Source organism: Pumilibacter intestinalis (assembly GCF_943193005.1).
Lineage (GTDB): Bacteria > Bacillota > Clostridia > Christensenellales > Pumilibacteraceae > Pumilibacter > Pumilibacter intestinalis.
Window position 1 is genome coordinate 1 of record NZ_CALPCH010000018.1, and the last position, 48823, is coordinate 48823.

Sequence of the window (48823 nt, forward strand, 5' to 3'; positions counted from 1 at the left end):
AAGGGCGGCGGGGACACTTTCGGCTGTGTCCCCTGCACCCCCGCAACGATAAGGGCGTTGCCCTTAACCCACACGCTTACGCGTAGGGGTTTTATTTCGGGTGGCCGCTACTTTGCATGTCATTGCGAGGGCACGCAGTGCCCGCGGCAATCTCAAACATTTGAAAGGGTATGTAAATGCAAAAGAGAGTATTGTTTTTTTCGGCGGCGATAGGCGCGACGCTTGCAGTCGCGCTTTCGTATTTGTACGCAAAAAATAATTACGGGTGGTTGCTCGCGCTTACTTGCGTTGCCGTTGCGCTCACGCTCGCGTGCGTGGCGGCTTTGCTGTATCTTTCGCGAAAAAACGCTTCGCCGCAACAAAGCGTTTACAGCCGAAAGCGCGAGTTTATGTCGCGTTCGGAGTTGGAGTTTTTACATACTCTGCGCACAATGCTCGGCAATCGATACGCGGTGTGCGTTCAAGTTCCGCTCGTGTCGGTAATAGAAAAACGCGCCGCGGCTTTCCGCAACGAGCTTTTCCGAGTTATTGATTTTATGATAGCCGACTCCGTGAGTTACGAGCCGCTTTTGCTCATTGAACTTAACGACGCGTCGCACAACCGTGCCGACCGCGCCGAGCGCGACCGCAAAGTGGCGGAAATTTGCGCCGCGGCAAACATGCCGCTCGTTACGTTTACGCTCGCCGAGTCGAAAAATCCCATTGAGGTTAAAAAACGCATTTTTAAGTATTTGTAGGGTTCTCATGCAGGGGATTGCCGCGCTCGTTACACTCGCTCGCAATGACGTTTGTTCTATCGCAGGGGATTGCCGCGGGCACTGCGTGCCCTCGCAATGACAGGGCAACCGCAAACAGTCATTGCGAGGAGGGCGTAGCCCGACGCGGCAATCTCATGCATGGAGCAAAAGCATATACGGTTTTATACTTACTATACCGAAAACAGAAGGTCGGCGTAAGAGGGCATGGGCCAGTCGGTTTCGGGTACGAGCGTTTCGAGTTCGTCGCATGCGGCGCGTAATTCTTGCATTGCCGTAAACACCGTGTCGCGGTAGGCCGACGCCTGCGCTTCCACGCCCGCTACGCTCTTTACTTTCACCGTGGCTTCGCTCAGGCGTTGATTTGCCTGATACGCCGCCGAGGTGAGCGCGTCGATTTTTGCGAGCAAGGTTTTTTCGGTTTGCGACTCGAAACCTATTGCGGTTTTGCTCTCTATGGTACGCGCGAGCGTTTTCATGTATTTGATACATGCGGGAATAATCTGCCTGCCCGCCATGTCTATCATGGTGAGAGCCTCTATATTTATAACCTTGCAGTAGTTTTCGAGCAAGATATCTTTTCGCGCTTCTATTTCCTGAGCCGTGTATATCTTGTGGCGGGCGAACAGCGCGAGGTTTTCTTCGCGGGTGTAATAGGGGAGAGCTTCGGGCGTGGTCTTGAGATTGAGCAAGCCGCGCTTTTTCGCTTCCGCAACCCATTCATCGGAGTAGTTGTTGCCGTTAAACACTATGCGCTTGTGCGCGGCGTAAGTTTCGGCGATAAGTTTTTTAACCGCGGTTTCCTTGTCTTTGGCGTTTTCGAGCACGTCGGCAAACTCGGCGAGCACGTCGGCTACAGCGGTGTTTATCATTACGTTGGGGCATGCGATGTTGAAAGCCGAGCCGAGCGAACGGAATTCGAACTTGTTGCCCGTAAACGCAAACGGCGACGTACGGTTGCGGTCGGTGGTGTCCGCCATAAATTCGGGAATGGTTTCCACAACCTGCATTTTGTTGCCCTTCTTGCCCTTATACTGCGCCCCGCTCTGCATGGAGTCGAGTATGCTCGTAAGCTCCGAGCCGATGAACATGGATATTATTGCGGGCGGAGCTTCGTTTGCGCCCAGGCGGTGGTCGTTGCCCGCGCTCGCCACGCTTAGCCGCAACAGGTCTTGCCTTAGGTCTACCGCCTTTATAACCGCGGTTAAAAAGAGCAAAAAGCGCAGGTTGGTTTCGGGCGACTTGCCGGGATTGAGAAGATTTTCGCCCGTGTCGGTGCATAAAGACCAGTTGTCGTGCTTGCCGCTTCCGTTAACTCCCGCAAACGGCTTTTCGTGCAACAGGCACACGAGCCCGTGGCGGTCGGCAAGTTTTTTCATAACCTCCATGGTGAGCTGATTGTGGTCGGTTGCCACGTTCACCGTGGTGAATATGGGCGCAAGCTCGTGCTGAGCGGGCGCAACCTCGTTGTGGCGGGTTTTGGCGTGTATGCCGAGTTTCCACAGCTCGCGGTCGAGGTCGTCCATGTAGGCTATTACGCGGGGGCGAATGTTTCCGAAATAGTGGTCTTCGAGTTCCTGACCTTTGGGCGGCCGCGCTCCGAAAAGCGTTCTGCCCGTAAAAATCAGGTCCTTTCTCTTTTTCCACAGTTCGCGGTCTATCAAAAAGTATTCCTGTTCGGGTCCTACCGTGGCTATAACGCGCTGAGCGTTTGCGTCGCCGAGTGCGCGGAGAAGACGCACGGCGCAGTCGTTTAGCGCTTTCATGGAGCGGAGAAGCGGTGTTTTTTTATCGAGTACCTGTCCGCCGTAAGAGATAAAGGCGGTGGGTATGCAAAGCGCGCCGTCTTTTATAAACGCGTAACTCGAGGGGTCCCAAGCCGTGTACCCGCGAGCCTCGAATGTGGAGCGCAGTCCGCCCGAGGGAAAACTCGACGCGTCGGGTTCGCCGTGTATAAGCTCTTTGCCCGAAAAGTTCATGATTACCGCGCCCGCTCCCGACGGAGTGATAAAGCTGTCGTGCTTTTCGGCGGTAATGCCCGTCATGGGTTGAAACCAATGCGTGTAATGAGTCGCGCCGTGCTCTATAGCCCAGTCTTTCATTACGGAGGCTATCGTGTTTGCAAGCGACGGGTCGAGCGGCGTGCCGCTTTCAACCGTTTTCTTGAGCGCGGCGTATGTATCTTTGGGGAGCCGTTCGCGCATGGCTTTATCGTTAAACACGAGAGAGCCGAACATTTCGGGTACGTTTGTCATAAGTTTGTTATCTCCTTTGCGGCAAGCCGCTTAAAAAAGTATACGTATGAAACGAACGGGCAATAAAAAACGCCGCAACGATTTCGTTATGAGTCCGAAATCCTTACAGCGTCGTTGCCGGAAGCAATTTACAGGAATATTATAGCACTTTGAAAGCGAAAGTCAATCGATTTTATATGCAAAAACGCACATTTTTTCGCGCTTATAAAAACGCCTACTTTCGATACTTACATTATATAATAAAATGTCAATATTGTCAATGCCCTTTTCAAAATTTTAGCAGATAAATTTCAAAACCCCTTGAAATTTGCTTTTATATGTGGTATAATATTACAAAAAGGGCGATGAGGCGAAAGACTTAACATGGACGCTTGGACGGACGCATTTTACGAAGGGACTCTATACGAAGCGTATAAATATTTCGGGTGCAAATTAGGTAAAGACGAAGCCGAATTTACGGTGTGGGCGCCGCGAGCCAAAAAGGTGAGCGTGGCAGGCGATTTCTGCGATTGGCGCGAAATACCGCTCGAGCACAACCGCGGAATTTGGAGCGGCAAAATAAAGGGCGTAAAAGAGTACGATTGTTATAAATATATCGTGGAAACTTACGACGGGCGGAAACTTTACAAGTCCGACCCCTACGCCGCGCATTGCGAAAACGGCGGTAACTTTTCGAGCAAAGCATACGACCTTTCCAAAATAAAGTGGACGGACTCGGAGTACATGCTTGCCCGCGAGAGCACCGACACGTACCATTCGCCCGTGAGCATATACGAGGCGCACATAGGTTCGTGGCGCAAGTACGCCGACGGCAACTGTTTCGACTATCGCAAGTTTGCCGACGAGGCGAGCGAATACGTAAAAAAAGCGGGATTTACGCACATAGAACTCATGGGTATCGCCGAATATCCTTTCGACGGCAGCTGGGGATATCAGGTAACGGGCTACTACGCGCCCACGGCGCGTTACGGCACGCCCGAAGATTTCGCGTATCTCGTGAACAAATTCCATAACGCGGGCATAGGAGTAATACTCGACTGGGTGCCCGGTCATTTTCCCAAAGACGCGCACGGGCTTTACGAGTTCGACGGCGCGCCGCTGTACGAGCCCGACGACCCGCTCAGGCGCGAGCACAAGGAGTGGGGCACTTGCTGTTTCGACTACGGCAGAACGGAAGTGCAAAGTTTTCTCGTATCGAACGCAATATATTGGCTCAAAGAATTTCACATAGACGGCTTAAGGGTGGACGCGGTTGCGAGCATGCTTTATCTCGACTACGCCCGCAAGGAGTGGCGACCCAACAAGTACGGCGGCAAAGAAAACCTCGACGCGATAGAGTTTTTCCGCAAGCTCAACACCGAGGTGTTCTCTCGGTTCGAAAACGTAATGATGATAGCCGAGGAGAGCACGGCGTTTCCGCTCGTGACGCACCCCGCCTCGGAGGGCGGCTTGGGCTTTAACTACAAGTGGAACATGGGGTGGATGAACGACACTCTTTCGTACGCCAAGACCGACCCGCTGTTCAGAAAGGGACTGCACAACAACCTCACGTTTTCCATGACTTACGCGTTTTCGGAAAACTACATACTGCCCATATCGCACGACGAGATTGTGCACGGGAAAGGCTCGTTGCTCAACAAGATGCCGGGCGACTACGAGCAAAAGTTTGCGGGATACAGAAACTATCTTATGAACATGTACGCTCACCCCGGCAAAAAACTGCTCATGATGGGGAGCGAGCTGGGCATGTTCAAAGAGTGGGCGTTTGCCGATGAGCTCGACTGGGTGCTTTTGGATTACCCGTCGCACCGCGGCGCGCTCGAGTTTGTGAGTAAGCTCAACGCGATTTACAAGTCGCACCCCGCAATGTACGAAATAGACGACGACTGGCGGGGGTTCGAGTGGCTTGTGCCCGACGACCGCAACAACAACGTAATAATATACGAGAGGCGCGACGGCGCGGGCAACCGCTTGCTGTGCGCGTTCAATTTCTCGCCGGTGGGAATAGATGATTACGTGTTCGGGTGCGATAAGGGCACGTTTACCGAAATACTGCACAGCGACGTAAACGGATTTACTCAAGAGGGGATAAAGCACAAAACCGAAGAAAGGGAGAGTCACGGCAAGAAAAACAGCATAAAGATGAATATTCCGCCCATGTGCGGCATATATATGGTTGGTAAAGTAGCGGCTCCGAAAAACAAGGTGCAAATTTCGGAAAAGACCGTGAAGAAAAAAAACGCCGCCCGAAAGCCTGCGGCACAAAAGAAAAGGCAATAAAACAAGGAAATAACACTGTATAAAGGGGATATTATGAAAAAGAAAAAATGTGTGGCAATGTTGCTTGCGGGAGGACAGGGCACGCGCCTATACGCGCTTACGAGCCGTGCGCCCAAACCCGCGGTGTCTTTCGGGGCAAAGTACCGAATTATAGATTTCCCGCTTTCCAACTGCATCAATTCGGGAATAGACACGGTGGGCGTGCTCACCCAATATCAGCCGCTCATACTCAACGAGTACATAGGCATAGGCGAGCCGTGGGACTTAGACCGCACCTACGGCGGCGCACACGTGCTTCCGCCCTATCAGGCAAAGCACGGCGGAGAGTGGTATAAGGGCACGGCGAACGCGATTTACCAAAACATACACTTTCTCAACGAGTACGACTCGGAGCACGTGCTCATTCTTTCGGGCGACCACATTTACAAAATGGACTATTCGGAAATGCTTCGCGAGCATATAGAAAACGACGCGGACTGCACCATAAGCGTTATAGACGTTAGCGAAAAGGAAGCGAGCCGGTTCGGCATAATGGATTACGCCGAGGACAAGCGAGTGCTTTCTTTCGAAGAGAAGCCCAAAGAGCCCAAGAGCAATCACGCGAGCATGGGAATATACATATTCAAAAAGAGCGTGCTCGTAGACGAACTTGTGGCCGACGAAGCCGACCCCAAATCGAGCAACGATTTCGGAAAGAACATAATTCCTTCCATGCTTGCCGAGGGCAAGAGAATGTTTGCGTATCAGTTCAAAGGCTATTGGAAAGACGTGGGCACGGTTTCCAGCCTGTGGGAAGCGAACATGGACTTGTTGGGCGAAAAGCCCGCGCTTTCGCTAAACGACTCGAGCGGCAAAATATATTCGAGGAACGAGCCTTTGCCGCCCACGTTTTTCGGGAAAAACGCCAAAGTGGATAACTGCATTCTCACCACGGGCTGTGAGATATACGGCGAGGTGACAAACTCTGTTATAGGCGAGGGCGTTTGTATAGGCGAGGGCACCGTAGTGGAAAACAGCGTTATCATGAACAATTCGGTGATAGGCAAAAACGTGCGTATTTCTTACGGCATGATAGACGAAAACGTGGAAATAGGCGACGGTGCAACGGTGGGCGACGAAAAGAGCGGCAAGAGCAAGATAGCTCTCGTGGGGCGCGGCAACAAGATAGCCGCGGGCGCGAAAGTCGCGGCGGGCGAAATAGTGGATTGAGGATAAAGAGGAGAAAACGGTGATAAAATGAAAACTTTGGGAGTAATATTCAGCAACATACACGACCGAGAAATAACCGAACTTACGGGCAAGCGCACGCTTGCGTCGATACCGTTCGGCGGCAGATACAGGCTTATAGACTTTGTTCTGAGCAACATGGTAAACAGCGGCATAACCAAAGTGGGCGTGATAACCAAAATGAACTATCAGTCGCTCATGGACCACGTGGGGAGCGGCAAGTATTGGGACTTAAACCGCAAAACGGGCGGGCTTATGGTTCTTCCGCCCTACGGCGCGGGCGAAAAAACGCTGTATAAATCGCGATTCGAGGCGATATGCGGCATAGACCATTTCTTAAAGCGGAGCGACGAAGATTACGTTGTGATGAGCGACTGCGACACCGTGTGCAATTTCAACTTTGCCGACGTTGTGGCAAAGCACGAGCAAAACCACGCCGACATAACGGTTATAGTAAGCAAAATGAAACTTAAGGGAACGCAAACGCAGGTGCGTTCGGCGGTGGAGTTCGACTCCGAAAAGCGAGTTACCAAAGTTACCACGTCGCAAAAGTTGAGCGGCGAAAAAGTGGTGTTTACGAACATGATGGTAATATCCCGCACCTTCTTGTTGCGGCTTATAGAAAACGCCGCCGAATGGGGATACGCGAGCTTTTCGCGCGACGTGCTTGTTAAAGGGTGCCGCGAGCACCGCATATTCGCTTACGAGTACGACGGCTACTTTGCCAAAATCGACTCGCTTGCCGACTATTACGCGCGTTCGCTCGAACTTTTGGATAAGGCAAAGCGCGACGAATTATTCTACAAAGACGGCGCGAACATTTACACCAAAGTGCGCGACAGTGCGCCCGCAAGATTTTCGCAAGGCGCGAAAGTTACCGATTCGCTTGTTGCCGACGGTTGCGAGATTGAAGGAGAGGTGCGCAATTCCATACTGTTCCGCGGCGTAAAAGTTGCTCGCGGCGCGGTGATATCCGACTCCATTGTGTTTCAGGACACCGAGGTGGGCGAAGACACGCGGCTTCACTGCGTGATAGCCGACAAGTCGGTAAAAGTGCTCGGCGGCAGATTGCTCTCGGGCCACGAAACGCACCCCTATTATATAGCCAAAGAAACCGTAATATAGCAGGAATTAATAAAAAAGGAGAAAACTTATGGCAACCAAAAAGACTGCCGCCGCAACGGCGGAGAAAAAACCCGCTAACGCCGTAAAAGCTACGCCTACTCAAAAAGCCGCACCCGCGCAAAAGCCTATTATTGAGAAAAAGACTCCCGCGAGCAATAAAAAAATACTGTTCGTGTGCAGCGAAGCGTTCCCGTTTGCGGGCACGGGCGGACTCGGAGAAGTTATGGGCAGTTTGCCGCAGGCGATAAACGCCAAAAAGAGCGGATTCGAGGCGCGGATAATATTGCCGCTTTACGAGAGTTTCCCCGCGGAGTATCGCGCTAAACTCGAGTTTATCTGCCACATAAACGTACCGCTTGCTTGGAGAAATCAATACTGCGGACTGTTCAAGCTCGATTACAAGGGCACCCTGTATTACTTTATAGACAACGAGTATTATTTCAAACGCCCCAACCTATACGGATATTACGACGACGGTGAGAGATTTGCTTTCCTTTCCCGCGCGGTTACGGAGCTTATTCCGCACCTCGGCTTTAAGCCCGATATAATACACTGCCACGATTGGCAAACCGCTCTCGTGCCCATTTACTACAAGCTGTTTTATATGTATCGCGAGGGCTACGGCGGCATCAAGATGATGTTTACGATACACAACATAGAGTATCAGGGCAAATACAGCCGCAGTATTATAGAGGACGTGTTCGGCATACCCGACTCCGAGTATATGAGCATAGAGCACCGCGGTTGCATAAACCTCATGAAAGGAGCTATCGATTATTCGGACGCGGTGGGCACGGTTAGCCCTACCTACGCCCGCGAGATAATGGACCCGTACTACGCGCACGGACTCGAGAACGTGTTGTTAAAGAACAGCTTTAAGTTGCGCGGCATATTAAACGGTATAGACGTGGATACCTACAACCCGCGCACTCAGCCCGCGCTGTTTGCCAACTACGACGAAGACCATATGGCGGGAAAGGCAAAGGGCAAAGCCGAGCTTCAAAAAATGCTCAATCTGCCCGTATCGCCCGACACTCCCGTGATAGCCATAGTATCGAGGCTTGTGGGGCACAAGGGGCTTGACCTCGTACGCGCGGCAATGAACGATATTTTGCGCAAAAACGTGCAAGTCGTGCTACTGGGAAAAGGCGACCCCGACTACGAAAACTATTTCACGCACGTGCAGAAAATGTACGACCAAAAGTTCAGCGCGGTAATAGCGTTCAACAAAGACCTTTCGCACAAGATATACGCGGGCGCGGACATATTCCTTATGCCGAGCAAGAGCGAACCTTGCGGACTGAGCCAAATGATGGCGTGCCGCTACGGAACAATACCCGTGGTGCGCGAAACGGGCGGACTTGCCGACAGCATAGTGGACTGCTACAACGGCGATATGGGCAACGGTTTCCGTTTTTCGCGCTACGCCACCGACGATATGATGGGCGCGATAGACCGCGCGGTTGGGCTTTACACCGACTACAAAGACAAATGGGCGGGGCTTGTGCGCCGCGCGATGACTACCGACTTTACTTGGACGAGTTCGGCGGGAGAATACATTAAGAACTATAAAGAATTGCTGTAACGGAGGACTCATGACGCAAGAACCTGAAGAAATGCTCGAACTGATTTCAGACAAACTGAACAAATACTTTGCGGCGACCAAAAAGACCGCAACCGAAGAACAAGTATATAAAGCTCTCGCGCTCGTACTGCGAGATAAACTGCTCAAGAAAAAGCAGGCGAACAATCAGCGCATAGTGCAAAGCAAATACAAGCGCGTTTACTACCTGTGCATGGAATTTTTGCTCGGCAGGAGCTTAAAGAACAACCTTTACAATCTCGGGCTTGAAGACAGCGCGAGAGAGGCTCTCGGCAAAATGGGCTTTAAGCTCGACAGGCTTTACGAGCTCGAGTCCGACGCGGGATTGGGCAACGGCGGACTCGGACGGCTCGCCGCCTGCTTTATGGACAGTCTTGCCTCGCTCAACTATCCGGCTATGGGCTTTTCCATAAGATACGAATACGGGCTTTTCCGCCAAAAGATAGTGGAATGCCAACAGGTTGAACTGCCCGACATGTGGCTTAACAGCGGCGAGGTGTGGCAAATGCCGCGCTCCGACAAAAACTTTCAGATTAAATTCGGCGGCAGAGTTATAGAACATTGGGAAAACGGAAGATGCCGCATAGAACACGTGGACGCCGACGTGATAGAAGCTCTCCCGTACGATATGATGATATCGGGCGGCGACAGCGACGGCGTGAGCGTGCTCAGGCTTTGGAGCGCGTCGGGACGGAGCGATTTCGATATGAAATCGTTTACGCAGGGCGACTACGTTTCGGCAATGCGAGCCGACAACAAAGCAGAGCTCATAAACAAAGTGCTGTATCCGAGCGACGACCACGAGCAGGGCAAACAGCTCAGGCTCAGTCAGCAGTATTTCATGGTGTCGGCGAGTTTGCAGAACATACTTAAAGACCACCTCAAAAACAACGCTTCGCTTGATAATCTTCCCGACCTTGCGGCGATACACATAAACGACACGCACCCCGCGCTCGCCGTGCCCGAACTCATGCGCTTACTCGTGGACGAACACGGCTACGATTGGGATACCGCTTGGGATATGACCACGCGCACCATAGCGTACACAAATCATACCGTAATGGCGGAAGCTCTCGAAAAGTGGCATGAAAGTCTTTTCAAGCTTTTGTTGCCGCGCATATACATGATAATAAAAGAAATCGACCGCAGATATTGCAATTGGGCAATGGAAAAAAGCAACGATTTCGACAAAGTGAACAGGGTTTCGGTGCTCGGCGGCGGCATGGTGCGCATGGCTAATCTTGCCGTGATAGGTTCGCACGCCGTAAACGGAGTGAGTGCGCTTCACAGCGAGATAATAAAGGAAAGCGTTTTCCGCGACTTTTACACGCTGTCGCCCGAAAAGTTCACGAACGTGACCAACGGCATAGCGCACCGCAGATGGCTTTCGCAGTCTAACCCCGGTCTTAAGTCGCTTATAACCGACCTTGTGGGCGACCCCGACCGCGACGCCGGCAAGCTCGAGGGACTGCTCAAATACAAAGACGACAAGCGCGTGCTTGCCGAAATAGGCAAGATTAAGCATGCGTGTAAGGTGGATTTTGCCAAGTATATCAAAGAGCAGTCGGGTTTTGTGCTCAATCCCGAGAGCCGAATAGACACGCAGATAAAGCGGTTGCACGAGTACAAACGTCAGCTTATGAACGTGCTCAAGATTATCTCGCAGTATCTCGATTTGTGCGATAATCCCGATAAAGACGTTACGCCGCAAACTTTCGTGTTCGGCGCGAAGGCGGCGGGCGGCTACTATCACGCAAAGCGCATAATAAGCCTAATAAACTGCCTTAGCGAAGAAATACAGAAAAACCCCAAAATAAAAGAAAAGCTCGACGTGCTGTTTGTGGAAAACTACAACGTAACGCGAGCCGAACGGCTTATTCCGGCGAGCGAGGTGAGCGAACAAATTTCGCTCGCGGGCAAAGAAGCGAGCGGCACGAGCAACATGAAATTCATGTTAAACGGCGCGATAACTTTGGGCACGCTCGACGGCGCGAACGTGGAAATTCGCGAGAACGTGGGCGACGACAACATATTTATCTTCGGGCTTAAAGCCGACGAGGCGGCGGCTATGTGGGGCAATTATTTCCCGAGCAATTTGTACACGGGCAATCACGAAATTCGCCGCATAGTAGACAGGTTGCGCGAAGGCTTCAACGGAGAGAGTTTTGCCGATATAGCAAACTATCTCATATTGGGAAGCAACAACATTGCCGACCCGTATATGTGCCTGTACGACCTCGGCGACTACATGCGGGCGGCTCGCGACGTGGACGAAGCGTATAAAGACAAAGAGCGTTGGAACAGAATGGCTCTCGTGAACATTGCCAAAGCGGGAGTGTTCGCGTCCGACCGAAGCATAGAAGATTACGCGCAAGGCATATGGAATTTGCGCAAGGTAAAGAAAGCGAAAACAACCAAACAGTAAGAATAAAGGAGGAAAGAAAAGTGAACGAGCAGGTTAAATTTTTTCCCAACAGCGAAGAATTCAAAACTCCTCTCGGGGCGGTAAAGGCGGGCGAGCCCGTTAAGCTTACGCTCAAATTCAATCGCCCGAGCAATCCGAGCGAAGTGTTTTTGGTGCTCACCAAAGACGGCGAGAGCGACGTGTACTATCCCATGAGTTTCGTATCCGTAGACCACGAATACACCATGGAATATAACGTGAGCGTAACCGTTACCACTCGCGGATTGTATTTCTATCACTTTATAATAAACACCGAAGACAAACAGTACCGCATAGGTTGCGGCGACGACTTAAACGCGCTTTTGGGCAAAGGGCACGATTGGCAACTGAGCGTATACGAAGAGATATACAAAGCCCCCGAGTTCTTAAAGGGCGGACTTATATATCAGATAATGCCCGATAGATTTTACGACGGCGGCGCGCGGCTCAAAACCAAAGACTACGCGCGTTATCGCGAAGATTGGTACGGTTTGCCCGAGTATCGCCCCGACTCCGAGGGCAAGATACGCAACGAGGACTTTTTCGGCGGCAACCTGCGCGGCATAATCAAAAAGCTGGGCTACCTAAAGGGCTTGGGAGTAACGTGCATATACCTAAATCCCATATTCGAGGCGCACAGCAATCACAAGTACGATACCGCTAACTACCGCAAAGTGGATTCCGATTTCGGCACTGCCGACGACCTCAAAGAGCTTATAAAGAAAGCGGACAAAAAGGGCATAAAGATAATGCTCGACGGCGTGTTTTCGCACACGGGCGACGACAGCATATACTTTAACAAGTACGGCAGATACGACAGCTTGGGCGCGTACAAGTCGGTGCACAGTCCGTACTACAAGTGGTATAGTTTCAAGGACTATCCCGACTCGTACGACTGCTGGTGGAACATAGATATACTGCCGCAGGTGCGCGAGTGCGAGCCTTCTTATCTCGAATACATGTGCGGCGAAGACGGCATAATTCGCTATTGGACGGAGATGGGCATAGGCGGTTGGCGGCTGGACGTTGCCGACGAGCTTCCCGACTGTTTCATAGACAGGGCGGTGCACGCCGCGAAAGCTGTTAATCCCGACTGCCTCGTGCTCGGCGAGGTGTGGGAGGACGCGAGCAACAAAATATCTTACTCGCAACGAAGAAGATATCTTTTCGGCGGACAGCTCGACAGCGTTACCAACTATCCGTTCAAAGAAGATATATTGAATTTCGTGCGCAGTGCCGACGCCAAAAAGCTCGCCGACACCGTAAACGTAATAATAAACAATTACCCGCAGTTCGTGGTTAACAACCTTATGAACCTGCTCGACACGCACGACACGGCGCGTATAATAAGCGTGCTCGGCGACAGCGGCGACACGTCCACCCGCGACAAACGGGCGAACGCCGAAATCTCCGACGGCGAACACGCGCTCAAGCTCGTTAAGCTCGCGGCAACGCTGCAATACACTTTGCCGGGCGTTCCGTGCCTGTATTACGGCGACGAGGCGGGACTCGAGGGGTTCGAAGACCCCTTCAACCGCAGATGTTATCCGTGGAAGCGGGAGAACAAAAACTACCTGCGCATGTATAAAAAGCTGGGCGCAATGCGCACGCGAGAAAAGGGAGTTTTCGCCGACGGCAAGTATGTGCCCGTGGCGGCGGCGGACGGCGTGTTTGCGTTCTCGCGCAAGAACGAGCACGGCGAAATAACCGTTATAGTAAACCGCGGCGACAAACCGTATGCAACGGGAATAAAGGAAGGCTACACCGAACTCGTTTCGCTTAAGTCTTTCGGCGGAATTGTAGCCCCGTTCGACGCGGTTATAATAAAAAAGACTGCGGACACGGTATTTCCCGAAAAGAAGAAAAAGTAATAAAACGAAAAGATAAGAAAAAACCTTCGCGAGAAAAGCGCAATTCCCATAGGGATTAAAAAACAAAAATTTTATAAGAGTTGCACTTTCAAGCGATGAAAAAGAACAGGATTTCAAATCGAAGTCCTGTTTCTTTTTACATATTTATTGCAACTGACTGACTAACTTTGTTACTTCTTCTTGCTATTATATACTTGTCAAGCGACAAAAAATAAAAATTCAAGGAGAAACAAAAAAATGAAAAAACTGACAAAAATTTTGATGAGTGCATTGTGCATAGCTGCAATCGGTAGCTCTATGGCTGCACTCGGCGGTTGCGGTAGTAAAAAGGAAAGCATTACCGTTTCGGGTTCGTCTTCCGTTACACCCATAATGGAAAAACTTGCGGCGGAATACGAAAAGACGCACGATATCCGTATAAAAATCAATGAGTCCGATTCGAGCACGGGCATTAAAGACGTACAAAACGGATTAAACGATTTCGGTATGGCTTCAAGAGATTTGACCGAAAAAGATACGGGCGTAAAAGGTTATACGCTCTGCATGGACGGAATCGCGCTTATCGTCAATAAGAGTTGCGATATAACGGACGTAAGCAAAGCGGACGTAAAAGCTCTTTACGAAAACGGCACGTCAATCCCCAACTCTTCCATTACCGCGGCAATCGGAAGGGAAGCTGGAAGCGGCACGCGCAAGGCGTTCGACGACCTTATGAAAATAGAAAAATATTTGTCGGGAACGAGCGATAAAGTCGTATCAGAAATCACTTCGACGGGCGGCGTAAAGACAACCATTGCAACCGCGACGAACAGTATAGGTTATATTTCCTACGGAAGTCTGGACGATACGGTTAAAGCGGTAAGTTTAGACGGTGTTGCTTGCACGGTGGAAAACATTATGAATAACACTTATGCTCTGCAACGTCCTTTCGTAATCGTACTCAAAGAAAACGGAACGCTGTCGGCGGCGGCACAAGGCTTTTACGACTATATTATGAGTGCGGAAGCTCAAACGGTTATAACGGGCGCGGGTTATATTTCGGTAAAGTGATATGACTACGCTAACAAAGATAAAAACGGCAAAGTTTTTTTCAAAGGAAAATATCGCAAAGGCAATATTTATAGCCCTTGCGGCATTTTCCATTCTTGCCGTATTTACGATTATCGGTTATTTGCTTTATGCAAGCATACCCGCTTTTCGTGATATAGGTTTTTTCAAGTTTATTTTCGGCTCTGAATGGTCGGCAAAATCGGAAACTTTCGGAATATGGCGAATGATTGTCGGCACGTTCTTTCTAACCGTATGCGCCGTTCTGCTCGGCGGCACGCTTGCTGTATTTACGGCGATGTGGCTTGTATTTTATTGCCCTAAACGACTGAAAAAGATATATACGCAGATAGTAAATTTGCTTGCGGGTATTCCGTCTATCGTGTACGGTCTGTTCGGGTATAAATTTTTAATGCCGCTACTCGTCGATATATTCCACCCGAATAATGCGGGTTTCGGACTTTTGGCGTGTACGCTTATTCTCTCGGTTATGATATTACCGACAATAACTTCCATAACCAAAAACAGTTTGGAAGCAGTACCCATGCACTACTACGAAGGCGCGCTTGCGCTCGGCTGTTCAAAAAATCAAGCGGTATGGAAAGTTTTGCTGCCCGCCGCAAAGAGCGGAATTATATCGGCAATCATACTCGGCATAGGTCGGGCAATCGGCGAAACAATGGCTGTTCAGATGATAGTGGGTAACGGTTCGGGTTATCCGTTCGGTGCGTTCGTGCCGTTTACCACGCTCACAAGCAATATCGTACAGAATTGGGGTTATGCAACGCCGTCCGAACAGTCTGCGCTTATTGCCGACGGGTTCGTATTGCTTATCTTTATACTCATACTTAATCTTTGCCTTATGGCTGTAAAAAAGGACAGCAAGGGCGGCAATAAATTCTTCTCTCGTAGATTGAGAGAAAGCGAACAGAAAGATACGTTAAAAAGCTATCGTCGCACGGGTAGCGCTTGCGATGCGCTATGGATAGTTTCTTGGGTTATTTCTTTGCTGGTTGCGTTCGTTCTCGCATTTATCGTAATATTCGTTTTCGTAAAAGGCTTTCCGCATTTGAGTATTGATTTTATGTTCGGGGAAAGCGGTAACGCACACACGACGCTTGCGCCCGCTTTTGTATCAACTACAATGCTTATAGGTCTTGCGCTGTTGCTTGCTTTGCCGCTCGGTGTAGGCGCGGCAATCTTTTTGAACGAGTATGCAAAGAAAGGAAGCATTTTCGTTAAAGTGATACGCCTGTTCGTCGATACGCTTGCCGGTATTCCGTCGATAATATTCGGGCTGTTCGGAATGGTATTCTTTGTAATCGGTATGAATATGGGCTATTCTCTATGGGCGGGCGGTATTACTTTGGCTCTTATCATTTTGCCGACGATTATACGCAGCACCGAACAAAGTTTATCGGAAGTGCCCGACAGTATGCGTGAAGCAAGTTACGCTCTCGGCGCGGGAAAACTGCGGACGATTTTCGTCGTTGTTCTGCCGCAGGCAATTACGGGAATTATAACGTCGATTATTCTTTCAATCGGGCGAATCGTAAACGAAAGCGCGGCTCTCATATTTACGGTGGGCTCGGCATCTACTTTTATTCCGCAAGGTTACGGTGATAGCGCGGCAAGTTTCGCCGTTCTCGTATGGAAGTTTATGAGTAACGGCTTGCAAGTAAACGAAGCCTACGCTACGGCAAGCATATTGCTTATATTCGTTATCACACTTAACTTACTCGTTTCACTTGTGGAATGGTTATTTAATCGGAGAAAAAAGATATGAAAAAACACATTATAGAGCAATTTGATTTGAGCGGCGATATTGCCGTTTCGGTCAAGGAAATGAATTTATACTACGGCTCGTTTCACGCGCTTAAAAGCATTTATATGGATTTTCCGAAAAATAAACTCACTGCTTTAATCGGTCCGAGCGGTTGCGGCAAATCCACGCTCATAAAATCGCTTAATAGAATGAACGATTTAATCGAAGGCTGTAAAATCACGGGCGAAATCAAAATCGGCGATACGGATATTTATTCCCGCAAGACCGATTTATCCCGTCTTCGCAAAAACGTGGGTATGGTGTTTCAGCGCCCCAACCCGCTTGCTATGAGCGTTTACGATAATATTGCATACGGTCCGCGCACGTTCGGAATACGCTCTAAAAGCGAATTGGACGGGATAGTCGAAAGCTCGCTCAAAGGCGCGGCTATGTGGGACGAAGTAAAAGATAGGTTGAATAAATCCGCGCTCGGACTTTCGGGTGGTCAACAGCAAAGGCTTTGTATTGCCCGTGCGCTGTCCGTTGAGCCGCAAATTCTTTTAATGGACGAACCGACGAGTGCGCTCGATCCCATTTCTACCGGAAAAATAGAAGAACTCTGTCTTGAACTCAAAAAGAATATGACTATTATTATGGTAACGCACAATATGCAGCAGGCGTTCAGAATAGCCGACTATACGGCGTACTTCCTTTTGGGCGAAATGATTGAAATGGACGAAACCAAAAAGTTGTTTGCTCATCCGCAGAACAAAAAAACAGACGATTATATCAACGGCAGATTTGGTTGATATTACAATTTTATTACAAGCGGCATATTCTCAACACTTTATTTATCAAACAAAAAATGATATAATTAAAGCAAGGTGATATTATGAAAGGTACGGTTTTTATTTTAGAAGACGATACAAGCATTTGCGGACTTATAAAAGTTGCGCTCGAAATGAACGGATTGGAATTTAAGGCGTTTTCAACCTTGAAATCTTTTACCGCCGCACTTTTGGGCGAACAGCCGGACGTTGCATTGCTTGATATAATGTTACCCGACGGAAGCGGTTTAGACGCTCTGCGTTTTATCAAAGAGAAATTTCCTGCCGTAAGCTGTATTATGCTCTCCGCACTATCAAAGGAAGAAGATAAGGTAAACGGTTTGAATATGGGCGCGGACGATTATATAGCAAAGCCCTTTTCCGTATTGGAACTTACGGCAAGAGTAAACGCAAGATTGCGCGGAAAACAGCGACAAAGCGTTTTGTCGGTTGGTAATGTTACGCTGAACTCTGAAACTTTCGTCTGCGAAATCGACGGCAAAGAAGTATCGCTCAATCATAAGGAATTTGAACTATTACAATATTTTATGGCAAATCACGGAAAAGTTTTATCCCGTGAAAAACTTTTAACCGCAGTTTGGGGGTACGACGTAGGCGAAACGCGAACGCTCGACAATCACGTTGCCCGTCTTCGCAAGCTCGGCGTAAAGATTGAAACGATATTCGGTGTGGGGTACAAATTATGAAATGGCGCATTTGGATTTTATCGCTTGGAATTACGTTTGCCTGTCTTTTTGTCTTTTCTTTTGCGGCAACGCAAGTTTATTATAAATCGTACGTAGATAACAGCAAAGAATATTTGCGCGTTTATATGAACGGCTTTGACGATAGCTTAACTTTGGAAGATTTGAACGCACAAAGTGCCGCCGCCTTTTCGGAAAAATTGAACGGCGCAAGGGTTACGTTTATGGACGCGCAAGGCAACGTACTTGCCGACAGCATTGCCGAAGACGATTTGGAAAACCATTCAGACAGAGCGGAAATAAAAGACGCTATTTTCGACGGAGAAGGCTTTGCCGTGCGCGGCAGTTCTACGCTCGGTAAAAATATGGTGTACTTTTGCAAAAACTTCGACGGACAATTTTTAGTGCGGATTGCTATATTCACCGATACCGATTGGAGTATTTTTGCAAAATCGTTACCTATATTACTGTATTTCTTCATCTTGGCAATCGTATTGTGCGCCGTCATAGCCTTTGTATCAACGCACTATATCTTAACGCCCGTAAAAAAACTTGCAAGCGACGCCGCAAACAATCCGCAAGTTACAAGCAAATATTCCGAACTCAAACCCGTAGCCGATATTCTCAACGAGCGCAATCGCAACATTCAAAGGCAAATGAGCGAGATACAAGCGGAAAAAGAGCTTGTGGAAAAAGCGCGTGTTTCAAAGGACGAATTTATATCCAACGTAACGCACGAAATGAATACGCCGCTCACGTCTATTCACGGATATGCCGAATTATTACAGGCGGGCGGTATGAACGAAAGCCAATCGAAAACGGCGTATAAAACCATTCTCACGCAGAGCGAACGCCTTACAAATTTGATTGCTAGTATCATCAATTACAGCGAAATCGACAATGACGATTTACCCCCTTACGAAGTGGACTTTTCCGCGCTTGCAAAAGAAACGATTGCCGCATTGAAACCCGAAGCGGACAAAAGGAATATTACGATAACGGAAAAAATAGACGATAACGTAATCGTAATGAGCAGACACGAACGATTAAGCGAAATCTTCGGAAATCTCGTGCGAAACGCCATTAAATACAATAAGGACGGCGGCAGTATAACGGTTACGCTTAACTATCAAGGCTTGACTGTTGAAGATACGGGAATAGGCATTGCGGAAGAAAATATGAGCAAAGTATTTTCACGTTTTTTCACGGTTGACAAATCGCACAACGGTAAAAACGGCGGCTTTGGTTTGGGGCTTGCCGTTGCCAAAAAGATATGCCAAAAATCCGGTTGGAAAATAAGCGTCGAAAGCACGCTCGGCGAAGGCAGTAAGTTTACCGTTGAATTTTAGAAAGTCGCTTTTTGAAAATCTATTGACTTTATACTGTCATAGTGATAAATACATAGCATACCACAGTGGTGTAATGAGTGGTATTGTACCCTTTTGAAGACGATGACGAAACCTACAACTGACACAAGCAACTAATATGAAAGCGTTCAGCTTGCGGCGAGAATTTTATTCACGGTTTTCAGCAGTAGGGGAACGTCGAGCGGTTTGTTGAGGTGCGCGTTCATGCCCGTTTCCATGGAAATCCGTTTGTCGCTTTCGAGCGCGTTTGCCGACAGCGCGATAATGGGCACCGAAGCGCGGGCGGGGTCGGGCAGTCCGCGTATTTCGGCGGTTGCCTCGTGTCCGTCCATTATGGGCATTTGTATGTCCATTAAAATGAACGAGTATTCGTTGGGTTGAGCCTTTTTCACCGCGTCCACCGCGAATTTTCCGTTTACTGCGGTGTCCACCTTAAATCCGAGGTCCTCGAGTATTTCGGTTTCTATTTCGAGATTTATTTCGTTGTCTTCCACCAAGAGTATCTTTTTGCCCTCTATGGCGGCTACCGACTCGGGGTCTTCGCTTTCAATCGCCGTATCTCTTTCCTGTTCCTGAACGCGCATTGCGATTGTAACGGTAAACACGCTTCCTTTGCTCGGTTCGCTCTTTACCGTTATGTTTCCGCCCAGCATTTCGGTGAGATGCTTTGCTATGGTAAGCCCCAGTCCGGAGCCGTATTCGCCGCAGTGCGTGGTGTTGTTCTCCCGTTCGAACGGTTCGAAAATTCTTTCGAGCGCGTTTTCGGAAATGCCTATGCCGTCGTCGGAAACTTCGAAACGGTAGGTGGAGAACTCGCTTTGCGCCTTTTGCTCCTCGGATATTTTAATTGTTACGTTGCCGCCCTTGGGCGTGTATTTGATTGCGTTGTGCGCAATGTGTTTGAGAATGCCGCGTAGCTTGTCGGCGTCGGCGAAAACGGTGAGGTGTTTCACCTCCGAAAGACTGCGTATGAATTTTATTTGCTTTGTTTTCGCCTGCGTGAGCAGAGAGGTATACACTCCGTAGGCTATTTCGCGCAAGTCGCAAGGAGCTTCGGTTATGCGGAAATCTTGAGTTTCCATATAAGACAGCTCGAGCACTCGCTCAATGAGTTCGAGTATGTTGTTGCCCGCTTCGCGTATTTTATCGAGATAGCCCGCGGCGACTTGCGGATTGTTTATGTTCTTTTCGGCAAGCGTGGCAAAGCCGAATATCGCGTTAAGCGGAGTGCGCAAATCGTGCGACATATTGGAAAGAAATGCGTTTTTTGCTACGAACGCGAGGTTCGCGTTTTTGAGAGCCTGTTCGAGTAACTTTTTTTGCTCGATTTCCTGCGAAACCTCTTTTTTGAGTTTGCGAAGCATCTTTTCGGTTGCGTCGCTTATAAACACGTAGAATATATCGCCCGCCGCTTCGCTGCGCACGTAGTGCCCGTAGTCTTCCACCCAGCGGGTGTTGCCGTCGGCGTCGGTGATGCGATATTCCACGTAGTCGAGATTGTCGCAACTGTTTTTGATTTGCTCGTATATGCTCGCTTCAACCGCGTCGAAATCGTCGGGGTGAACTATCCCGCGGAAAGAACCGCCCGTGTGTTTCATGAACTGCGCGAAATTGTCGCAGGCGAAAATGCGTAAAAGAGCACGGTTGGCGAAAATTATTTCTTCGTCGCCGCCCGCTCGGTAGATGAGAAAACCGCCGGGTATTTCGTCTATAAACGCTTTGAGTTGCTCCGCCGTTTCGAGATAGCCCTCTTTTGATGTAACGCCCGAGTGCGCGAAATGCTTGTTTAAGTCGCCATTCTCCCGTGCGCCCAAAATTGAGAGCATATGCTCGATAAGATTTGGTTCCGTATTCGTATTCACGAAAATTCGTCTCCTTATATTGCCCTGTATTATATCACATTCCCAACACTTTGTCAAATATATGAGCGGGTGGGCGATTGCCGCAGAGGCGGGGGGGGGTAACCGTCGTTGCGGGCACAAGTGCCCTCGCAATGACGGGAAAGGGCGCATGAAAAAAGAGCGTTTAGCGCGGGGCGAGAAAAATTTTGTAACGAAAAGTCAAGCAGTTTGAGCGAAAAAGTTAAAAAACCTTAAAATTTATATTAGAAGTATAGCATGTAAGAAGGGGTTTGTTAATTATGGCTACGAAGAAAACGTTTCCCATTCCCCTTGCAAGGGGAATGGGAAACGCGCGCGCGGGGCGGTTGTGCATACTGCGTATAGCAAAATAGCCGCCATGCGGCAGCTTATAAGCATAAGAATATAACACGGTTCCTTAACCCCGATTGCAGACCTCGAAACGCGACTACGTTTCGAGGTCTTATACTATAGCGGCGAGTTCGGCGGCAAACATTTCGGCGGGAGTGGCAAACCCGAATATCTCACGCGGGTAATCATTTAACCAACTTTCCACAAAGCGCACCTTTTTTAACGGAGATTTTGAAAAGTCAGTGCCTTTAGGAAACCACCGCCGTATATCTCTATTTATTCGCTCGTTACTTCCGCGTTCGCATGAAGTATACGGGTGACAGTAATAAATCTTTGTGCGCTTATCGCCGAATATAGATTTTTCCATGCCGTCGAAATCCGAAAACTCTACGCCGTTGTCTACCGTAATACTCTTAAATACTTTGCGAAACTTTGTTTTACCGAAATTGCGTTCGAGAATGTCTAAACACTTAAGTACGCTTTCGGGTTTCTTATTCGGCATGCGAAAAATCTTTTCGTATCGCGTGTTGCGTTCGGTAAGAACAAGGAGTACGTTTTTTGTGCATTGTTTTCCTACTACGCAATCCATCTCCCAATGCCCGAAACTGTTACGCTCCGCAATATCCGCGGGGCGTTTTTCTATGCTTGTGCCGCGCGGCGGGCGATTGGCAACCGCTTTGCGATATTTTTTCTTGCGTAAGCCCATGGGCAAATCAGCCATAGAGATATTGCTAAATATGCCCATTTCAATATAGCGATATAACGTTGTTTTGCTTATACAGGTGCGAAACATTTTTTTGCGTTTTATCTCTCCGAGTACAGCGCAAGGGGACATGCGGTCGTAAAGCACACGGTGTTCTACATAATTTACAAAGTCGTAATCGTTGCCGAGTTTTAACGGAATACCTTTGCTCGTCATGTTTAAGTGGTAATTGCTTTGAGCTAAGTTTGGACTGTATGCCGTAAAGTATTTGTAATGTTTTTCGCCAAACCAGTCTATGTAGTGTATCTTTTTCATAGTACATTGTCCGCGCTTTATTTCACGATAAACCGTAGAAATGTGTACGCCGAGCTTCTCGGCAATGGTTTTCTTTCGTAACTTAGCGTTAAGACAATTTTCGAGCATAAGGCGTTGAGTTAAAGTCAAATTTTTTCTTCCGAATGTACCCATAGTTTTGTACCGTCCTTTTCCGTAGTTTAAGAGAGAGTAAGCATAACCGCGCAAGCCGTGTCAAGGGGCGTAAAAATTTTTCGGCATAATGCAGTAGCTTATACGAAAAATTTTTACTTTTTACCCTTGACACAACTGCGCGTGCCATGCTTGAGAAATAGCTAAGAAGTGAATGGCGCACCATTCACTTCTCCATTGTGGGAGAAGTAGCGGGTTGTAAGCGGAAAGCCGCGGCGTTCACGTCCGAAAGACGAAGAAAAAGAAAGGGGCGCGGCGTTCCGCTAAACCGCTTGGAACTTCCGCGCCCATACTTTCTTTTTCTTCTTCGTCACAGCTTTTCGCCGTTCGGCAGTACAATGTTAATTTCAAGCGTACAGCCGAGAGCCTCGACAAGTCGCTGATATTCCGACAGTTTGTAATTGTCCCGTATCATTTTATTTGAAAGATTTTTTTGCGTTTGGTCGGTAAGTTCCGCAAGTCGCGTTTGCGACATGTTTTGCTTAATCATAGCAAATCTTAATTTTTCAGTCAAACTTAATTCCATTTTACTGCACCTCGTATTATAGAGTATACAACATAAAAATGGTGCTGTCAATAAAAAATACGTAAAATCGCTAAATAAATTACATTTACCACTACAAAATAGTAGACAACACTACAAAAAAGTGGTATAATAGTACTATAAGATAAACAAGGGCGGCAACCTTAACAGCCAAAGGAGAAAAATAAGTTAATTGTAGCAAATCACGAGGGTAAATTGAATAACTTTCTTGAGCTCAATAAGTTTATGCTTGAAAAGAACGCAATACGCGCCGCCGAAAATATCGGAATATATTATCCCGAAGAACGCGAAAAGTATATCGTTGTTAAAATCGGCGAGTATTACAATCTTGCAAAAATTGTTAATGAAATAGCGCCGCAAATATACGAGGTCGAAAAATACATTTATCCTTTCGATTCTGACCGCATATATCCTATGCAGGAACTTGAAATCAAAGCAAATTATAGATAAAATCACTTGCCGACCTGCGGCGGCAAAAGTCCGCAGGAAAGGGGTAAGACATGAAATACTTTGTAAATGTAGAAACAATCGACGAACTTAAACGGCAATATAAAACGCTTGCGTTCAAGCACCACCCCGACAGGGGCGGTAAGGTGGAAGACATGCAAGCTATAAACGCCGAGTATGATGCGCTGTTTGAGCGTGTAAAGAATGTACACGAAACGGCGAACGGCAAGACGTATACCAAAGAGCAAGCCGCCGACATACCCGACAATTTCCGCGAGATAATAAACGCAATAATATCTTTTGATTGCACAATTGAGCTTTGCGGCTCGTGGCTATGGGTATTCAACGCGTATGCGTACCGCGCCGAGCTGAAAGCCTTAGGGTTCTTTTGGTGCAGTAGTAAAAAAGCGTGGGCGTGGACGGATAAGCCGAGCGACAATAAGCACCGTTTAACGCTTGAAGAAATACGGCGGCTACACGGCTCGGAGATTATAAAGGAAGAAGAAAAGAAACGGTTGCAAGCGGCTGTATAAGCCGCTTACCGCCGAAAGGAGAGCAAAGCCATGACGGAACATTTAACGGAAAAATTCAAACACTACGGGCGCAGTGAATACATAACGCCCGACATGTACTTTATAGGCGGGATATGGAATCCCAAAAAACTTGACACGCTCGACCGCATAACCGAAAGCGACAAAAGCGCCGAACGCATTATACAAGCCGCCGAACAGCTTATACAAGACATGCGGAGTTATCGCCGTGACTTGTATATACTGTACAACGACATGCAGGCGGCGCAAATCGTATACGACATACACATACAACTTTTGCGGCACAAAGACCACTACCACAACAAAGTATACTATACCGTGTGCGTATTCAAAGGCTATCGCAAAGGCGGGCAACCGTTTGAAAAGATAATAAGTGAACGATTCGAGGGTAAGGAACGACACAAAGCCATAGCTCGCTACAAAACATTGCAAAAGAAATACCCGCAAGCAATAGCGAAAGACGATATCAAAAAATAAGGAGCACAAACAATGACAATAGCAGAATTTGAATATTTGAAAGTTGGGGCAAAAGTGGAATATAAAAACGAAGTATATACATTAACAAGCATAGCTCCGCTTCGTTTTCCCGTTAATGGTTTTGTAATGCATAATAGTAAAACTATGGTTTACGAATTTACAGCCGATAGCGATAATTTATCCCGACACTTTATAACAAAAAATCATTTAGCATTTATAGCTGAATTACAAGAGTTTGACTTTGACACGTGGTTTGAACAACACCCAAATGCGGTAATACAAAGCCATTCATACGACAATGAGGAAAAGGGCGGGTGACCGTCCTTTTTTCATGCGCAACTGTATAGCCTCGAAACCAACACGGTTGCATAGCACCGGAAAATAACCCCGGTGGAAATTTATTGCCCTTAGCCCAAGCCACACCCGAATTCTATGCGCACCGTGCGCGGTATCCCTATTCGCGGCGAACCGCTCAACCCTTTCCGCAAACCCCTAAGCCATTTGCGGTTATAAAATGATTGCATATTTTTGTAAATTATGGTATACTGTCGGCAATTCAAAAACAAAAGGGGTATTACACTATGGGAAAAAATTGTGCAATTTGCGGCAAGCCAGGATACAAATTTTATCCGCTGTGCTATGAACATTTGCAAATGAAAGCCGACGGCAAAGTTGTAAAATGCGAAGATTGCGGCGAGTGGCGTTTTTCGGACAAGTCGTGCACAAACTGCGGGGGGGGGACGATTTAACCCCTAAAACAAAAGAACGCGCGGATATAGAAACGCCTGTATTCGATTTTAGCAGAAAACAAAACAAAGAAGAAAAACAACCGTATGTGCCGCAAAATGAGTGGAGTATTGGAAATAACTGTATTGTTTGCGGAACTGAAAGCAACGGGTATTTATTTTGCCGCACACATTACAACAAATACAAAAACAAAACATTGTTATTGAAAATCACCAAATGTTCGGAAATCGAAATATTAGATGAGTCTTACGAGGGAATATATATTTGTCGCGACGGACATGTTGTTAAAAGTAAATCGGAACGAGAAATCGATAATTATCTTTTCAGTAACAAAATTGCTCATGCTTATGAAAAAGCATTAACTATTGACGGCGAAACGTTTCACCCAGATTTCTATTTGCCTGAACTAAAAGTTTACATAGAGCATTGGGGATATGATGAAAGCAATTATGAATACACACGTACAAAAAACTATAAAATAGAAAAGTACCGAAAAAAAGGCATAACGTTAATATGCACGCATGAGAAAACCGACACAAAAGATATAGAGGCAACATTAGACAGAAAACTTGAAAGTTATGAGGAAGGCAAAATAAACTTTCTTGACGAATAACATAAAAAGGACGGAGCACCGTCCTTTTTCTCTTGACATTTTCATTTAATTGCCGTATACTGTATACAAGTAGCGTGACACTCAAGTGTTAATGAATGGGCGGTTTTGCTTAGCCCGTGGGACGCTACTTTTTTTATTTCATTTTTTCGGATATTTCCACGCTAAGCGTTTGCCGAAATATTTTTTCTTATCATGTCGTTTACGCCTAACTATATACATGGGTTTATCGTCTTTCGGATTAGGATTTGGTTCTAATTTATCGTTACTATGCCGTCCGTCTTTACTGTCATGCGTTACCTTTCGGTAATCGTATTCGTCTTCGGAATGCTCGCCAGTAATAAGAGCGGGGTGCTTAGATTTGCGATACCACCGAAAATGCGGGAAAGTTTCCTTTTTATGGGGCTTATTACTTTTATTTTTCTTTTTCATTATGTTTACCTCGCATACTGTTAGTTAAATCGTGAATAAAGTAACTGTTTTGCATTCGTAGTTCTTCGAACGTAGCTTTTTCGGCGGCGTATTCGGGCAAGTCGTTTATGCCCGTAGGGGAGCGCAACGCCTTTTGCGTGAAGAAATCGGCAAAGCAGTCGGTAGAAAAGCGTTTACTGTAAATCTTTTTGTGCATTATAAAATACTTGTTTTCCGAACGCTCGCCGTCTTGCGTTCCGCTCTCTACTTGAACCTTAAGAACGTTGTAGCCAAAGCGGTTATATATGCCCGAATAATATCCGTGCATTTTCGCCGTTATCGCTTTTAGTAAGTACATGGGCAAAGTATTGTCGGAACGCACATAACGGTATTGAGAATACAGCCCCGCGAACTTAGGGTACAGCCACCCGAACAAAAGCTCGCCGAGAGAGAAGAAAGGCATGGCAAGGCGCGTGTCGCTCTTTTCGCGTATGTAAACAAGTTCGCATAAGTCGCGAGCGTCGGCGCCCCAACTCTCGGGGCGTTGTTCGTCGGTAATCACCTTTACAAATGGGTAGTTGTCTATTGTCGCGCTGTGGCGTATCATTTTGAGCCATTTATTAAAGCCGTCGTTATTTTGATTGGTTTCAGCCGTTACGGTCTTTTTGCCTTTGTTCTCCAAATTATTGCCGCGCTCTTTGCCGACCTCGGTTATAAGTATTACGCCGAACTCGAACCCGTCGGCGTTGCGGTTGTTCGCTATAACGCGCTTACCGAGTCGCAAGCTGTCAAAGTCGAGAATGTGGGCATGCCTACTGTATGAGTCTATAAGCCTACTGTCGCGGTGGAAAAAGTCGCTATTCCACATAGGAAAATTGCCGAGGTCGGAAAGCAAATCGTCAACGCGCACCGAGAAATTTGCGAGCAGGAGCGAAGACTCTATAACGTACACAAAATAGAGTTGCGAGTATATCTCGAGAACCTGCCACAAGTCGGTTATTTGCAAATGGTCATGATACTTTGTGCCGTATCTTTTTTTATCGTAATCGAAACATTGCAACGACATGTTTGTTACGCGCACGCCGTATCGCCGCCGCAAATGCCGCCGCACGGCTTTTATATCCGTTTCGGACAAATTATAGCACTGTGCATTCCAATGCCGTAATAGCCGCACAAACTCTTTACACGTGGCAAGATTATATACATCGTGGTTTTCCATTGCGCGGCGCAATTCGTTCTCTAAATTTATCCACGGAAAGTACGGAAACTTGAGGTCGTTTTCGAGCAATTTTTCAAACGCTTTATCTCGGAACATTACGGTTTGACTTAAGCCCATATCTACGCTCGAAGTAGTCTTGCCCGTGCCCATAGTGCCGTTTATCATAAAAACAACGGGGCGGGCGTTCACAAATCCTCGGTTGCGCATTTCCATGTGGTGCAGTCGGGCATACGCAATCTTTTTGCGGAAACGGTCGAACAGCCAAATGCCGAGTATTGACCATACCCAAATCGGGATAAAATCTATTGCTGCCCACAAGTCCGAAAACAACTTGTATACTTGACGGTAAACGGCAGAAATATCGAACGAAACAATGAAATAAAGATAGAAAGCCAAAAATTCCAATACGATAGTATACGCATTGAAATACAACAGCCACATGCACAGCCACGATATGTAATACCCTTTGTGTGCGCGGATAAAGTCGAACAGCGAAACCAAAAAGTTTTGGATAGGGGAACACACGCTCGAAACAAATTTTTTATATATGCGAAGCGGCTTGCTATCGCGGTTGTAGTCGTTGTTTTCGTGTTTGAGATACCGCTTGAAAGCGAACCACAGCGCGAACACAATAGGCAATGCTATTACTACAATTTTGCATAGTATGGAAACAATGTTGCCGATTGCCGCAAAATATGCAATAACGTTTTCGCCGCTTGCCCATAGCCGCCAATACGCAGTCCACTTGCTTTTGAACCCGTCGAACGAGTCGGGCAGAGCGGGGAAACCGTGCGAGGGCGATTGCGGCAAGTTATTTACGGTGGGGACAATATTGTGTTCTATGCCGAACATTTCACAAAAATAGTATGCTACCGATTTGCCGAAGTCCCGACCGCCCTCTATTACGCGAATGAGAGCGGACGGGAACGCGAACACGCAAGCCGCACAGCCGATTGTTGCGGCAATGCAAATTATATGACGGTAGTTAAACTTTTTCTTTTCGGTCATACGTTGCACCCTGTAAATACAAAGTACCCGACTACAGCTATAACGCATAGACCGAGCAAAAGCATTAAAATGTGTTTTAATTTCTTTTTCATAAGTCTATCCGTCCTTTGCGTTTTTCTTCGCGCATTCGCTTGCAATTAGCAACCATTATTTTTTTGCCCGTATTATACAGGCTTTCGTAACATTCTTTATACATGCATTCGTTTTCTTTGCACAGTCCGCACTCAAGCGGACTGAACGACGTTTGTGTTTTTAACATTTTCGACTATCCGTCCTTATAAGATTTTTGTTGACTTTTTCCGTAATGTGTGATATTATAACAACAGTGGCGTCGGGTATCTTCCGACCAGACATTTGAAGTCTATCCACGTTAAAGGGTAACAATTGTTACCCTTTATTTTTTGGTCTACTTTTTGTGCCGACTTTTTTCATATCCCACTTGTTCAATCGCGTTTTGGTTTTACTCAAATACTTTTCTTGTATTGGCTTGCCACTTACCGTTTTACGAAAGGTTTTGACCTCAACTCCGCTCGGTTTTGATATATCGGGATATTTTTCTATGGGTATCAGATTTTGCTTTTTATTGCCGTTTTTATCATACAATGAGGAAATACGCCTTACAGCCATATTATTTTTATCATTACCCATAGAAACAACTCTACGCTTTTTGCCTTTACCGCCAACAAGCACTTTGTCGTTTGTTATATAAATTTTACCTTTTATGTACCGCTTTCTTCTTGACATTTGTCACCTCGCTTTGTTTTGGTACTTGTTAACTTTCTTGTGAGCTTTTACGCCCGCGCCGAACCCGCGCTTTACGGCGAACCGCGCGCTGCGAGTGTCGGCTATTTTCTCAAAGGCGTTATAACCGTCTTTATAACCCGCATTGTAAGCGGCTTTTATTTCGGCAGTATACTTATTCCACCTTTCGCGAATGGGCGGCTTTTTTTCTTTTTGTTTTTCTTTTTTACTCATAATTATGTACCGTCCTTTTTTGTAAATGTTTTTTTAATTGAGCGGAACAAAGCCGCAATAGCCTTAAACGGTAATTTTATAAGCCACAATATGCCCGATAAGATATGCGGAAGAATAGGAAATGCAACTATAATAAGCAACACAATGAGTATGGCGAAGAATACCCACGAAAGCATTTTTCCGCACCCCACGTTGCCGAAATCCAACGGCGGGCGAATTGCCCCTATAATATCTATAGGGTGGGACACAACGGGCAAAACGGTGAATTTGCCCTCTTTATTGAATGTGAGTTGCAGAATATCGAAATCGAGGAATACCGTTTCATATGCCATATACGATTTGTCTTTTATCCATGCGCCCCCGTTTATATCCGCCGTTATTTTGCTTGAATAATAGTCGGTTGCCGCAAATCGAAACAAGAAAGTTGTTTTCTTTAACTTTGCATTCTTTTGGCAATAGTCTTTGAATTTGCTTTCGTCTGCTTTATCTATAAGCAACGCATTTGCAAGCGTATCGCCGCTTAAACTCAAATCGCTGTCGGTTACGGGGTGAATAGGGGACACATTCTTTCTATCGCTGTTCGTCGGGTGCTTTTTGAATACCGTATTCCAAAAACCATAGTCGCTTACCTTATCCCAAAATCCGTGGCTATTATTGTATGACAGCAAATTGAACTTATCGCCCGCATCTATATCCACACAGTTATACCCGCGCGTGCGCCCCTCGTCTACGGTATCACGGAATAAGTCCGCGCTAAGCGTTTTACTTGGTGTTTGGATATAGCCGCCGATTGCGCTTTTATCGTAGTTAAGCATATACTTTGTTAAGTCGGAACTTGATACGGTATAATCGTTTGCGGCGATACCGTCGGGCGTTTGTATGAGGTAGGGAAGAAACGTACACGTTTCACCGGGGAAAACGCCTTGTACCGACGATTGTGTGCGACCACAATTAAACGACCAATCATACGCAATATTTGTGTACTGCCCGCTACCGCTTATAACTTGATTTGTGCCCAAACGATAACCCACACTTTTAGAGTGTCCGTTCTCGTAATCGGGCAACGTGCTAATGTCTTTACCGATATATGGGGTAAGTGCCGTCACCATATCGCTATCCGAGGTAACAATAATAGGTTGCGTTTTGTATTCCCACCATTCGGCTTTTATCTTTTGCAAGCCGAGCGTTTCGTTTTTCCAATCGCCGTACTTTTCGATAACCGAATTGTCTACGGCAAAATACACGCTTGTAAGTTGGTTTTGGTGGTCTTTGCCTAAGTCGCTACCGTCATCACGGTACACCGTGCTTTCTACTTGTAACCGCACCGTTTCCAATTCCGTTACTTTACATTCGAGCGTACTTTCCGCGCCCGAAAGACCGTAGCCCGCCATATAGCCAGTAAATGTGAACGTGCCGCCAACGGTACTGTCAACGGCGTTGCTTTGCCCTTTAATATGTAGTTCAATGCCCGAAATATCATACCGCCGCGCGTCTTTGTTCACACGGGTAAGAATGCTGTTGCCGTCATGTTCGCTCACATGGTCGATAATACGGAATTTATACAGTGCGCCTTCCTCTTCCTTGTATACCGATTTTGAACAGTATTTGAGATTGAATTTTTCGTAATCGTCCGCAACGGTGACTGTTTCACCGTCTTGTGTTTCGGTACGCCACGATACCGCCATTTGTACTTTATTCGCCGCGCTGTCTTCTATAATTTCATAGCCGTTGGGATTGTAGACATAAAGGTATAGCCCGTAATTGTCTTGTAAATTCGTTTTGTACGAATAGCAGTATTCCATAAAGTTCATAACGAAAAATTTGTTTTCCGTGTCGAGGTGCTTAAAAGGGTAATCGGAATAATTAAAGTCGGTTATCCAATCGCCGTTTTCGTCCTTGAAATCGTCGAGCAACACGGTATTATCAAAAGCGTTATCGTTGTTATACGCATACGCCGTTGTTGCCGAACGGTAGGCGGGGAAAGCGGAAAAGACGATACACAATAATAATGCTATCGCCGTTCCCGCCAATAAAAGATTGCGTTTTGCTTTCGTCATATTCTCACCGCCTTAATGAAACCATATTGTAACCGTTGCTTTTTCTTCTTCGGAATATACAACGATACTCAAATAGTCCTTTTCGTATAGGTTTATAGCGGGTACACCCGCTACCGCGCTATCGGGGTAGCACGCTTGCAACAGTTTGTGCAAAGTCAATTCTTCGGGTAGATACACCGAAAAATATCCCTCGCCTTTGGCAATCGTCAAGCCTTGCGTTAAGTCCAAATTGCCGTAAAAGCCTTTTGTTTTGCCGTCTACGGTAAAGTCGAAATCGGCTATAAGTTTTTGGTTCGGCTCAACACGCACGGTGAAATTGTTTGCTTTCGCTTGTTCGTCCGTTACGCCGAGTACATTTTTGCAATTGAATAGTGTAACGGCGTTTTTGGGCAATTCCACGTTTTCCGCCTTATACGATATTTTCTCGTTGCCGTACTGAACGTAAAAGTTCTTTTGTCCGTTGTTTACGAACGCGAGCACAAGCGCAATCACGCCCAATATGGCAACGATAATGATACCGTATACGATTACGGAAACAATCGTTTTCGTTTTCATGGCGCACCTCGTTTAATAGCGATACGCTTTCTTTTTCTTACGCGAGAACAAAGTCGAAATAAGAACTACAAGCACAATTACGCCGCCTACCGATAACGCAATAGTAAGCCAATTATTTTTAATGGTGTTTTGCACTTTGTCCGCACCCGTCATAACCTCGGCTTGCACGTCTACGTCTTCAGTTAATCCGTTTTCGCCTATGTTTATAGGCGCACCGTTGCTTGCTCGCAAAGACATGACTTGCAAATTCATTGCCTGCGCTTCTTCGGTCAGTTCTTTGAGAGTGGTACCGTAATCCACAGTCAATTCGGCGTGCTTTTCTTCGCCTACGTAGAACGTGACCGTAAAAGTTTTTATTTCCCAATGCGCTATAAGAGTCGTATCTTCCTTTATGGGTTGATTTGAATATTCCGTACCGTCCGAAAGATACCAACCTAAAAAGTTATATCCTGTTCTTGACACGGTAGGTTTTTCGGCAACGGTATTCCAGTCCAAAACCATAGAATTTACAGGAGTGCCACCCGCGACATCATATGTAACGGTATAGCGGTTTATATTGAAATGCGCGTGCAATTCCGTATCTTCGTATATGGGGGCACCGTCGTAAGCTCGGCAGTTTTCTTCATGCTCAGCTTGCGTGCCGTAATACCAACCAGCAAAAGTATGCCCCTCTTTTACGGGGTCTTCGGGAAGAGTAACGGTAGAACGCGGAATGACATACATATGTTCTTCTAACGTATAAGCATGAGAATTAAGAGATAATACCCCCATATAATCAAAACCTAAACTGACCAAATCATTAAATTGAAAATACCCACCGTTTTGGCAATAGCTATAGTAAGAATTATAGTTTTCCGAACCCTTAGGACAAGAATACACGGATTTTTTAGAAGAGCCCTCTTGAATATATACGGTAAAGTCGTATGCCGTTAAACTAAAAAGTATAGAGGGCAACGAGGTATACTCGGAATTACGATGAGCCGAATGAGCAAAAGAACATTCTAACGGAAAACAAATCGACGGCGGCTCGTCGGCAATGCTATCATAGGAATAAACATTTTTAGAACAAGAGCCTATCGTATACCCACGGTAAACGTTTTTGTATTGTGTATCAGCACTATAGTAAAAAACGGGAGTTATTCCAAAACCGATAGAAGTGGTTCCGTTATTTTCGGCAATACGAAGAACAAAAGCAGGCGGGTCGGTAGAGTCGCAAAACGGAGAGTTTTGAATACAATCAATTTTCATAGTAACGACATATTCGAAATTCTCTTTATCCGGAACCGAAGAATACCATGAGTTGAACGACGAGGCATAATTTATCGAAACCGACGAGTCTTTCCTCGGATGACAATTGCTGAAGAGTTCAACAGGTTCTTCTTTAGCCGCCGCCATTGCGCCGCGAATTGCACTTGATTTAACAGGCGCTTCGGTTTGCTCCGTTTGCTTCTCCGCTTTTTTGAACCACTCAGATGGTTTTGCTTTTCCACTGCCGAACACTTGCAAGCATACGCCAGCAAGCAGTACGGCAAACAATACGAATGTAATTGCCGTGAGAGTCCACTTTATTTTGTCGCTTTTCTTGTGCCTTTGCAATTCGTTTCTTTTCATTTTTTTCTTACCTCTCAAAAACATTTTTGAAAGATTGTACAAGCTCTTTATGTAAAATCCCCTTTGTTACTTTTTGTCTGTGCGTATAAGATATGCCACTTTACGATTATTGCTTTTCAAAAGTTTGACTATATCGTTTTTTACTCTTTTGGGTAATCGGCAAGTATCTTCTATCACTTTGTGATTGCCGCCCGAAAGATTTGTAGTAGTTACAAATGCGCTTGTACCTTTATCCACTCTACCGAAAATTTCAATATCTTTTCGCAAAACGGATTTTCCGCTTTTGTTTTTCGTCCATACTTTATCCGCCGCAACTACTTCAAGTTTTACCAAGTCTTTATTTTTCTCGCGAAAAGGTCTTGACATATTTTTGCCCTCGTATTATAATGGATTTATCTTTCAAAGGTCTTATACAAGACAGTTACGCAATTGTGGTAACTACAAGCAAAATCCCATGAAAGATATAAAGTAGGGGTAATTTGCTTTAACCGTCCGAATTAAATCGGGCGGTTATATTTATAGTTTTATCTTTGCCATTGTTCTATCACCTCCCGTAAATAATTTTCCTATATCGGATACGGCGGGGAAGTAGCCCGCGCCGTTTCGCCGCCTTTCAGCGTTGCTCGTCAGTCCGATTTTTTGTTTTAACTCCGGTATGTAACCCCGGAACAAAGCGCAACTTATGCGCACCGTTAGTGTTAAAACGGTAGATTACCGTCTTTTAATTCCACCAATTCGCTTAAATCGATTTGTTTCGGTTTTTCTCTGCGCTTGCAAATTTTGTCAAACGCCGCCGCAAAGTCGAATTTTTCTTTGGGTGCGCTTTTTAAGCCGTAAACTTCGTTTTCGTATACTACGCCCTCGCCTAAAGGCTTGCCGAATTTGTCAACGCCGTCATACATAATAACTTCTTTTTCGGATACGACTACGTAACAATTTATTCGCCTGTAAAGCTGGTCGAGAGTATCAAACTCAATATGCCGTTCGCGCATTACGCCGTTTCGCACAATCGAGCCGCTTTTATACCAATACACAAGAGGAACGGGAGAAGTAATAACTATCATTTCACCGTTAAACACCTTGTTATTGAAACGGCTACGAACCGAACTTAAAGTGTCGTTGTCGAGTATTTTCAGTAAGTCGTCAAGGTCAAATACGTCGTCGCGCAAATCGTCGAGTATTATTCCTTTTTGTCCCATGTAATCTTGAAACGGGTCGTTTGAGGAAGAGGATATACAAAAATCGAGTTTTTGTTCTTTTAAGAATTTTTTTGCAAAGTATGTTTTGCCCGTGCCGCCCTTGCCACAAATAAAAATTACGTTTAATTTTCTATCCGTTTTCAATGCAAGGCACTGGCAGTGCAGTTTCCAAAGTTTTTCGAGTTTTGAAAACGTTGCCGCTTTTTCGCTTAAAGGCAAGCTGTTTACGTATCGTATTTGCTCGGCGTAGCTATACTTTTCGAAATCTCCGAGAATTTTTGCGTTTTCTATTTCCACTTGAAAATCGAAATTCGCAATTACTTCGTCGGGTGAATACTGATGTTTGTTCTTTTGACTGTCGTTACCGTGCGTTAAATAAAGCAATACATCGGTCTTTCGACCTTTACACCGTTCTATAAATTGCTCGCCGCTATGTTCTACGCCTTTTTCGTCCGTATAACCTAACTGAAACCATTTTGCCACCATAGCCGTATCGCAACTGCTGTTGCCGAAATTAAGATAAATATGGTAGTGGTCGCGCGTATCGTCTTTATCATGTAAGATATACGCCCATTGTTTAATGGTTTTATAATTCATACAGGTTTCTTGAATGTCTACTTTGAGTTTGTCCGCGTCGGTAACGATTTCCATTTGCCTTAAAACCATTACATAACCCCTTTGTGTGAATTAAGAATTGTTTTTTATACGTTTACCACCTCTTTTTATACGTTTTTTTGTACATTTTATACGTTTTGGCGCACCGCTTGGACGAGCCCTAAGCGGTGCGCTATTTTATATGTTTTTATATGCTTTTGCTTGTTTTTTGCCCGTTTTCGCTACTTTTTATGAATTATCCACATTTTGTGTCTACGTCGTTTTATACGTTTTATACGTTTTGGCAATTTTTTAACTCGCTTGTTTTGTAACGGTGGGGGAAAATGGCTTTTTCGGCGGCGTCTATACGGGATTTTATTTCTTCGTAGCTTTCTTTTACCGTAATGCCGTCCATGCTCTCGGTAACGATAAACGTACCCCGTTTATCGTCTACGCCCACCATTACTATATCGCCTACGCGAAGATACAGCGGTTTATCTTTACTTGTTACTTCGATAAACATTTTGCACCTCGGTTAAGACTGTGCGGCAGGGGCGGGACTGTCTTGTGGTTTAGCGGTTTTCTTTTTACCGCTATCGGGCAGTTCGGGGAGCAATTCCGCAAACGCCGACATTACCGACTTGCGGCTAAGATAGTCTTTGTCGGGTTTAGTTTGCGTACTGAAATTCGTTACTTCGATTGCAATGAGTCTATCACCGCACATAACATAAAAATTCGTTGCGGTTTTTTCCTCATTGGTCTTCTTGTCGGTATAGGGGACTAACTTCTTATACAGTTTTAATTCTTGTGCCATATTTTGGCTCTCCTTTGCCTATTCGGCTTATAAATTTATTTACAACAGGCTATACGCCGTGATTGTACGAATATTAACGGAAAGCCTTTTCGTTGGTATTGACTACGTCTTCATTTCTTGGGTGCTTTATCCCGTTACCTACGGGCACCGTCTATGTCGTTTGTGGCTTTTTTATGTGTCTTAAACCGTTGTATTGCCCAAAGGGGGAGTGCCTACAACGCCGACACTCACGGCTTAAAGGCTTGTACACCTTTCGCTACAAGTATAAAACTGCACGAGAAAAATTTTGTAAAAAATATTTTCATTGTTTTGCTTGACAATACCGTAAATATAAGTGTATACTGAAAGGTGTGCTCTCTGCGTTTCTTCGCGGGCGCACGCGCGTATATAAGCAAAAAAATATAAACGGACCGGAGAGTAAAAATGGCTGAAAGAACTATCAAAACGGTGAAATACGGCAACACCGAGCGCAAGAGCTTTGCGCAAATTCATGAAGTCATCGATATGCCTTACCTCATAGAGGTGCAAAAGGCGAGTTACGAAGAATTTCTTCGCAACGGTATCGACGAAGTGTTCAAGGATTTTTCGCCCATCACCGATTTTTCCAATCGCATCGAGTTGCATTTTCTCGGGCACAGGCTGGAAGACAAGCCCAAGTACAACGAGAAAGAGTGCAAAGAGCGCGACGCGACTTACGCCGCGCCCCTCAAGGTAAACGTAAGGCAGATTAAGACCGAAACGGGCGAGGTGATAGAACAGGAAGTTTACATGGGCGATTTCCCGCTCATGACTCCCAACGGTTCGTTTATAATAAACGGCGCGGAACGCGTTGTGGTGAGTCAGCTCGTGCGCTCGCCCGGCGTGTACTTTAACTTTACGCCCGACCACAAGACGGGCACACCGCACTACAACGCAACCAACATACCGTCGCGCGGGGCGTGGCTCGAATTCGCCGAAGACGACAAGGGCGTGCTTTGGGTGCAGGTAGACCGCATGCGCAAGGTGCAGGCTTCTGTGCTCATGCGTACTTTGGCGTCGGTTACGGGCGACCAAAAGTTCCGCGAGAACGAAAAGCGCAGTTGGATTGCGCCCGATTACGCCATGGCTACGGACGAGGAGATACTCAAGCTCTTCCACAACGAGCCTTTGATGGCGAGCACTCTCGATAAAGACCTTGCCAAAACTCCCGACGAAGGACTTGTGGAACTCAACCGCAAGCTCCGCCCGGGCGAAGTTCCCAACGTAGACAGTATCCGCGGCTACATCGAGGGCTTGTTCTTCGACCGCCGCAAATACGACCTCAGCCGCGTAGGCAGATACAAATACAACAAAAAACTCGCGCTTGCCGCCCGTCTTGCGGGGCAGACATCCGCGCAGGACGTTGTCGACTCCGACGGCGTGCTGTACGTTCGCAAGGGCGAAACGATAACCGAGCCGGTTGCTATAGCCATTCAGAACGCGGGCATAAACGAGGTTGCCGTTGCGGTGGCGGGCGAAGAACGCGAATTCACCGTAATGGGCAACCGCCAAGTAGACCTCAAGGGCTACGTTGACTGTGCGCCCGACGAACTCGGCATACACGAAAAAGTTTATTACCCCGTGCTCCGCTCGCTCATGGAAGAGGCGGCGGGCAACGCCGAGGAGCTTAAAGAACTTATCAAGCAAAACGCCGACCGCCTTGTGGCAAAGCACCTTTTGGTGGACGACGTAGTTGCAACCATAAACTATCTTATAGGACTTCGTTACGGCGTGGGATACGTTGACAACATCGACCACCTCGGCAACCGCCGCGTGCGCAGCGTGGGCGAACTGCTCCAAAATCAGTTCCGCATAGGCATAGCGCGCTTAGAGCGCGTTATACGCGAAAGAATGCAGATACAGAACGAAGCCGAGGTTTCGCCGCAAAGCCTTATAAACATACGCCCCATAGCAAGCGCGATAAAAGAGTTCTTCGGCTCGAGTCAGCTCTCGCAGTTCATGGACGAAAGCAACCCGATAGCCGAGCTTACGCATAAAAGAAAACTTTCCGCGCTCGGACCGGGCGGACTCAACCGCGAACGCGCGAGTTTCGAGGTGCGCGACGTTCACTACACGCACTACTCGCGCATGTGCCCCATAGAAACGCCCGAAGGTCAGAACATAGGTCTTATATCTTCGCTCAGTAGCTACGCCCGCATTAACGAGTACGGCTTTATAGAAGCTCCTTACCGCAAGGTGGAAAAGGTGCTCGACGCAGACGGCAACGTGGTAAACGGCAAAGTTACCGACACGGTGGAGTACATGCCTGCCGACGAAGAGGACCGTTACCGCGTGGCGCAGGCGGGCGAACCGCTCGACGAAAACGGTTGCTTTGTGAACAACCGCGTGCTCATGCGTTACCGCGAAGATATATCCGAGGTTGACCGCACCGATATAGACTACGTAGACGTGTCGCCCCGCCAGATGATAAGCGTGGCAACCGCGCTCATACCCTTCCTTGAAAACGACGATACCAACCGTGCGCTTATGGGCAGTAACATGCAGCGGCAAGCCGTGCCTCTTCTCAAACCCGAAGCTCCCATCGTGGGCACGGGCATAGAGCACAAAATAGCGTACGACTCGGGAGTAATGGTTATTGCTCGCGAGGGCGGCGAAATTTCTTACGTGGACGCCAACGAGATAGTGGTGCTCGAGAGCACGGGCAGCGTTGCTCGCTACACGCTCAAAAAATTCGTAGGCTCCAACCAAGGCACTTGCATAAACCAAAAACCCATTGTGAGCAAGGGCGAAAAGGTGCGCAAAGGTCAGGTTCTTGCCGACGGTCACTCCACCGAAAACGCCGAACTCGCGCTCGGCAGAAATATTTTGATAGGCTTCATGGCGTGGGAAGGCTACAACTACGAGGACGCAATCCTCATTTCCGAACGCCTTGTTAAAGACGACGTGTTCACCTCCATTCATATAGAGGAGCACGAACTCGAAGCTCGCGACACCAAGCTCGGCGAAGAGGAGATAACCCGCGATATTCCCAACGTGGGCGACGACGCGCTCAAAAACCTCGACGAAGACGGTATAATACGCGTAGGCGCGGAGGTAGACAGCGGCGATATTTTGGTAGGTAAGGTAACGCCCAAGGGCGAAACCGAACTCACTCCCGAGGAGCGTTTGTTACGCGCCATATTCGGCGAAAAGGCGCGTGAGGTGCGCGACACCTCTTTGAGAGTGCCGCACGGCGAGGGCGGCATAGTGGTGGACGTAAAAGTGTTTACCCGCGCCAACCGCGACGAAATGAGCCCCGGCGTGAACAAGCTCGTTCGCGTATACATTGCGCAAAAGCGTAAGATAAGCGTAGGCGACAAGATGGCGGGACGCCACGGAAACAAAGGCGTTATATCCCGCATATTGCCCGAAGAGGATATGCCGTTTATGGCGGACGGAACTCCGCTCCAAATAGTGCTCAATCCGTTGGGCGTTCCCTCGCGTATGAATATAGGTCAGGTGCTCGAAGTTCACCTCGGACTCGTAGCCAAAGCTCTCGGCTGGAAAGTAGCCACTCCCGTATTCGACGGAGCGCACGAGAGCGACATAAGCCGCTTGCTCGGAGAGAACGGTTTCGTAAATCCCGAAGGCAAGGTAGACGGCAAGATACAGATGTACGACGGCAGAACGGGCGAACCGTTCGAAAACCGCGCTACCGTGGGCTACATGTATATGATAAAGCTCATCCACTTGGTAGACGACAAGATACACGCCCGCAGTACCGGTCCTTACTCGCTCGTAACGCAACAGCCGCTCGGCGGCAAGGCGCAGTTCGGCGGACAGCGTTTCGGCGAAATGGAGGTTTGGGCGCTTTACGCTTACGGCGCGGCGAACATCTTGCAAGAGATAATGACCGTTAAGTCCGACGACGTTGTGGGCAGGGTGAAAACCTACGAGTCCATAGTGAAAGGGCTCAACATGTCCGAACCCGGCGTTCCCGAGTCGTTCAAAGTGCTCATAAAAGAATTGCAGGCTCTCGCGCTCGACGTGAAAGTTCTCACCGAAGACAAAGTGGAGATAGGCATAAAAGACCTTATCGAAGACGAATTCGACGAGCCCGAAGAGAAAGGACGTTTCAAGCACTACGAAGCGGGCGAACTCAATTTCAACGACGAAATCGACCTTATGGGCGACGATATGTTCGAAGACGAGCTCGGAGAAGACGACAGCGTGGGCAACCTTTTTGCGGACGAAGACGAGCTTTCGTTCGACGACCTCGACGACCCGTTTGCCAACGCGGAGCTTGACGAAGAAGACGACGCGGAGTTCGGAGAGGATTTCGACCTCGACGACGAAGACGGGCGGGACTCGGGCAAGAAAGGCAAAAAGGCGTAGTGTGAGAGGAGAAGACAGAGTATGTTTGAATTAAACAATTTCGATTCGATGCAGATAGCAATCGCCGGTCCGGAGAAAATTCGCGAATGGAGTCACGGCGAGGTAACAAAACCCGAAACAATCAACTACCGCACGCAAAAACCCGAAAAAGACGGCTTGTTTTGCGAGCGCATATTCGGACCTACCAAGGACTGGGAATGCCACTGCGGAAAGTATAAGCGCGTTCGTTACAAGGGCGTGATATGCGACAAGTGCGGCGTTGAGGTAACGCGCAGCAAGGTGCGCCGCGAGCGCATGGGGCACATAGAGCTTGCCGCGCCCGTAACTCACATATGGTATTTCCGCGGAGTGCCTTCGCGCATAGGGCTGCTCCTCGATATGACCCCCAAGGCTCTCGAGCAGGTAGTGTATTTCGTGCATTTCGTGGTGCTCGACCCGGGCGAAACCGACCTCGAGTATAAGCAGATACTTTCGGACGCCAAACTCGCAGAGGCGAGAGAAAAATGGGGCGAAAACGCTTTCCGCGTGGGAATGGGCGCGGAAGCGGTGAAAGAGCTTTTGGCGGCTATAGACCTAAAAGCCGAATACGAAAAACTCAAAGAAATAGTAAACAAATCCACGGGACCCAAAAAGGTTAAGGCTATAAAGCGGTTGGATATTCTCGACAGTTTCGTGCGCAGCGGCAACAGCCCCACCTGGATGGTAATGGACGTGTTGCCCGTGCTTCCGCCCGAACTGCGCCCCATGGTTCAGCTCGACGGCGGCAGATTTGCAACGAGCGACTTAAACGACCTTTACCGCAGAGTAATAAACCGCAACAATCGCTTAAAGAAACTCATGGACCTTTCCGCTCCCGATATAATCATACGCAACGAAAAGCGTATGCTCCAAGAAGCGGTTGACGCTCTCATAGACAACGGCAGGCGCGGCAAAGCCATATCGGGCGCGGGCAACCGCGAGCTTAAGAGTCTTTCGGGACTTTTGCGCGGCAAGCAAGGTCGTTTCAGGCAAAACCTTCTCGGCAAGCGCGTAGACTACTCGGGACGAAGCGTTATAGTGGTAGGACCCGAACTTAAGATGTATCAGTGCGGACTCCCCAAAGAAATGGCACTCGAGCTTTTCAAGCCGTTTGTGATGCGCGAGCTCGTGCAACAGGGCAGAACGCACAACATAAAGTCGGCTAAGCGCATAGTAGACCGCGCGGGAAACGAGGTTTGGGGCGTACTCGAAAACGTAATTAAAGAGCACCCCGTGCTTTTGAACCGTGCGCCCACGCTCCACCGCCTCGGCATACAGGCGTTCGAGCCCGTGCTCGTAGAGGGCAGAGCCATAAAACTCCACCCGCTCGCATGCGGCGCGTTCAACGCCGACTTCGACGGCGACCAGATGGCAGTGCACGTTCCGCTCAGCGTGGAAGCGCAGGTTGAAGCAAGATTTTTGATGCTTGCGAGCAACAACATACTCAAACTTTCGGACGGCAGACCCGTTTGCTCGCCCACGCAGGATATGGTAATAGGCTGTTACTATCTCACCATAGACAAGCCGGGCGCGAAGGGCGAAGGCAAAGTATTCGCCGACGTAGACGAAGCGAAGATGGCTTACGCCAACAAGGAAATAGAGCTTCAAAGCAAGATTTGGGTGCGCATGTTCAAAGAGATAAACGGCGTTACCGAGCACGAGCGCATCGAAACCACCGTAGGGCGCATAATCTTCAACGAAGCTATCCCGCAAGACCTCGGACTCACCGTACGCGACCCCAAAGACCGCAAGAGCTTGTTTGCCCTCGAGGTAAACTACAAGGTGGGCAAGAGTCAGCTCCAAAAGATAGTAGACGCCACGTTTAAGCACAAGGGCGCGACCGAAACGGTTAAGGTGCTCGACAACGTGAAAGCTCTCGGCTTTAAGTATTCCACCATAGGCTCGATTACCACCTCGGTATTCGATATGAACATACCCGAAGAAAAGAAAGCCATACTCGACAAAGCGGAAGAGAACGTAATAAAGATAGAAAATCTTTACAAGATGGGTCACATGACCCAGCGCGAAAAATACGAGCGCGTGGTGGGCGAGTGGAGCAAGGCGAACAACGAGGTTACGAGCGCGCTCCAAAAAACGCTTTCGGAATTCAATCCAATAAACATGATGGCGGTATCCGGCGCGCGCGGCAGCATGAAGCAGATAGCTCAGCTTTCGGGAATGCGCGGACTAATGACCAACCCGCAGGGCGAAACGCTCGAAACTCCGGTGCGTTCGTCTTTCCGCGAAGGACTTTCCGCACTCGAATACTTTATTTCTTCGCACGGCGGCCGCAAAGGTCTTGCCGATACCGCGCTTAAAACCGCCGACTCGGGTTATCTCACCCGCAGGCTCGTCGACGTGGCGCAAGACGTTATCGTTCGCGAAGATGACTGCTTCGGCGGCGAACAGCCCAAGGGCATACGCACCGCGGCAATCATGGAAGGCGACCAGGTAATAGAGAGCCTCGAAGACCGCTTAAACGGCAGGTTTGCGGCGGAAGACGTTGTAAACCCGTTCACCAAAGAGGTTATAATCCGTTGCAACGAGATGATAACCGAAGACAAAGCCAAAGAAATCGCGTCGCTTACAAATCCCAAGACGGGTGAAAAAGCAATTACTTCGGTAATGATACGCACCGTACTCACCTGCAAGAGCAAACACGGAGTTTGCGCCAAGTGCTACGGCAAGGATATGGCGGGCTCGAGCAAGGTTAAAATCGGCGAGGCAGTGGGCATCATAGCCGCGCAAAGTATAGGCGAGCCGGGCACACAGCTTACCATGCGTACGTTCCACACCGGCGGCGTAGCGTCGGCAGACGATATTACCCGCGGTTTGCCCCGAGTTGAGGAACTTTTCGAGGCTCGCAACCCCAAGGGCGTTGCCGTTATAGCCGAATACGGCGGAAAGGTTCGCATAGAGGAAAAGGACGGCGCGAGAAACGTATATATAAAGAACGACGAGGGCAAAGAGGACCGCTATCTCATACCGTTCACCGCCAAACTCAAACCGGGCATTACCAAAGGCGCGGTTGTTGCGGCGGGCGACCCGCTCACCGAAGGACCTATTTACCCGCAGGATATTTTGCGCACCAAAGGTCGTCGCGAGGTTCAGGAATATATTCTCAAAGAGGTTCAGTCGGTTTACCGCAGCCAAGGCGTGCAAATAAACGACAAGCACATAGAGGTTATCGTTCGCCAAATGCTCAAGAAAGTTAAGGTTGAAGACGGCGGCGACGCAGACCTTTTGCCGGGCGAGCTTATAGACCTCTCGGTATTCGAAGAAGCCAACGCAAAGGCTCTCGAAAACTACGGACGCCCGGGCGCGGCAAAACATACCCTGCTCGGCATAACCAAGGCGGCTCTCGCAACCGACAGCTTCCTTTCGGCGGCGTCCTTCCAAGAAACGGCTCGCGTGCTTACCGAAGCGGCCATCAAGAACAAAATCGACCCGTTAATCGGACTTAAGGAAAACGTAATACTCGGTAAACTCATTCCCGCAGGCACGGGCATGAAAAAATACAAAAACATTTACCCCGTAGAGCTTTCGGGCAACGACGAAGCCGAAGAAAACGTAGCGCGATAGCGCTGATAAAGGGCGGTCGCAAATGCGGCTGTCCTTTTCGGTATATCGCCGTTTTATGCGCGGCAATCCCATGCGGATTACCGTCATTGCGAGCGAGCAACGCGAGCGCGGCAATCTCATACCCGTTTACATTGTCATTGCGAGCGAGCAACGCGAGCGCGGCAATCTCATACAATAGGAACTATGCTTTCAAACGCAAAACAACTTATAGAAAAGTACGCGCTCGGCAAGCGAGTGGCGGCGGCGGTGAGCGGCGGAGAAGACTCCATGGCGCTTTTGTCGCTCCTTTTGGAGTACGCCCGCGCGGATAAGTTGAAGCTCGTTGCGCTCAACGTAGACCATTGCATACGCCCGTGCTCCGCCGCCGACAGCGCGTTTGTGGAAAAGTTTTGCGCGGACAACGGCGTTAAGCTGATAAAAAAAGTTGCGGATATTCCCGCGCTGTGCCGAGAGTCGGGCAGAGGGACGGAGAGCGAGGCGCACTTTGCGCGAAAAGAGTTTTTCGAGAGCGTATTGAGCGAGGACAAAGCGGATATGGTTGCAACGGCGCACCACGCCCGCGACAACGCCGAAACCGTGCTTATGCACCTGTTCCGCGGCACGGGTCTTAAAGGGCTCGGCGGCATGAAGACTCTTTCGGGCGGCATATTCCGCCCCTTTCTCTCCACCGAAAAACAGGAAATACAAAATTACGTTAAGGCGAAAAATGTTCCTTTCGTGGTAGACGAAACCAACGCCGACACATCGTACTGCCGCAACTACATACGGCACGAGATACTCCCGCGCATAGAGCAAAGATTTCCCTGCGCGGAACGCGCAATATGCCGCGCCGCAGGTTTTGCCGCCGAGGCGGACGAAATTATTACGCGCGGTATGGAGCAAAGCGCGATAACCGCAAATCCCGACGGGAGCGTTTCGCTCGGCGAAAACTATCTTTCCGCGCCGTATATATTTAGCGCGCTTGCCTTGCTCGGAAAAAACGCCGACATTTACTACACCGCCGTAGACTCGGTGCAAAGGCTCGCCGCGCAAAAGGATTGCGCCCGCGCGGATATAGGGGGCGGAATTACGGCGGCGCGAGAGTACGGCAAAGTTACGTTTTACTATAAAAGCGGAGAGAGCGAAATTGCGCAAACGCCTTTCGTTTTGCCCGATATGAGCGCGTCTTTTCGGGTGGGCAACACTGAAATTACGGTGGAAAAAGTTCCTCATGCGGGAGATTGCCGCGCGGTTGCGCCGCTCGCAATGACGCGGGGCGCCAACCGTCATTGCGAGCGAGTATACGAGCGTGGCAATCCCCTGCGCTTAGCCCATTGTCATTGCGAGCCCTCTGTGTTACCTTGTCATTGCGAGGAGCGAAGCGACGAAGCAATCCCTGCCGTGTTATCCCGTCATTGCGAGGAGCGAAGCGACGAAGCAATCCCCTTCATGCGAACACTATACTTCGACTCCGACAAACTCCCCGATAATTGCGTGTGGCGCAATCGCCGCGCGGGCGACGTATTCACCCCGTTCGGCGGGGGAAGGCGCAAACTCAAAGAATATCTCATAGACGAGAAAATTCCGCTCCGACTTCGCAACGGACTTGCTCTTTTATGTTCGGGCGGCGAGGTAATGGCGATAGCGGGCGTGCAGGTGAGCGACAAACTCAAAGTTACCGCCGAGAGCAAAAGCGTTTACCGCATTTCGGTAAAGCGGGGGTAAGCCATGCGCAGAGAAGAAGACTTGCAAACGCACGGACTGCGTTTCATACAGGATACCGACTTGTTTTTGTTCGGCACTGACGGAGTGGAACTCGCCAACTTTGCCGCGCCGCCCGCGGGTGCGAGAGTGTGCGACCTCGGCGCGGGCACTGGTATAATATCGGTGTTGCTCGCCGGCAAATACGGTTGCCGCGTTACGGCGGTGGAAATTCAGTCGGCTTGTTGCGAACTTTTGAGAGAAAACTCGCGCATAAACGGGTTAAACATAGAAATAGCGAACGTGCCCATGCAGGAGTTTACCGGGCATTTCGACGCGGTTGTGTGCAATCCGCCGTACAGTAAGGCGGGGAGCGGTGCGCCGCGCGGCACGGAGAGCGAGCGCATTGCCTGCTTCGAAGAAAAAGTTACGTTTGCCGAGGTTGCGGCGTGCGCGGCAAGACTGCTCTCTACGGGCGGCAAATTCTATCTCATTCACCACATTACCCGCCTTGCCGAGGTTATGGCAACGCTCAAATCCCACAGGCTCGAACCCAAAAAGTTACAAATATTGCGCCCCGCGCAAAACAAGCCGCCGCATTTATTCATGCTCGAGTGCATGCGCGACGGCAAAGAGGCAATCGTAGTACTGCCCGAACGCACCGTCGGCATATACTGAAAGCCATGAATAACAATGTCATTGCGAGGAGGGCGTAGCCCGACGTGGCAATCCCATACATGAGGAAAAATAGTATTTGTACATGCTCCATGCCTGAGATTGCCGCGCTCGCGTTGCTCGCTCGCAATGACAGTAAAACGGTTAGCCCGTCATTGCGAGGGCACATAGTGCCCGTGGCAATCCCTTACGGATTGCCCGTCATTGCGAGCGGCAAAGCCGCGTGGCAATCCCATACATGAGAAAGGAACACCATGTTGTATCTCGTTTGCACCCCCATAGGAAACTTAAAAGATATCACCGTTCGCGCGGTGGAAACGCTCAAAAGCGCGTCGCTGATTTTGGCTGAAGACACGCGGCATTCGGCTATACTTTGCGCCGAATACGGCGTTACCGCGCCCATGATTTCGTATCAAAAGTTCAACGAAAAGAGCAAGTGCGAAGAAATTATCGAGCGACTTAAAGCGGGCGAGGAAATCGCGCTCATAACCGACGCGGGCACTCCGTGCATTTCCGACCCCGGCGCGGTGCTCTTAGGGCGGGTAATAGAAGAAAACCTGCCGTATACGCTCGTGGGAAGCGCGTGCGCGTTCGTGTCGGCGGCGGTGCTCTCGGGATTCGATTTGCGGAGTTTGGCTTTCGGCGGCTTTTTGCCCGAAAAAAATTCGGCTCGCGAAGAGTATTTGCGCGGCTTTATAAACTTCGAGGGCACAATTGCGTTTTACGTTTCGCCCCATTCGTTCGAGCGCGAGTCGGAAGCGTTTTATAAAGCATTCGGCAGTCGCAAAGCCGCCCTTGTGCGCGAAATAAGCAAAAAGTTCGAGGAGTGCGTGCGTTTCACTCTCGGCGAAATTCCCGAGTTTACGCAAAAAGGCGAATACGTTCTCGTAATAGAGGGCAAAAAGGCGGAGTGTGCGCTCAATAATCTTTCCGTGCGCGAACACGTGCTTACCTACATGCGGCAGGGCATGGAAAAGAAAGATGCGATAAAAAAGGTTGCCTCCGACCGCGGCGTTGCCAAAAACGAGATATACAGGGAAGCGATAGAGTTATAAGCCGCCGATTTCACTGTCATTGCGAGCGAGCAACGCGAGCGCGGCAATCCCCTGCATAAGGAACTAATATATACGTCATTGCGAGCGAGCAACGCGAGCGCGGCAATCTCTTACATGAGAAAATATTCTTTGTAGTATAAATAAACGCGCAAACGTCAATAATCCTTCCGAAAACCCAAACGGGAGGATTTTTGCTTTGGTTACTTATTATATAGGAAACGTGCGCAATAAGAGAAGACTTTTTCGCGAGCACGGTCCGGAAACGGCAACCGCCGATAACTGCGACGTTCTCGCCGATTTCAAGTTCGGCGGCAAAGTGTGCTTTGTGCTCGGCGATATTCCTTACGGCGATATGCGAGTGGGGGAATACCTCGCCTATGCCCGCGCACTCAAAACGCAACTCCCGCTTTCGGCAAAACAAGCCAAAGAACTTTTGCGGCGCGTGGGCGCACAGGTTTCGCTCGAACGTAAAATGTCGTCGCTTTCGCGGCTTGTGTTTCGCTTCGTGCTCCTTGCTTCGGTTGTGGACGAAGACACCGAAGAGGTGCGCCTTAACCTCGACGGCATAGCCTACAGCCGCCGCACTCGCAGAAAAATGCGACTGCTCGTTAAACGCGCAAGCCGCGGCTACGGTTGCGTGCGCGTTGCCGTTTCCGATTACCGATTTATCCCCAAATCGGCACGCGTAATGGCTGTAACCGCCGACGGCTCGGTTACGGAAGGCAAAACAAAGTCCATGTCGCGCCGCTACTGCCGCATGCGCTTTTCTCGCGATAAACGCAAAGAAAGCCTTGCTTTATGCGCTTTGAGCGGCAGAAAAACCGTGCTGTGCGATAATTGAATTTCCATATTTTTACATTTCATGTCATTGCGAGCGAGCCATGCGAGCAGCCCAATCTGCTGCTTTAGAAAGCAGGGAAATTCCCGCTTTTGGAGGCGCCCCAAAAGCGGGGCAAAAGGGCGGCGGGGGCCC

41 protein-coding genes are annotated in these 48823 nt (G+C 48.3%); 25 read left to right on the top strand and 16 right to left on the bottom strand.

What is annotated here, in order from left to right; all coding sequences use genetic code 11:
* The first annotated feature begins 176 nt into the window (after positions 1-176).
* Positions 177-737 carry a DUF2726 domain-containing protein gene (locus NFR55_RS08460; protein WP_251548264.1) on the top strand — a complete coding sequence of 187 codons (561 nt, stop codon included), beginning with the start codon at positions 177-179 and terminating at the stop codon, positions 735-737.
* A 191-nt stretch (positions 738-928) separates the two neighbouring features.
* On the opposite strand, the gene NFR55_RS08465 is transcribed toward NFR55_RS08460, so the two are convergent.
* Complete coding sequence (locus tag NFR55_RS08465; protein WP_251548266.1) at positions 929-3010, bottom strand: glutamine synthetase III family protein; 2082 nt, start codon at positions 3008-3010, stop codon at positions 929-931.
* Between the two features lie 363 nt (positions 3011-3373).
* On the opposite strand from NFR55_RS08465, the gene glgB reads away from it, so the two are divergent.
* The 11 genes from glgB (at position 3374) to NFR55_RS08520 (ending at position 19251) form a co-directional block, all read left to right on the top strand.
* The gene (glgB, locus tag NFR55_RS08470) at positions 3374-5290 is read left to right on the top strand and encodes a 1,4-alpha-glucan branching protein GlgB (protein WP_251548268.1); all 1917 of its coding nucleotides are present in this window, start codon (positions 3374-3376) and stop codon (positions 5288-5290) included.
* Between the two features lie 33 nt (positions 5291-5323).
* Positions 5324-6499 carry a glucose-1-phosphate adenylyltransferase gene (locus tag NFR55_RS08475; protein WP_251548270.1) on the top strand — a complete coding sequence of 392 codons (1176 nt, stop codon included), beginning with the start codon at positions 5324-5326 and terminating at the stop codon, positions 6497-6499.
* 27 nt (positions 6500-6526) lie between these two features.
* The gene (gene glgD, locus NFR55_RS08480; protein WP_251548272.1) at positions 6527-7642 is read left to right on the top strand and encodes a glucose-1-phosphate adenylyltransferase subunit GlgD; all 1116 of its coding nucleotides are present in this window, start codon (positions 6527-6529) and stop codon (positions 7640-7642) included.
* A 28-nt stretch (positions 7643-7670) separates the two neighbouring features.
* On the top strand, positions 7671-9227 hold the full coding sequence (glgA, locus tag NFR55_RS08485) for a glycogen synthase GlgA (RefSeq protein ID WP_251548274.1): 1557 nt from the start codon (positions 7671-7673) through the stop codon (positions 9225-9227).
* A 10-nt stretch (positions 9228-9237) separates the two neighbouring features.
* Complete coding sequence (locus NFR55_RS08490) at positions 9238-11670, top strand: glycogen/starch/alpha-glucan phosphorylase (RefSeq protein ID WP_251548276.1); 2433 nt, start codon at positions 9238-9240, stop codon at positions 11668-11670.
* Positions 11671-11690: 20 nt separating this feature from the next.
* Complete coding sequence (locus NFR55_RS08495) at positions 11691-13559, top strand: glycoside hydrolase family 13 protein (protein ID WP_251548278.1); 1869 nt, start codon at positions 11691-11693, stop codon at positions 13557-13559.
* 237 nt (positions 13560-13796) lie between these two features.
* Positions 13797-14609 carry a substrate-binding domain-containing protein gene (locus tag NFR55_RS08500; protein ID WP_251548280.1) on the top strand — a complete coding sequence of 271 codons (813 nt, stop codon included), beginning with the start codon at positions 13797-13799 and terminating at the stop codon, positions 14607-14609.
* 1 nt (position 14610) lies between these two features.
* Complete coding sequence (gene pstA, locus NFR55_RS08505) at positions 14611-16392, top strand: phosphate ABC transporter permease PstA (protein ID WP_251548282.1); 1782 nt, start codon at positions 14611-14613, stop codon at positions 16390-16392.
* Positions 16389-17180: a phosphate ABC transporter ATP-binding protein PstB gene (gene pstB / locus NFR55_RS08510; protein ID WP_251548284.1), complete on the top strand. Its 792-nt coding sequence runs from the start codon at positions 16389-16391 to the stop codon at positions 17178-17180. Before pstA ends, pstB begins: the two co-directional genes overlap by 4 nt.
* 83 nt (positions 17181-17263) lie before the next feature.
* On the top strand, positions 17264-17905 hold the full coding sequence (locus tag NFR55_RS08515; protein ID WP_251548286.1) for a response regulator transcription factor: 642 nt from the start codon (positions 17264-17266) through the stop codon (positions 17903-17905).
* A 125-nt stretch (positions 17906-18030) separates the two neighbouring features.
* On the top strand, positions 18031-19251 hold the full coding sequence (locus NFR55_RS08520) for a sensor histidine kinase (RefSeq protein ID WP_251548288.1): 1221 nt from the start codon (positions 18031-18033) through the stop codon (positions 19249-19251).
* A 146-nt stretch (positions 19252-19397) separates the two neighbouring features.
* Here the strand turns inward: NFR55_RS08520 and NFR55_RS08525 are convergent, their stop codons facing one another.
* The 3 genes from NFR55_RS08525 to NFR55_RS08535 all read right to left on the bottom strand — a co-directional run bounded on the left by NFR55_RS08525 (position 19398) and on the right by NFR55_RS08535 (position 23194).
* Positions 19398-21131 (bottom strand): hybrid sensor histidine kinase/response regulator, encoded by a 1734-nt coding sequence (locus NFR55_RS08525; protein WP_251548290.1) that lies wholly within the window; start codon positions 21129-21131, stop codon positions 19398-19400.
* 460 nt (positions 21132-21591) lie between these two features.
* Complete coding sequence (locus NFR55_RS08530; RefSeq protein WP_251548292.1) at positions 21592-22626, bottom strand: IS30 family transposase; 1035 nt, start codon at positions 22624-22626, stop codon at positions 21592-21594.
* Between the two features lie 352 nt (positions 22627-22978).
* On the bottom strand, positions 22979-23194 hold the full coding sequence (locus NFR55_RS08535; RefSeq protein WP_251548294.1) for a helix-turn-helix domain-containing protein: 216 nt from the start codon (positions 23192-23194) through the stop codon (positions 22979-22981).
* A gap of 213 nt (positions 23195-23407) precedes the next feature.
* Between NFR55_RS08535 and NFR55_RS08540 the strand changes: the two genes are divergently transcribed.
* The 5 genes from NFR55_RS08540 (at position 23408) to NFR55_RS08560 (ending at position 26047) form a co-directional block, all read left to right on the top strand.
* The gene (locus tag NFR55_RS08540) at positions 23408-23662 is read left to right on the top strand and encodes a hypothetical protein (protein ID WP_251548296.1); all 255 of its coding nucleotides are present in this window, start codon (positions 23408-23410) and stop codon (positions 23660-23662) included.
* Positions 23663-23712: 50 nt separating this feature from the next.
* The gene (locus NFR55_RS08545; RefSeq protein ID WP_251548299.1) at positions 23713-24192 is read left to right on the top strand and encodes a molecular chaperone DnaJ; all 480 of its coding nucleotides are present in this window, start codon (positions 23713-23715) and stop codon (positions 24190-24192) included.
* Positions 24193-24222: 30 nt separating this feature from the next.
* The gene (locus NFR55_RS08550) at positions 24223-24687 is read left to right on the top strand and encodes a hypothetical protein (RefSeq protein WP_251548301.1); all 465 of its coding nucleotides are present in this window, start codon (positions 24223-24225) and stop codon (positions 24685-24687) included.
* Between the two features lie 12 nt (positions 24688-24699).
* Positions 24700-25005 (top strand): hypothetical protein, encoded by a 306-nt coding sequence (locus NFR55_RS08555; protein ID WP_251548303.1) that lies wholly within the window; start codon positions 24700-24702, stop codon positions 25003-25005.
* A gap of 379 nt (positions 25006-25384) precedes the next feature.
* Positions 25385-26047, top strand: a complete 663-nt coding sequence (locus tag NFR55_RS08560; RefSeq protein ID WP_251548305.1) for a PDDEXK family nuclease — start codon at positions 25385-25387, stop codon at positions 26045-26047.
* Positions 26048-26185: 138 nt separating this feature from the next.
* Here the strand turns inward: NFR55_RS08560 and NFR55_RS08565 are convergent, their stop codons facing one another.
* The 12 genes from NFR55_RS08565 to NFR55_RS08620 form a co-directional block, all read right to left on the bottom strand.
* Positions 26186-26476, bottom strand: a complete 291-nt coding sequence (locus tag NFR55_RS08565; protein WP_251548307.1) for a hypothetical protein — start codon at positions 26474-26476, stop codon at positions 26186-26188.
* Positions 26460-28682 carry a hypothetical protein gene (locus NFR55_RS08570; RefSeq protein WP_251548309.1) on the bottom strand — a complete coding sequence of 741 codons (2223 nt, stop codon included), beginning with the start codon at positions 28680-28682 and terminating at the stop codon, positions 26460-26462. Before NFR55_RS08570 ends, NFR55_RS08565 begins: the two co-directional genes overlap by 17 nt.
* An 88-nt stretch (positions 28683-28770) precedes the next feature.
* Positions 28771-28941: a hypothetical protein gene (locus tag NFR55_RS08575; RefSeq protein WP_251548311.1), complete on the bottom strand. Its 171-nt coding sequence runs from the start codon at positions 28939-28941 to the stop codon at positions 28771-28773.
* Positions 28942-29069: 128 nt separating this feature from the next.
* On the bottom strand, positions 29070-29426 hold the full coding sequence (locus tag NFR55_RS08580; protein ID WP_251548313.1) for a hypothetical protein: 357 nt from the start codon (positions 29424-29426) through the stop codon (positions 29070-29072).
* A gap of 3 nt (positions 29427-29429) precedes the next feature.
* Positions 29430-29657 (bottom strand): hypothetical protein, encoded by a 228-nt coding sequence (locus NFR55_RS08585; protein ID WP_251548315.1) that lies wholly within the window; start codon positions 29655-29657, stop codon positions 29430-29432.
* A gap of 2 nt (positions 29658-29659) precedes the next feature.
* Complete coding sequence (locus NFR55_RS08590; RefSeq protein ID WP_251548317.1) at positions 29660-31714, bottom strand: hypothetical protein; 2055 nt, start codon at positions 31712-31714, stop codon at positions 29660-29662.
* Positions 31715-31726: 12 nt separating this feature from the next.
* Positions 31727-32269 (bottom strand): hypothetical protein, encoded by a 543-nt coding sequence (locus tag NFR55_RS08595; RefSeq protein WP_251548319.1) that lies wholly within the window; start codon positions 32267-32269, stop codon positions 31727-31729.
* A 12-nt stretch (positions 32270-32281) separates the two neighbouring features.
* The gene (locus tag NFR55_RS08600) at positions 32282-32992 is read right to left on the bottom strand and encodes an InlB B-repeat-containing protein (protein ID WP_251548322.1); all 711 of its coding nucleotides are present in this window, start codon (positions 32990-32992) and stop codon (positions 32282-32284) included.
* A gap of 954 nt (positions 32993-33946) precedes the next feature.
* Positions 33947-34246 carry a hypothetical protein gene (locus NFR55_RS08605; protein WP_251548324.1) on the bottom strand — a complete coding sequence of 100 codons (300 nt, stop codon included), beginning with the start codon at positions 34244-34246 and terminating at the stop codon, positions 33947-33949.
* Between the two features lie 332 nt (positions 34247-34578).
* The gene (locus NFR55_RS08610) at positions 34579-35745 is read right to left on the bottom strand and encodes a Rep family protein (RefSeq protein ID WP_251548326.1); all 1167 of its coding nucleotides are present in this window, start codon (positions 35743-35745) and stop codon (positions 34579-34581) included.
* A gap of 220 nt (positions 35746-35965) precedes the next feature.
* On the bottom strand, positions 35966-36196 hold the full coding sequence (locus NFR55_RS08615; RefSeq protein ID WP_251548328.1) for a hypothetical protein: 231 nt from the start codon (positions 36194-36196) through the stop codon (positions 35966-35968).
* Between the two features lie 12 nt (positions 36197-36208).
* Positions 36209-36487 carry a hypothetical protein gene (locus NFR55_RS08620; protein WP_251548330.1) on the bottom strand — a complete coding sequence of 93 codons (279 nt, stop codon included), beginning with the start codon at positions 36485-36487 and terminating at the stop codon, positions 36209-36211.
* Between the two features lie 423 nt (positions 36488-36910).
* On the opposite strand from NFR55_RS08620, the gene rpoB reads away from it, so the two are divergent.
* The 8 genes from rpoB (at position 36911) to NFR55_RS08660 (ending at position 48691) form a co-directional block, all read left to right on the top strand.
* Positions 36911-40840, top strand: coding sequence for a DNA-directed RNA polymerase subunit beta (gene rpoB, locus NFR55_RS08625; RefSeq protein WP_251548332.1), 3930 nt, complete (start codon positions 36911-36913; stop codon positions 40838-40840).
* Positions 40841-40861: 21 nt separating this feature from the next.
* Complete coding sequence (gene rpoC / locus NFR55_RS08630; RefSeq protein ID WP_251548334.1) at positions 40862-44440, top strand: DNA-directed RNA polymerase subunit beta'; 3579 nt, start codon at positions 40862-40864, stop codon at positions 44438-44440.
* Positions 44441-44462: 22 nt separating this feature from the next.
* On the top strand, positions 44463-44618 hold the full coding sequence (locus tag NFR55_RS08635; RefSeq protein ID WP_251548336.1) for a hypothetical protein: 156 nt from the start codon (positions 44463-44465) through the stop codon (positions 44616-44618).
* Between the two features lie 5 nt (positions 44619-44623).
* Positions 44624-46144 carry a tRNA lysidine(34) synthetase TilS gene (gene tilS / locus NFR55_RS08640; RefSeq protein ID WP_251548338.1) on the top strand — a complete coding sequence of 507 codons (1521 nt, stop codon included), beginning with the start codon at positions 44624-44626 and terminating at the stop codon, positions 46142-46144.
* Positions 46145-46147: 3 nt separating this feature from the next.
* On the top strand, positions 46148-46798 hold the full coding sequence (locus NFR55_RS08645) for a tRNA1(Val) (adenine(37)-N6)-methyltransferase (protein WP_251548340.1): 651 nt from the start codon (positions 46148-46150) through the stop codon (positions 46796-46798).
* Between the two features lie 89 nt (positions 46799-46887).
* A complete protein-coding gene (locus NFR55_RS08650; RefSeq protein WP_251548342.1) occupies positions 46888-47037 on the top strand; it encodes a hypothetical protein in 150 nt (49 codons plus the stop codon).
* A 12-nt stretch (positions 47038-47049) separates the two neighbouring features.
* Complete coding sequence (rsmI, locus tag NFR55_RS08655) at positions 47050-47850, top strand: 16S rRNA (cytidine(1402)-2'-O)-methyltransferase (protein WP_251548344.1); 801 nt, start codon at positions 47050-47052, stop codon at positions 47848-47850.
* Between the two features lie 196 nt (positions 47851-48046).
* Positions 48047-48691, top strand: a complete 645-nt coding sequence (locus NFR55_RS08660) for a hypothetical protein (RefSeq protein WP_251548346.1) — start codon at positions 48047-48049, stop codon at positions 48689-48691.
* The last annotated feature ends 132 nt before the right edge of the window (positions 48692-48823 follow it).

What these genes read in the sequence shown, in the direction of transcription:
- NFR55_RS08460 (WP_251548264.1), top strand. Translation starts at nt 177, where the DNA reads ATGCAAAAGAGAGTATTGTTTTTTTCGGCGGCGATAGGCGCGACGCTT.
- NFR55_RS08465 (WP_251548266.1), bottom strand. Translation starts at nt 3,010, where the DNA reads ATGACAAACGTACCCGAAATGTTCGGCTCTCTCGTGTTTAACGATAAA.
- glgB (WP_251548268.1), top strand. Translation starts at nt 3,374, where the DNA reads ATGGACGCTTGGACGGACGCATTTTACGAAGGGACTCTATACGAAGCG.
- NFR55_RS08475 (WP_251548270.1), top strand. Translation starts at nt 5,324, where the DNA reads ATGAAAAAGAAAAAATGTGTGGCAATGTTGCTTGCGGGAGGACAGGGC.
- glgD (WP_251548272.1), top strand. Translation starts at nt 6,527, where the DNA reads ATGAAAACTTTGGGAGTAATATTCAGCAACATACACGACCGAGAAATA.
- glgA (WP_251548274.1), top strand. Translation starts at nt 7,671, where the DNA reads ATGGCAACCAAAAAGACTGCCGCCGCAACGGCGGAGAAAAAACCCGCT.
- NFR55_RS08490 (WP_251548276.1), top strand. Translation starts at nt 9,238, where the DNA reads ATGACGCAAGAACCTGAAGAAATGCTCGAACTGATTTCAGACAAACTG.
- NFR55_RS08500 (WP_251548280.1), top strand. Translation starts at nt 13,797, where the DNA reads ATGAAAAAACTGACAAAAATTTTGATGAGTGCATTGTGCATAGCTGCA.
- pstA (WP_251548282.1), top strand. Translation starts at nt 14,611, where the DNA reads ATGACTACGCTAACAAAGATAAAAACGGCAAAGTTTTTTTCAAAGGAA.
- pstB (WP_251548284.1), top strand. Translation starts at nt 16,389, where the DNA reads ATGAAAAAACACATTATAGAGCAATTTGATTTGAGCGGCGATATTGCC.
- NFR55_RS08515 (WP_251548286.1), top strand. Translation starts at nt 17,264, where the DNA reads ATGAAAGGTACGGTTTTTATTTTAGAAGACGATACAAGCATTTGCGGA.
- NFR55_RS08520 (WP_251548288.1), top strand. Translation starts at nt 18,031, where the DNA reads ATGAACGGCTTTGACGATAGCTTAACTTTGGAAGATTTGAACGCACAA.
- NFR55_RS08535 (WP_251548294.1), bottom strand. Translation starts at nt 23,194, where the DNA reads ATGGAATTAAGTTTGACTGAAAAATTAAGATTTGCTATGATTAAGCAA.
- NFR55_RS08545 (WP_251548299.1), top strand. Translation starts at nt 23,713, where the DNA reads ATGAAATACTTTGTAAATGTAGAAACAATCGACGAACTTAAACGGCAA.
- NFR55_RS08550 (WP_251548301.1), top strand. Translation starts at nt 24,223, where the DNA reads ATGACGGAACATTTAACGGAAAAATTCAAACACTACGGGCGCAGTGAA.
- NFR55_RS08555 (WP_251548303.1), top strand. Translation starts at nt 24,700, where the DNA reads ATGACAATAGCAGAATTTGAATATTTGAAAGTTGGGGCAAAAGTGGAA.
- NFR55_RS08565 (WP_251548307.1), bottom strand. Translation starts at nt 26,476, where the DNA reads ATGAAAAAGAAAAATAAAAGTAATAAGCCCCATAAAAAGGAAACTTTC.
- NFR55_RS08570 (WP_251548309.1), bottom strand. Translation starts at nt 28,682, where the DNA reads ATGACCGAAAAGAAAAAGTTTAACTACCGTCATATAATTTGCATTGCC.
- NFR55_RS08575 (WP_251548311.1), bottom strand. Translation starts at nt 28,941, where the DNA reads ATGTTAAAAACACAAACGTCGTTCAGTCCGCTTGAGTGCGGACTGTGC.
- NFR55_RS08580 (WP_251548313.1), bottom strand. Translation starts at nt 29,426, where the DNA reads ATGTCAAGAAGAAAGCGGTACATAAAAGGTAAAATTTATATAACAAAC.
- NFR55_RS08585 (WP_251548315.1), bottom strand. Translation starts at nt 29,657, where the DNA reads ATGAGTAAAAAAGAAAAACAAAAAGAAAAAAAGCCGCCCATTCGCGAA.
- NFR55_RS08590 (WP_251548317.1), bottom strand. Translation starts at nt 31,714, where the DNA reads ATGACGAAAGCAAAACGCAATCTTTTATTGGCGGGAACGGCGATAGCA.
- NFR55_RS08595 (WP_251548319.1), bottom strand. Translation starts at nt 32,269, where the DNA reads ATGAAAACGAAAACGATTGTTTCCGTAATCGTATACGGTATCATTATC.
- NFR55_RS08600 (WP_251548322.1), bottom strand. Translation starts at nt 32,992, where the DNA reads ATGTATGTCATTCCGCGTTCTACCGTTACTCTTCCCGAAGACCCCGTA.
- NFR55_RS08605 (WP_251548324.1), bottom strand. Translation starts at nt 34,246, where the DNA reads ATGTCAAGACCTTTTCGCGAGAAAAATAAAGACTTGGTAAAACTTGAA.
- NFR55_RS08610 (WP_251548326.1), bottom strand. Translation starts at nt 35,745, where the DNA reads ATGGTTTTAAGGCAAATGGAAATCGTTACCGACGCGGACAAACTCAAA.
- NFR55_RS08615 (WP_251548328.1), bottom strand. Translation starts at nt 36,196, where the DNA reads ATGTTTATCGAAGTAACAAGTAAAGATAAACCGCTGTATCTTCGCGTA.
- NFR55_RS08620 (WP_251548330.1), bottom strand. Translation starts at nt 36,487, where the DNA reads ATGGCACAAGAATTAAAACTGTATAAGAAGTTAGTCCCCTATACCGAC.
- rpoB (WP_251548332.1), top strand. Translation starts at nt 36,911, where the DNA reads ATGGCTGAAAGAACTATCAAAACGGTGAAATACGGCAACACCGAGCGC.
- rpoC (WP_251548334.1), top strand. Translation starts at nt 40,862, where the DNA reads ATGTTTGAATTAAACAATTTCGATTCGATGCAGATAGCAATCGCCGGT.
- NFR55_RS08635 (WP_251548336.1), top strand. Translation starts at nt 44,463, where the DNA reads ATGCGGCTGTCCTTTTCGGTATATCGCCGTTTTATGCGCGGCAATCCC.
- tilS (WP_251548338.1), top strand. Translation starts at nt 44,624, where the DNA reads ATGCTTTCAAACGCAAAACAACTTATAGAAAAGTACGCGCTCGGCAAG.
- NFR55_RS08645 (WP_251548340.1), top strand. Translation starts at nt 46,148, where the DNA reads ATGCGCAGAGAAGAAGACTTGCAAACGCACGGACTGCGTTTCATACAG.
- NFR55_RS08650 (WP_251548342.1), top strand. Translation starts at nt 46,888, where the DNA reads ATGCCTGAGATTGCCGCGCTCGCGTTGCTCGCTCGCAATGACAGTAAA.
- rsmI (WP_251548344.1), top strand. Translation starts at nt 47,050, where the DNA reads ATGTTGTATCTCGTTTGCACCCCCATAGGAAACTTAAAAGATATCACC.